The following is a 55,790-nucleotide window of genomic DNA, read 5'->3' as shown; positions in this document are numbered from 1 at the left end:
ATGACTCAAGCAGCACGGCAGTAGTTGCAGGCTTCTGCGCCCAAATCACTTCTACAATATTTTTAAACAGTTCGACGCCGGGAAATATCAGCGTGCTCCAATCGATTTTCCGCAATTCGGAACGCTCGGCCAAGCAGGGATTCTGCACCAACAAGGCAGCCGCCATCCGCGCAGCAGTCATTCGGGATTTATCCCGCTGGCCTTGAAGGCGGACGTTTCGATTAAGTGTAGACTCATTCTTCGAAACATCCAGCCTATTAAACTCGGACAAAGTCTTGAGTCTAGTAAACATCATTTCCCTAAAAACGCCTGCCGGCAATTTTTCGAGGTAAGGGCGGGCTTTGCCGACCAGTTGCGCACGCCCTTCGAGACTGGACAACTGCAAACCTGTGGCGATCCGGGCAAAAAAATAATCGGACAATACCTCGGACTCTCGCACCCGGGCCTGAAACCGCTCGACACCCTCCTTGTGCACCAGTGAATCAGGATCTTCAGCCTCGGGCAATAACATAATGCGCACCTGACGCCCGTCCCTAAGACAGGGAAACACCGACTCCATCGCACGCCATGCCGCCTCCCTTCCCGCACGATCGCCGTCGAAACAAAACACCAACTCCGCCGAAAAACGGAACAGCAGTTCGGCATGCGCCTGCGATGAGGCGGTACCCAAAGCGGCTACGGCATTATCGATACCACATCCCGCCAGCGCGATCACATCCATGTAACCCTCGACCAGCAAAATCCGTTCCGGTTTGGCATTTTTTTGCAGCAGTTCGTAGAGACCGTAAACCTCCCTGCCTTTATGAAATAGGGATGTTTCCGGAGAATTCAAATATTTCGGGGTAGAATTATCCAGTACACGCCCACCGAAGCCGATGATCCGTCCGCGCTTGTCGCGAATCGGAAACATCACTCGGCCGCGAAACCGGTCGTACACATGACCCGCGTCATTTTTGACCGCCAGACCGGCATCCAGTAAGGCTTGCGAATTAAACCGCCCCGACAAAGACTGCCAGGCATCGGGCGCATACCCGAGCCGGTATTCCCGCATCACCTGATCGCCTACCCCTCGACCCCGCAAATAATCGAGCGCCGCAGCGCCCGCTTTCACGTGCAGTTGATCCGTATAGAAAGCCGTCGCCTGCTCCATCAATTGATACAGATTACCGAGATCGTCTTTTTTCTGCGGCGAACCTCGGGCGGAAACGGATTCCTTCGGAACGTCGACACCAACGAACGCCGCCAAATCCTCAACCGCTTCGACAAAGTCGAGGCGATTGAATTCCATTAAAAATGTGATCGCATTGCCGCTCGCTCCGCAGCCGAAGCAGTAATAGAACTGCTTGTCGCGGTTGACCGAAAAACTCGGCGTCTTTTCGGCATGAAAAGGACAGCGGGCGACAAAATTCGCCCCCGTTTTTTTAAGAGGAAGGTGCGCATCGATAAGATCGACGATATCGACCCGCACCAGAAGGTCATCGATAAACTGACGAGGTATTCGCCCCTCGGACATAGGTTAAGCGACTCGCAGGAAGGCTTATCCTCCCAAAGCGTCCTTGATCTTTTGGCTGACTAACGCCATATCGGCTCGACCCTGCATTTTCGGCTTCAAGAGCCCCATGACTTTACCCATGTCTTTGATTGACGCGGCACCGGATTCGGCGATCGCTTCCCGAACCATCGCCTCGATTTCGGCATCGCTCAGCGCCGCTGGCAAAAACTCCTGAATGATTCTGACTTCGGCCTCTTCCGCCTCGGCCAAGTCGCTGCGGCCCGCATCGCCGTACTGCTTGATCGATTCGCGCCGCTGCTTCAGCATTTTATCCAGCACTTGGATGGCCCGATCGTTATCGAGCGTAATACGCTCGTCGACTTCGACCTGTTTAAAAGCCGCCAGAATCAAACGGATCACGCCCAGTTTGAATTTGTCTCCGCCTTTCATGGCGGCCTTCATTTCGTCCTTGATACGATCCGTCAATAATTCCATCGCCCGAACCGGAAATTAAGTCGTAGGCCGGCCGCGGCGCAGATTCTTCAGCGCATAACGCTCGCGCGCCAGTTTTTTCAGGTGACGTTTGACTGCCGCAGCCCCTTTACGCTTGCGTTCCGTCGTCGGTTTTTCGTAAAACTCGCGGCGACGGACTTCGGCCAAGACGCCGGCTTTTTCGCAGGCGCGTTTAAAGCGGCGAATGGCGATATCGAAAGGTTCGTTTTCTTTAATTTTGACTGACGGCATTATTAGGTTTCCAAATTTCCAGTTGTGTTAAGATTTAAAAAACAAGGGCGTCACCACACCCACTAGTAAACTCCTAATTATACCTTTCTTTCAGCCCATTTTCAAAATCCGATGATCGTTTTAGGCATAGAAACCTCCTGCGATGAAACCGGCGTCGCGCTTTACCATTCCGAACGGGGACTGTTGTCCGACCTCCTGTACAGCCAGATCGACCTGCACCGCGACTACGGCGGCGTGGTACCGGAACTGGCGTCGCGCGACCATATCCGGAAGTTGGCGCCGATGATCCGGCAAGCGTTGAAGGACAGCGGATTGGTTCCTCGCGACATCGGCGGCATCGCCTATACCGCAGGCCCCGGCCTGATCGGCGCCCTGTTGGTCGGCGCCGCGACCGCACGTAGCCTGGCCTGGGCCTGGCAGGTACCGGCGGTCGCAGTGCATCACATGGAAGGCCATCTGCTGGCGCCGATGCTGGAGCCGGAGCCGCCGAGATTCCCGTTCGTCGCCCTCTTGATTTCCGGCGGCCATACGCAACTGGTCGAAGTCGAAGGCATCGGCCACTACCGGATCCTCGGCGAATCGCTCGATGATGCGGCCGGCGAGGCCTTCGACAAGGCCGCCAAGATGCTCGGCCTGAGCTATCCGGGCGGCCCTAAATTGTCGGCCTTGGCCGAAAGCGGGAAGCCGCGATTCGTCTTTCCGCGCCCGATGACCGACCGCCCCGGTCTGGATTTTAGCTTCAGCGGACTTAAAACCTTCACCCTGAATACCTTGCAGACAACCGCCCAAAGCGAACAGGATAAGGCCGACATTGCCCTCGCCTTTCAGGACGCGGTCGCCGATACGCTGACGATCAAATGCCGGCGCGCGCTCCGGCAAACCGGGCTCAAAACGCTGGTGGTCGCAGGCGGCGTCAGCGCCAATACCCAAATCCGCGCCTCGCTCCGCGCCATGGCGGAAAAAGAAAAAGCCTCGATCCATTTCCCCCGGCCCGCCTTCTGCACCGACAACGGCGCAATGATCGCCTACGCAGGCTGCCAGCGCTTATTGGCCGGCCAGGGGGAACCGCTTGCGATCAAAGCCAAGCCGCGCTGGCCGATCAGCGAATTGGCGTCGCCCGGTTGATTTGTAAGGCGGAGCCGGCACGACTGCATGGATGCCGGGGCTAGGGCAACGCAAGGAGCAGTTGCCGAGGCGACCCGCCAACCCGAGGTTCCCGGAAAACAGTCGGCATCCTTCCCCGTTCCCAATGGCGGAACCCGGTAAACCGGTTCCGCCTTACCGGCTTGCGCAGATCAGGCCGGTTCGATCAAACTCGAATCGTAACCGTCCGGCGCCTCGAAACCGAGCAGATTCAGCACGGTCGCCGCAATGTTCGACAAGCCCGGCGCCGCTAAATCCTCCCGCAAATTGAATGCCGGCTCCGGCTCACCGAAAATCAGCACAAACGGCACCGGATTCAGCGTATGAGAGGTTTTGGCCTTGGTGCGGCCTTCGGCATCGCGGGTCACGTTGCCCTTTTTATCCAGTTCGTACATTTCGTCGGCATTGCCGTGGTCCGCGGTGATGATCGCCGTACCTTTCGCTTCCAGAATCACCGGAATCAAACGGGCTAATTGCAAATCGAGCCCTTGCATCGCGGTCACTGCCGCTTCGAAATTGCCGGTATGGCCGACCATGTCGCCGTTGGCGTAGTTGACGCGCAAATAGCGGTATTTGCCGCTCCGAACCGCCTCGATCAGGGCATCGGTGATTTCGGCGCATTTCATCCACGGGCGTTGTTCAAACGGCACCACGTCGCTCGGGATTTCAACATAGGTTTCCAGCGCGTCGTCGAATTTGCCGGTACGGTTGCCGTTCCAAAAATAGGTGACATGGCCGTATTTTTGCGTCTCACTGATCGCGTATTGTGGAATGCCGTTTTTGGCTAAGTATTCACCCATCGTTTTGTCGATCGCCGGCGGCTGGACCAGAAAGCGCGGCGGCAACTTGGTATCGCCGTCGTACTGCATCATGCCGGCATAGGTGACTTTCGGCAAGGGGCCGCGCGGAAAGGCGGTAAAATTTTCTTCGGTGAAAGCGCGGGAAATCTCGATCGCACGGTCGCCGCGGAAATTGAAGAACACCACCGCATCGCCGTCGACGATCGGTCCCAGCGGCTTGCCGTCTTTGGCGATCACGAAACCGGGCAGATCCTGGTCGATCACCTTCAACTCGTTGCGATAAGTGACGATGGCTTCATGGGCGCTGGCGAACTGCCGGCCCTCGCCGCGCACGTGAATATCCCAACCGCGCTGCACCATCGCCCAATGCGCCTCGTAACGGTCCATCGTGATCGTCATGCGGCCGCCGCCGGAGGCGATCGCCACGTCGAACTCGGGACTGCGCAAGCCGTCCAGAAAGGCCTCGAACGGATCGACATAATCCAGCGCCGAAGTTTCGCCTACGTCGCGGCCGTCCAGCAAAATATGGAGACGCACCTTCGACACGCCTTCTTTCCTGGCCTGCTCGAGCATCGCACGCAAATGGTCGATATGCGAATGCACGTTGCCGTCGGAGAACAGACCGATGAAATGCAGCGTGCCGCCGTGTTTGGCGGCAGCAACGACTTCATGCCATGCCTGACCTTGCCACAAGTTGCCGCTGGCGATCGATTCCGCGACCAGTTTGGCGCCTTGGGCGAACACACGGCCCGCGCCGATCGCATTATGCCCGACTTCGCTGTTACCCATGTCTTCGTCGCTGGGCATCCCGACCGCAGTGCCGTGCGCGCGCAGAGCCGTCATGGGGAAATTCGCCATCAGCTTATCCAGCATGGGCGTGCGCGCGGTTTTGACCGCATCGCCGTCCTCGCGCGGAGAAATACCCACGCCGTCGAGCACGATGGTGACAACGGGACCGGGACAAGGAGCAAAGCGGGAAGATTTTTCTAATTTCATAATTTTTCGAGTAAGTGAAAAAATAAGCCAGATAAACGAGATAGGGCTGTTGAAGCGCAAAACGGCTATTCTATCATGCGCAAGGCGGATGCCGTCACGACTGGATTGATGCGGCCACGAGAGGGGCTATGGATAGAGGGACGCCCCAGAGAGGCAAAAACGCGTAGGATGGGTAGAACGCAGCGAAACCCATCACAGCCTTATAACGGGATTTCGATCGATGGGTTTCGCTGCGTTCTACCCATCCTACATCATACCCTAACGATCTTTCGAGGAAATAGGCTCAAAGCGCGAACGAGGGCAATACATCCATCTCGGAAGTCAGAGGACACCTCGCGCATCGGTATAGGCTTTGCCGGGACGCCGGTAGCCGGGACAGTCGATACTGACCCTTTCGACGGACTCGCCAAGGCGCAACGCCGTCAGTTGCCCGCCCCACAAACAACCCGTATCGATCGCATAGCAATTGTGCCCATCGTAATAGCCGAGCTGCGACCAATGCCCGAAGACGATCCGCAAATCGGCATTCCGGCGGTTCGGCGCGGCGAACCAGGGCATCAAATGGCCCGGCTGCGAGCCGGGCGGGCCGTCGTTCTCGAAGTCGAGCCGGCCCTCCGCGTCCACGAAACGCATCCGCGTAAAGCAATTGACGATCAAGCGCAACAGCGGCACGCCCTCCAGGTCTTTCGACCAGCGGTCCGGCTGGTTGCCGTACATCTGGCCCAGAAACTGCCGGTAATCGTCGCTTTGCAGGACGCCTTCGGCCAACCTCGCCATCTTCTGCGCCTCTTCCAGGCCCCATTGCGGCGGCAGGCCCGCATGCAGCAGGCAGAATTCGCCGTCGGTGTAAAACAGTGGACGGAACCGAAGCCAGTCGATCAGCTCGTCCGCATCCCCGGCCTCCAGAACCGGGCGGAAGGTATCCTTTTTATGCACGATGCCGGAGTCATAGGCCGCCAAAAGATGCAGGTCGTGGTTGCCGAGCACGGCGACCGCCGTATCACCCAAAGACTTGACGAAACGCAGCACTTCCAGCGATTTCGGCCCCCGGTTGACCAGATCGCCGGCAAACCAGAGCCGGTCGGAATCGGGATCGAAGGCGATCGTGTCGAGCAGTTTCAGCAGGTCGTCATAGCACCCTTGAACGTCGCCGATTGCATAAATCGCCATCGGCTTAATGCAGCGTCCGGGGAATCGACAGCGTAAAACGCGGGATCGCTGCGTTGAAATGATTGCCATCGTCCGTGCGCATCGTATATTCGCCTTGCATCGTGCCGACCGGCGTCTCGATCATCGCGCCGCTGGTATAACGGAAAAATTCGCCCGGCTTCAGATACGGTTGTTCACCGACCACCCCGTCGCCGCGGACCTCCTGGATCTTGCCGTTCGCGTCGGTGATCAGCCAATGCCGGGTCAACAGCTTTGCCGCCGTCGTACCTAGATTCGTAATCGTAATCGTATAAGAAAATACGTAGCGGCCTTCCTCCGGCACGGACTGCCCTTCGACATAATGCGGAGCCGCTTCAATCAGAATTTTATTTTTTTCGCTCATTATTCATAAACCAAATCTTTGTAAACGTCGCCGGCAAGCGGCTACGATCGGAGTAGGGTTATTTCATCCTAACTTGACCGCCGGCGCAAGCGGTACGGGATTAAAGAGATCAGCGGGTTTTACCAATCCGGCTTCCCTACAGTATCATAAGAAGATTCGCAGCGGCTTAATGCGTCAGGCGACTCCGTTCCACTCTCATTCGGAAAAAGACTTTGCATATTCACATACTCGGCATCTGCGGCACCTTCATGGGCGGCCTGGCGGTAATCGCCCGGCAAATGGGGTACCACGTCACCGGCTCCGACCAGAACGTCTATCCGCCGATGAGCACGCAACTGGAATCCCAAGGGATTCTTTTAATGGAAGGCTACCGGGCCGAAAATCTCGACCCGAAACCGGATTTGGTGGTCGTCGGCAATGCCCTGTCGCGCGGAAACCCTGAAGTCGAAGCCGTGCTGAACCGGGGCCTGAATTATGTTTCCGGTCCCGAATGGCTCGCTAAGCATGTGCTGCAGGACCGCTGGGTGCTCGGCGTAGCGGGCACGCACGGCAAGACGACCACGACGAGTATGCTGAGCTGGATACTCGAACATCAGGGTTTTAAGCCCGGCTTCCTGATCGGCGGCATTCCGCTCAATTTCGGCGTATCGGCACGGCTTGGCGAATCTTCCTTTTTTGTCGTCGAGGCGGACGAATACGACTCGGCGTTTTTCGACAAACGCTCGAAATTCGTGCACTACCGGCCCCGGACCGCGATCCTGAACAACCTCGAATACGACCATGCGGACATTTTTCCGGATCTCGATGCGATCAAGAAACAATTCCACCATCTGGTCCGGACGATTCCGGGCGAGGGCCTGATCGTCACGCCGGAAAACGAACGCAACATTCGCGATGTGCTGGCCATGGGCTGCTGGACGCCGGTCGAGCAAACCTCGATCAACGGCGCGGCCGGATGGAATGCGGTACTGGCTAAGGCCGACGGCAGCCGTTTTACGGTTCGCCATAAGGGAATCGAGCAAGGCGAAGTCGATTGGGCGCTAACCGGCGAACACAACGTGTCGAACGCACTGGCCGCAATCGCCGCCGCGCATCATGCCGGCATCCGCCCTACCGACGCGATCGACGCCCTGGCCCGGTTCCGGAACGTCAAACGGCGAATGGAAGTGATCGCGAAACTCGACGGCGTGACCGTCTATGACGATTTCGCGCATCACCCGACCGCGATCGCGACCACGCTGGACGGCCTGCGCAAACAGGTCGGCCCGGAACGCATCATCGCCGTCCTCGAACCCCGTTCGAACACGATGCGCCTCGGCGTGCATACCGAAACCTTGGCAAAATCATTGAACCAGGCCGATCAGGCGCTGATCTATCAGCCCAAAGAATTAAGCTGGGACCTGAGCCAACTCAAACGGTACGCAGAGAACATCGAGATTTGCGAAAGCCTCGACCAGATCATCGCCAGGCTGAAGCTGGAAGCACGCTACGGCGGCCATTTCGTATTGATGAGCAACGGCAGCTTCGGCGGTATTTATGCCAGATTATTGGCAGAATTGCGCCAATGACATCGAAAAGACGGCGGATAAGCGCAGCGCATCCGATGTCGCCGCATTGGCGGATGCGCTGCGCTTATCCGCCCTACACATTTTTTCAGCCCTAATAATTTAGTCCGATCCAAACAATGAAACCGATCCGAATCGCAACGCGCAAAAGCCCGCTCGCACTGTGGCAGGCCAATCATGTCGCCGCCCTTCTGGAACAACATTTTCCGGGCATCCGGACCGAACTGGTGCAAATGACGACGCGGGGCGACAAGATTCTCGACGCTCCGCTCGCCAAAGTCGGCGGCAAGGGCCTGTTCGTGAAGGAGCTTGAACAGGGCATGCTCGAAGGCGAGGCCGACATCGCTGTGCACTCGATGAAGGATGTACCGGTCGAATTTCCGGATGGGCTGCATCTGGCGGCAATACTCAAGCGCGAGGATCCCACCGACGCGCTGGTATCGAACCGCTTCGCGTGTCTTGACCAATTGCCGGCCAACGCCCGGATCGGCACTTCGAGCCTGCGCCGGCAATGCCAGATCAAACAGCGTTTTCCGAATGCCGAAATCCTCCAGCTCCGAGGCAACGTGAACACCCGGCTCGCCAAACTCGACGCCGGCGATTTCGATGCGGTAATCCTGGCCTCGGCCGGCCTGATACGCCTGGGAATGACGGACAGGATCCGGGAGCGCCTCGACCCGGCGATCAGCCTGCCCGCGATCGGCCAGGGCGCGATCGGCATCGAATGCCGCCGCGACGATGCGGAAATCAATGCCCTGCTCCGCGTCCTGCACGACAGCGATACCGCCGTTTGCGTCCGCGCCGAACGCGCAATGAATGCCCGGCTGCAAGGCGGCTGCCAGGTGCCGATCGCGGGATTCGCCGAGAAACAGGGCGAACGCCTGTTCATGCGCGGGCTGGTCGGTGCGCCGGACGGCTCGGTAATTTTCCGCAGCGAAAACTGGAATGGCCTGGACCAGGCGGAAGACTTGGGCAGGCACATCGCCGAAAACCTTCTGGCGCAAGGCGCCGATCGAATCCTCGCCGCATTGTATCAGGAATGATTTCACTGAACGGGGCGCACATCCTGGTGACTCGCCCGCAGCATCAGGCATACAATCTATGCCGCTTGATCGAACGGCAGCAAGGCGTCGCGGTCGCGTTTCCGACCCTCGAAATCGTTGCCGCGGCCGACCGCGTCCGGATCGCCCAAGCGCTGGCAAACCTGCATCGCTTCCAATGGGTTGTTTTCATTAGTGCAAATGCAGTAAATTTTGCACTGCTCGCGAATGATGGCAAAATAGATCAATTTCGCAACACCCGGATTGCCGCAATCGGAGCAGCGACCGCAAGGGCGCTTGCCGCCGCCGGTCTAACGGCCGATCTTGTACCCGCGGACGGCTCGGACAGCCGAGCACTGCTCGCAATGCCGGCGCTGCAGCAGGTTTCGGGCCAGCGCATCCTGATCGTGCGCGGCGCAGGCGGCCTCGACACGTTGCGCGAGGAACTCGTAAATCGCGGCGCGAATGTCGATTATCTGGATGTTTATCGAAGAACGCGCCCGCTTGCGGATCCGGCGCCGGTACTGGACTTGCTGGAGCAAAAGGGGCTTGGGCTAATCATAGTGACCAGCGGCGAAGCTCTAAAAAACCTATTGATCATGCTGGGCGAAAAAGGGCGAAACCAGGCGTTGGCCACTCCTCTGATAGTCGTCAGCGGCCGTATCCGCCAAATGGCCGAAGACAGCGGATTTGAACGAATTTATGTAACGGATAGCCCTTCGGATACAGCAATTCTCGAAAAAATAATAACTTGGGCAACAGGTGAAAAAAGTGGCCGAACTGAATGAACAAATAGAAGGGAATGCGGAAAATCTGGTAAAAACGCGGCGATCCCGCAGCGGATTCTGGTTTGGCATCGTCATCATTCTGACCATTTTGGCCGTAGCCGGCGCCGGTTACTATTTACTGATGCAGCTTAGGGAGCGGCAAACCAGCCTGGGCGGCGAAGTCCAGAAAGAGATGGCCAAGAAAATTTCCGATTACCAGGCCCAGCTGACCGCGATTCAGGAACAATTGTCCACTCTTGAAGGAACGGTAGCGAATCGGGACGACCACTTTACCAAGAGACTCGACGAAGTCTCCAGGCAACATGGCGAAAAGCTGGATACGGCGCGCAAAGAACTGAGCGAGGAAATTACCCGCCTGCAACGCCAGCTCGGCAAGACCCGCGGCGACCTGCTGATTGCGGACGCCGAATACCTGCTCGGCACCGCCAATGAAAGACTGCAGCTGGTCGGCGACGTGAATACGGCGCGGGAGGCGCTCGAGGCCGCCGACGAGCGCCTTCGTGAAAGCGGCGACGCAGCCGTATTCAAAGTGCGCGAGGAAATCGCCAAAGAAATTGCCTCATTGAAAAACGTGGAGGCGGCCGATATTGTCGGACTCTACGCGTCGTTGCGAAGCCTTCAGGAAACTTCCGGGAATCTTACCCTGTTATTGCCCTACGCCGGCAAGGCGCTGAGCCCTTCGACCGAAATCCACAGCCATGCCGACAGTAATGAGCCTTCTCATGAACTGCTGGACTCGGCAATTGAAAGGCTGCACGGCATCGTTACGATCCGGCATACCGATCAACCGATCAAAGAAACCCTGACCCCGGAAGAAGCTCAATTTATCCGCGAACAGCTGCGCGCGAAACTGGAAACGGTCAAAGTCGCGCTGGTGCAGCAGAACGAAGCGCTATATAAAGCCGCCCTGGACGATGCGAAAAAATGGACCGAAGAGAACTTCACGCCGAACCCGGAAACACGCAAATTCATCGCTGAAATCGACCGGTTCCAGGCCATCAATATCCGGAGCCATTTCCCCGACATCAGCGAATCGCTGAAGCTGCTCAGAAACATTACCAAATTACGGATCGAAACCGATAAAGCCCTGCAGGCTGCGCCGGCCGCAAAATCGGCACCCGAACAAAAACCGCTGCCATCGGAACCGGCACCGGTACAGGTCCCTCCGCCTGCCGCTCAGCCGCAACAACCTGTTCAGATTGCCCCTATCCAACCGGAACCGAATAAAAAATGAAAAAGATTCTTTATTTCCTGGGGCCGGTGTTTATCACGATTGCCGCAGCACTAGGGGCATATTACGGATTCAAGAGCCTGGAAACGCCCGGCTATGTCTTGGTAGGAATCGGCCACTGGTCGATCGAGACGACGCTGGCCGCTTTCGTGGTCGCTTTGATCCTCGCGTTTTTTTTACTTTATATCTTCTTCCGCTTGCTCGGCTGGCTGTTCCGGTTGCCTGGCCAGCTTAAGAAACGCGGCAGCCACATCAAATTCAACCGTTCGCAGGAAGCGTTGATAGCAGGGCTGGTCGATTCGGCAGAAGGCAACTGGGAACAGGCGGAAAAAATTCTGATCAAGCATGCCTCCCATAGCGGGGCACCGTTGATCCATTATTTGACCGCCGCCCGCGCGGCTCAGTCGCGCGGCGCGTTCGACAAACGCGACGAATATCTGCAGAAAGCCGCCGATCAGGCACCCGGTTCGAATATCGCAATCGGTCTAACCCAAGCCGAACTGCATCTGTCCGGCAACCAGTTCGATCATGCGCTCGAAACGCTGACCAGATTGCACTCGATCAACCCGACGCATGCGAGCGTATTGAAATTACTGCATCAGACCTATCAACAGGTCGGCGATTGGGAAGCGATTCGGAAACTGCTGCCTTCGCTTCATCACAACAAGGTATTGATGGAAGCCGAGGTCAAACTGCTCGAAACCGAAACCTTCAGCCGTCTGCTGAAACAGGCCGCCGAACTCGGCGATGCGACTCAAATCGCTCTGCTCTGGTCGGAAATGCCGGCGCACATCAAAAAAATGCACGGCATGTCGGCAATCTATTTTGCCGCGATGATCGAAGCCGGCGCCGGCGCCCGGATCGAAGAAGAGCTTGCGCATACGCTGTCAGTCAATCTGGACGACACTTTGCTGGTTCTGTACGGCAGCATCCAATCGAACGACGCGGCCGGACAATTGGCGGCCGCCGAACAATGGCTGGCCGCAGGTCACGGCAACTCGGTGCTGTTATCGACTCTCGGCAAGCTCTCCCTGCAGCTGGGCGAGGGCGAAAAAGCCGAAAACTACCTGAATCAAAGCATTGCACTCGACCCGAGCGTAGACGCCTATCAATTGCTGGGCGATTTTTACTTTGGCCAGAACGAAAAGGACAAGGCTTGCGAGAGCTATAAATCCGCGCTAGAACTCTCTTCCAGCGAAATTGTGACCCGTCTGGATCAAATCGTCGAACACGAAGAATAGCTCATCCGAGCTAGGGTAACGTCTTGGCGGTATTTACCACTCCCCGGCGCGTATGCGTAGCGGAGAGAGGGGAACTAAAGGATGGGGCCGCTCCTCTCTCCCGCAGAGTATGCAGTGAACAAGAACGGCCAGGGGGGTGATCAGGCTGAGGCCGTCCGATTTTTCCCGTCCCAGAACGGCGATTTCTTGATTTCGTTCGACAAAAACTCGATAAATTCCCGGATTAGCTTGCGGTTATAACCGATCAATTGTTTTATCTGGGCCTTGGAGGCGCCGCCGAGATCCTCCGTGGCATGGGGAATCGCGTTGATGAAGGACAACAAAGGATCCACTACCCGCATCTGAAACAATACCGAAATATCCGACGGCAGTTCCTTCGCAAAATGCGCGAGACGCTCATAGTTCCGCGCGCCCGGCTTTAACACTTCTTCCTGCAGCTGCTGAATAACGGCCGTGTAACGGATCGCCGTCTGCTGAGAGATGTGACGCATCGCAAAACGCGTGGGCTCAAGGACCGTCTGTTCGAAATAGTGTATCGCCTTGTCGGGGCTGCGTTGAATCAGGCTGACCGTCGCCTGGGTATTTTCCCGCAGCAGCCGTTGTTTTTGTTTGATGACTTCCCGGCTGTGGTCGACGAAGCCCTGCAACAGGTCGATGTTGCGCCGGATCTCGCCCAATACCGGCCTGACCATTTTTTCGTCGATTCCGTTCTTGATCTGATAACGCAACTCGTAAATCTTGTCCAGCGTCGATTTCTCGAGTTCCTTCTGCGCCGCCGCCAGCTTCGTTTCCAAATCGCCGATATACGTATCGCGCTCGGCCAAGGTCGTTTTCAAAAATGCAATGGTCTCTTTGTTCAACTCCAACTGCATCGTCAATGTCGAAACTTGATCTTCCAGCCGATTCAGCTTGATCAGCAAATCGCTTTGGGCCGTGCCGCTATTCGATTCCATGCATTTCTCCCCCTTTAGTGGTGTTATTGTTATATGTTATTGTTGCCCGGAACGACGCATTGATAGCAAGCGACCTAAAATAAGTCAAGCAATATTAATCAATTACGCATTCAAGAGCCGGAACGGTGCGGGAAACGGCGATGAATTCGAGGTAAAAAACCGCATGCCGGGGCAGTGCTTGCGCATCGGCTGCAGGCCGCCGCAAAATGAGGCGCAGAGGCTCGGATCAATAATGGGGAGGAATCTCGTGAACCGTTTCGCCGGTATTGCCGGTTTCGGCCAACAGATTCTGCATCCGCTCGTTCAGCAGGCGACAGACCCCTTCGAGCCGGTCTATTTGCTGTTGCTGCTGACTGACGACCTGATTCAAGGCCTGCAGTAAATCTTCCTGATAGGCAACCTTAATCTCGAGTTCTATGATCCTTTCTTCGTTCATCGCTTGCTTTTTAAATAACTTTCGAAAACTGCTGCCGGGTTTTCTGCGCCAGATAGCGGTCGAACACCATGCAGATATTGCGGATCAGCAAACGGCCCGCCGGAGAGACCGCAATCCCTTCGGCCGACAGCGCCAATAAGCCGTCGGCCTGCATCGGCTTCAAAACTTCGATTTCGCGAGCGAAATAGTCGGCGAAATCGATCGCAAATTCTTTTTCGATCGCCGCGAAGTTCAATTCGAAATGACAGATCAATTGGGTAATTACCGCCCGGCGCAATTTGTCGTCCTGATCGAGATCGACGCCTTTGAACACCGGCAGTTTATGATGGCGGATCAATTTGTCGTAGGTTTCGAGGTCTTTCACGTTCTGGATATACGCATCTCCCACCCGGCCGATCGACGTAATCCCGAACCCGACCAGGTCGCAATCCGAATGCGTGGAATAACCCTGAAAATTACGGTACAGTTTACCTTCGCGCTGCGCAATCGCGAGTTCGTCGTCGGGCCTTGCAAAATGGTCCATGCCGATATACACATAGCCTGCCTCGGTCAGCCGCAAGCCGACCATCTGCAGGATCGCCAGCTTCACGTCCGGGGTCGGCAAGTCGGCTTCATTGATTTGGCGCTGGATTTTAAATCGCACCGGCAGGTGCGCATAATTGAACACCGACAACCGGTCCGGCTGCGCGGCCAGAATCTTGTCAAGCGTTTCGGAAAAAGTTTCGACCGTTTGCAACGGCAGGCCGTAGATCAGATCGATATTGGTCGAACGGAAGCCGTGCCTGCGCGCAGCTTCCATCACGCTGAACGTCTGCTCTTCGCTTTGCAGCCGGTTCACCGCCTGCTGCACTTTCGGATCGAAATCCTGCACGCCCAGGCTGATCCGGTTGAAACCCAACTCGCGAAGCCGTTCGATGGTGCCCTCATGCGTTTCCCGGGGGTCGATCTCGATCGAATATTCGCCGCGGTCGTCGTCCCGCAACGTGAAATGGGCGCGCGTGGCGCCCATCAGCCGCTGCATCTGGTCGTCGCTCAAAAAAGTCGGGGTTCCCCCGCCCCAGTGCAGTTGATTGACGATCCGGCCTTTATCGAATAAAGCACCCTGCATCGCGATCTCCTTGCAGAGATTCTCCAGATACGGCGCCGCATGCCCGCGATTTTTGGTCACGATCTTGTTGCAGGCGCAATAAAAGCAGACCGTATCGCAAAACGGCAGATGAAAATACAAGGATAAAGGGCCGCCCGCCCGGTTCGATTTGGCGATATGCCAGCGGTAATCGGTATCGGTGAACCCTTCGTGCAGTTCGAGTGCGGTCGGGTAAGAAGTATAACGCGGCCCTGCCTTATCGTAGCGGTTGATCAGGTTCAGGTCGAAAATGATTGATTGATCCATGGAAAAGAAAATGGGCCCGGCAAGGAATAAACACTCTAAAAATAAGCTTATTGTAGACGCAGTGGCGAGCAAACGTCCACGACCGCAAGCAAACCATGAAAAAAACGACCGCCGGCGCCCCACAGCCGAGGCGCTGCCGGCTCGGTCACAAGGGACAAACCTCTTTCAGGGACGGACACGGAGCGGCTTTAACCTGATTGCGGCCGGCTTTTTTCGCGTCATAGAGCGCCGTATCGACGGTTTTGACCAACTCTTCCAGAGACAGGCTTTCGCGGTATTCCGCGATGCCGAGGCTGGCCGTAATCCTAAGCGGAATACCGAAATCGTGCGATTGAATCTTTTGCCGAACCGTTTCGGCTAATTGCAGCGCGCCGTATTGATCCGTTTCAGGACACAAGATCAGGAATTCTTCGCCGCCCCACCGCCCGGCCAGATCATTTGCCCGGATCGTCGCACTGGCCAGGTCGGCGATCGCTTTCAGGACATGATCCCCGGAGTGGTGGCCGAAATTATCATTGATCGCCTTAAAGTGGTCGACATCGAACATGATCGCCGAAAATGTCGAATGGTAGCGCCGAGCCCGAGCGATCTCTTTCTCAAGCGCATGATTCAACAATCGTCGATTGGCGATGCCGGTGAGCGCGTCGGTGTTCGACAATTGCTCAAGCTCTTTATTCAAAGCCTGCAGCTTCATCCTGTATTTTCTGACGACTAACTCCCTTAAAAGCAAAAGCAACAGCGGAACACCTAAGCCGACCAGGACATAACCGAACAAACGGTAATCGGCCCTGTTTTCATAGGTAATCGAAATCCACTTGTTCAAAATCGTCAATTTCTCCGCTTCGCTCAACGAGTCCACCGCCTTGTCGAAAATGCTCAGCAGCAAGCGCTGATCGTTTCTAACCGCGACCGACATCGTATAATGCACATCCGTAACCCCGGCAATCTTGACATTCAATATGCCGTGTTTCTGGCTTTGGTAGCCGATCGTTGCGACCGTATCGAGATATCCGTACACCTTGCCGTCGGCGACCCATTCGAGCCCTTCCCGAGCATCATCGGCTTCGATGATTCGCAGCTTCGGGTATTTTTGCTTAAGCAGATCCAGTGCCGCAAACCCCTTTACAGTCACAAACGTTGTTTCCGGCAACGCATTAAAATCCGTAATGAACAAACGATCGCTGCGTGTGGCGACCACGATCGGATAATCGTTGAATGGATGGGTAAAGTCCAGAAATTCCCGGCGTTCGGCGGTCGGGGTTGCGCTGGACAAGATATCGCATTTTCTTTGCCGTACGAAATCGAGCGACTGCCTCCAGTCTTCGGTTTTCACCAAGCGAATCTCCTTACCTATCCGTTCGGCAAAAATTTTATGAAAATCCGCATTGATCCCGATATATTCACCGCGTTGATCAATAAAATCGTAGGGCATCCAGTCCGGATCGATGCAGATCCTGATATGGTCAATCCGGCTCAGGTACTTCATTTCACTTATATTCAGCGGCAACTGAAGAATGCCGTTTTGAGGCGCAAAACGCTCGGTTCCCCAGGCGGACAACGACGCTGAAAAAATCAGAACCAGAACCAGCAAGTTGATCAGCATTTTTTGAAACTGGTCCCTTAACTTAAATTATTACTACGACCCAAACGCAGTATATCGATTTTCCTAGTTTTCGGCCACAGCCGCTTAACCTTTAAGCCAGCAAATTTTCCATGAATAATGCATTTTGGCTGCGTAAATCTGATTTTTTCGCCAAAATAAAGGGCAATTTCGGAAGTACCGGAATCGATGTCCCAATGACTCTTTCCGCTATGAATCAGGAGAACTTCATGAACACCGACCGTCCCGCCCTCGTCATCGAACGGCTATCGACCTTTTTCGCCACACCGCTCGAAACGATTTTGCGGCAGCGCATGACCGCCGACCCGTCTTTTCATGCGCTGCAACTGTTCAAGGCGGCCGCTGCCGAGGTACCGGCTTACCGGCAATTTCTCCAAGACCGGGGCATCGATCCGGACTCGATCGCAGACGGCGAAGGCTTTACAAGCTTGCCGCTGCTGACCAAAACCGGTTACATGCAGAAATTTCCGCTGCCGTCCCGCTGCAAAGGCGGCCGGCTCACCGCCTGCGACCGGCTCGCGGTATCTTCGGGATCAACCGGGATTCCGACCTTCTGGCCGCGCGCAATGACGGACGAACTGGACATCGCTTTGCGCTTCGAACATGTGTTTCGCCACAGCTTCCGCGCCGACCGGCGCGCTACGCTGGCTGTCGTCTGCTTCCCGCTCGGCAATTGGGTGGGCGGCCTGTTTACGGCTTCATGCTGCTGGCATCTGGCGCAGAAAGGCTATCCGTTGACCGTCGCCACCCCGGGCAACAAGCCGGACGAAATCCTGCGCGTGGTACGCGAATTGGGCCCTTTTTTCGAGCAGACCGTGCTGCTCGGCTATCCGCCCTTCGTGAAGGATGTGATCGATACCGGCGCGGCCCAAGGACTCGACTGGCCCGCGTTCCACATCAAGTTCGTCTTCGCCGGCGAAGTGTTCAGCGAAGAATGGCGCAGCCTGATGCTGCAGCGGGTCGGGTCAATCTCACCCTGCCATGACTCCGCCTCGCTCTACGGCACCGCGGACGGCGGCGTGCTCGGCAACGAGACCCCGCTCAGCATCGCGATCCGGCGCTTTCTGTCCGCGCACCCGGATGTCGCCCGCGAACTGTTTGGCGAGTCGCGTCTGCCGACCCTGGTTCAATACGATCCGGTCAGCCGCTACTTCGAGCTGATCGAAGGAAATACCCTGGCGATAACCGGTGATAACGGCGTGCCGCTGATCCGCTACCACATTGCCGACCGGGGCGGACTGATCGGCCATGACGATCTGATCGCTTTTCTTCAGGCGCGGGGTCTGGCTGCGCTCGAGGATTACGGCTTCGAAGGCGAAGCCTTCCCCCTGCCCTTTGTTTGGGTATTCGGCCGTGCCGATTTCACCGTGTCCTTTTACGGAGCCAATATCTACCCGGAAAACGTAGTGGTGGGCCTGGAGCAACCGGAATTGGCGGACCGGGTCAGCGGCAAATTCGTAATGGAGGCCAAAAACGACCGGAGCGGCTCCGAATTTCTGTGCATCGCGGTCGAACTCCTGCCCGGCGTCACGGCCGATGCCGGTATCGAAGAGGCCGCTGCGTCCTCGGTGCGTGCGCAGTTACTCAGGCTGAACAGCGAGTTCGCCAACTATGTGCCGCCGCCCAAGCAGATACCCCGGATCGAGCTCAGGCCGTTCGGCGATCCGGAATATTTTCCTGTCGGCGTCAAACACCGCTATACACGCCGCCAGACGCCTACTTGAAGCCTTTATCTCCGCAGTGCCATGCGGGAAATCGAAGAACCGATCGCCCGAGACTTGTCTAACCGGCAAGGCAAAAAGGTTGAATTCTGGGCAGCGCCGATTATAATATCGATTCGATATTTAATTACTGACGGAGGCCTTTTATGAAATTGCGCAAAATCCTCACCCTGCTGTCGGCGGCAGCCGGTTTATCTTTGGCAAGCGGCGCGGCGATAGCCGAAACCGAAGGTTACCTATCGATCTGGAGTTCTACGGTCAAAGTCGCCGGAAAAGGCGACAAAAAAACGCTGACGATGGACATCCAGACCGCAAAACCGATTCCGGTCGACGGCAAATCCGGTGCCTTCGGCTATGCGGCGCTGACCGACAACGCCAATAACCTGCTGGTGTTGGTAACCCATTTGCCGATCGACGACAGTTCGCACGAAGATCCTACGAACGGCTTTCACACCCATGTCCTTGATTTGAAAGAGCCGACCGCCGCCTGCGCGGGCGCCAACTTCGAAGTGGACCTGGAAAATTCGGGCAAAAATGCCGCCTTCGACGCCGATTACCCGTGGAAGGTTAAAGGCAGCAAGATTTCGGTCGAAAACGTTCCGGTCAAGGATTTAGGGGATGCGGGTGTCGATACGATCGTTTCGTTTACGTTAAAACCGGTACTGGATGCCCAGCAAAAACCGGCCAACCTGTGCGTGACCGTGGCCGATAAAGGCTAACGGAAAGAGCTGTTGCCTGCCCGGAAGCGGCATACAGGAGGATCGAGATTCGACTCAAGCAGGTGTTGAAGTAAGATAACGCTTACTTTTCTACAAAAAACAGCCGGCTCTCTTCCGCTGGCTGTTTTCTTTGTCGAGCCATTTATTCCACCCCCGATTTACCTGGAGGTTTTCGATGTCGATTGGAAAATTATTGACGATTCTCGGTATCGCGATCGCCATCATCGGACTTATCCTGACCTATCTGCCCGGCCTTTTCAGCTGGTTCGGCAAATTGCCGGGCGACATTCATATCCAGGACGACAAAAAGTCCATTTTCATTCCGATCACATCGATGATCGTAATCAGCCTGCTCTTCACGCTGCTGGCCAATCTGTTCTTCCGCAAATAAGCCTTCACGCAGCCCTACACTACGGCCTGCGGCCGCGGTACGTCCCGAAAAACCGCGTATTCAAAGGCATGGCCGTCTGCTTTATCCGTTCCCGTCAAACCGGAACTTTCTTGCCTCCTCAGGAGCCATTTGAATTACTATATGATTCATCAGCAGCAAACACGGAGCAAGCACTATGATTCCCATCCGAGATACCGCGCCTTGCAATACCCGTCCCGTAATCACCTGGGGACTGATCGCAGTCTGCACCAGCATTTTTGTCGGAATGCAATTTTTACCTTATGAAGTCAGCAATCCCCTGATCACCCGTTTCGGGATGGTGCCGCTGCGTTATTCGAATCCGGAGTGGGCGAGCCGTGTGGGGCTGCCGTTCGATGCTTATCTTTCGTTTCTGACCAACCAGTTCCTGCACGGAAGCTGGTTCCATCTGATCATCAATATGTGGTTCCTGTGGATTTTCGGCGATAATGTCGAGGATAGAATGGGGCATCTGTCGTTTTTGGCGTTTTATCTGTTGTGCGGCCTGGTCGCGACGGCCTTGCAATGGTATTTCGATCCTTACCTCGCGATCCCGGTCGTCGGCGCCTCAGGTCCTATTGCGGGCGTATTGGCCGCGTATTTTTTTCTTTATCCAATGGCGCGCATCATCCTCTGGGTGCCGATTTTTTTTCTGCCGGTCGTCGTGCACGTGCCGGCAATCGCTTTTCTAGGCCTCTGGGTCATCTATCAATTGAATGAAGCGACCACATCGATCTTATTCGAAGGCGGTGCCGCCAAAATGGCCTGGTGGGCGCATCTGGGCGGCTTTATCGCAGGCTTTCTGCTGTACCGGTTTTTTCTTAAAAAACCGCCGCACGGAATAAAAATGGAAGATTCCGGCAGCTTTAAGATATAATCCCCGGTTAAAAAAAGGAAAGAGCATCAGTCTCAGGTGCGGGTTCTTTTTGACTAAAGCTTATTTAAGTTGGAATCAGGAAATTACGTAATTATATGAAAAAAATTAATGTTGCCTTGGTCAGGTTGCTCCAGTTTGTGGTGTTCGTCGTGTTCACCTTTGTAGTCATTACCTATTTCGGGGCGATGATTTTACTGCCTCTGGATGCGGTAACCCTGCTGGTCAAACTGTTCGGTCTGGTCGGATTGCATGGCTTCATCGGCGCGGCGATCGCGATTCCGGCCGTGGCCTATCTGGGATTGATCGTCTATCGGACGCCGGGCCTGTGCCCGATGATTATCGATACCGGCGTGGACCTGGTCAAGATCGGCAAAGCCAAGGTCGAAGCCTTCAATGCCATCGCGGATTCGGTGAAAGCCTAATTTTTCACCCCGTGCCCGGGGAATAAAAAGGCGTGACGGAGATGTCCGCCACGCCTTTTTTATTGGGCGCAATAAAGCAGCAATATCACGCGAGCGGACGCCGTGCACGTCCGCCCTTTCGCCTGTGTGTTTTTTTCACTATCTATTAATTGGGATTGTTATGTGTTTTAGTGCAAATATGTCATTGGGGTTGGGCATCGTCGGCTTCGCCGCGTCGGGCATCACGTTCATGGACAAAAGCGAAACGTTGCCGGTGCGCGCCGCGCGGGCCTTCGCGATTTTCCATTTCTCGCTGATGGAACTGATCCAGTATTTCGCCTATCCGGTCGCGGGGCAATGCGGTTACGGGACCAATCAGCTGCTCAGCGAACTGTCGACTTACCATATCGCCCTGCAGTCTTTCGCGATCATGCCGGCGCTGGCGACCTATTCGACCGATCCCGGCGCACTGAAGCGCGCCACGATCGCAGGCGCCGCGATGAGCGGCTCGTTCATTCTGTTCAGTTTCCTGCCGAAAGAGATCCAATTGTTCGACATCGAGCCGAACTTCATCGGCAACATGATTTCCTGTCTGTACATGGGCACCTACCACATCGCCTATGCGATCCAGAGCGCGCTTGGCCTATTGGTGACCTGGGGCTCGTTGTTCGCACTCGCGCTCAGCGCCTTCGTCTGGCCCAACAACTGGCGCATCGGCCTCTATCACGGCGTGATGGCGCTGCTGACCCTGTTCGTGCCGCAATGGCTCTTCGGCGTTTCGACCGGCGAAGCAGCCGCGATTTATTGTTTTTACTCGATTCCGATCACTTGCAGCTTCATGCCGCTGTTCAAAAAATACTTCACACCGAGTCCAATCGAGGCACAGGCCGCATTCGATCTGCGCGGCACTTCCTGATGGCCGTCCCGCTCAATTTGCAAACAGGGGCTTCGGCAACCGCGGCGAGCATGCCTCCGCAGTAATGAAACCTTCTCTTCAATTCGCTTGAGGATATTTATGAACGAGATACGCTGGAATCCGGAAAAACCGGCCGTCATCACCGCCATCTGCGTGGTCGGACTTATCAATGCGATACAAATGATCAATCTGGTCTTCTCGCCGATGTCCAAACAGGTCGGCGCGATCTACCCCGTCTATTTTTCGTTTTCGGTCGTATTAAGCCTGATCTGCATCGCCGGCCTGTGGCTGTTGAGGCGCTGGGCGGCCTTGTTTTACATCATCCTATTGATCGCTAATCAAATCGTACTTGCCGTAATGGGATACTGGGAAATCACCGCCGCGATCATTCCCGCCGCTATCATTGTGATGCTGTTCAAACATTTGGATAAAATGTGCTGAGTGAATAATGTCAGACCTGCCGGATTTTCAAAACATGGCAGGTCTGAAAAGCGATTTTGACCCAACCCTCGTCTACCTTGCATGAGCGGCAAACAGGTTCCCTCCCGGAGCGGGGCCCTCATCAATTACCCCAGGCAGTGCCGGAACCAAAATCTCGTTCCGCCTCTCTACTGCACACCTTAAATACAAACCGTTATAAAATATCCGGCTCGAATTCACTTTTATCGTCTATGAAATCTCCGATCATCGCTACTGCCGTACAACAACCCTGCCATCTGGACAGGCAAAGCAATCTCGACTTCTCGATCGAAAAAATTCATGAAGCCGCCGCGGCCAAAGCCGATCTGGTGGTCCTGCCCGAGCTGCATCTGGGACCTTATTTCTGCCAGAACGAAGACTATAATCACTTCGCCCTGGCCCAGCCGATTCCCGGTCCTGCGACCGAAACACTGTCCGCCGTCGCGAAAAAGCTAAACATCGTGATCGCCTCGACAATTTTCGAAGAAAGAGCGCCCGGCCTGTACCACAACACCGCCGTCGTGTTCGACAAGGATGGCCGGATCGCCGGCAAATACCGGAAAATGCATATTCCGGACGATCCGGGGTTTTACGAAAAGTATTACTTCACGCCCGGCGACCTCGGCTTTACTCCGATCGAAACCTCGATCGGCAAACTGGGCGTCCAGGTCTGCTGGGACCAATGGTATCCGGAAGGCGCACGGCTGATGGCGCTGGCCGGCGCGGACATCCTGATCTACCCGACCGCGATCGGCTGGGACCCTAACGACACGCCGGAAGAACACCAGCGCCAGCTGAACGCCTGGATCACGGTCCAGCGCGCGCATGCGGTCGCCAATGGCATCCCGGTGATTTCCTGCAACCGGATCGGCTTCGAACAGGCGCCCGATCAGGAAGCCGGCGCCGGGATCAATTTCTGGGGCAACAGTTTCATCGCGGGCCCGCAAGGCGAGATTCTGGACAATGCGGACGAGAGCGAAGTCAAAGTCCTGAGCGCCACGCTCGATCCGGCGCGCAGCAAGCGCATCCGCCAGATCTGGCCGTTCCTGCGCGACCGCCGGATCGATGCGTTCGGCGACCTGACCCGGCGTTTTATCGATTAAGGCCGGGCCTTTCCTCTAAAAGAGGTGCGCGCCGTACATCTTATTCATCTGCGTAGGATACGCTGCGCGTACCGTTTCTGATGGTTTCGGGTCTTTCGTTAAGTCGGCAAGGTACGCACAGCGCACCCTACGTCTTCCATTTGATATTGCAGCCCATGCTCGGAATCTGCTGCGGATCGATCGGACGGCCCGCCAGCAGGTTGTCGAGCGCGGTGCGCAAATCCGACCCGGTCACCGGCACATCGTTCTTCGGCGTGGCGCCGTCGAGCCGGCCGCGATAAACGCAGGCTAAATTCGCATCGAACAAATAAATGTCGGGCGTGCAGGCTGCCTGGTAAGCTTTCGCGGTTTCCTGGGTTTCGTCATACAGATAGGCCGCAAAAGGCCGTCCCCATGCAGCCATCATCGTCTTCATCTTGTCGGGCGCATCCTCCGGATACTTTTGCACGTCGTTCGAACTGATTGCGATCGTCGCGATGCCCTTATCTTTGTATTCCTCCGCAATCGCGATCAATTGCTCCCTCACATGCAGCACGTAAGGGCAATGGTTGCAGATAAACATCACGATCGTGCCTTTTTCGCCTTTCAGGTCTTGTAAAGCGAATGTCGCGCCGGTCACCGTATCGGGCAATGAAAAATCCGGTGCAATAGTGCCGAGCGGCATCATTTGGGATAAAGTTTCCGCCATAGGTAAAGCCTCCTTTTGAACGTTTTAAAATTCTTCCGATTGTAAGAGGGTCTGCCGCCCCGGAAAACCGCCGTTTGCCGGGGCAGAAGCATTGCCGGGAAGTCAATCCCTAAACCCTTTTAACATAGAATTGCGTATAATAGCAGGGTTTATGGAGCCGAACCGGACCGGATGGAGCACTTAATTTTATGACCTCACCCAAACTTTTCGATTATCCGCTTTTCGCCTTGGGATTTAGGGCATTCTTTGCCCTGGCAGGGCTTTCGGCGCTGCTCCTGATCGTGCTGTGGAATGCGATCTATAACGGCAAGCTGAGCGGAGCCAATTATTTCGGGAATGTCAATTGGCATGCGCACGAGATGCTGCTCGGTTATTCGGCCGCGGTGATTGCCGGTTTTTTATTGACGGCGGTCAAAACCTGGACCGAAAGATGGACCTTGACCGGAAGCCCTTTGGCGGCTCTGTGTCTGCTCTGGCTCTACGGACGAATCGTGCCGTTTTATGCCGGACTTTTACCCGATCCGGTGATCGCAGTAATCGATTTTGCGTTTTTGCCCGCGCTGGCGTACCAGGTCGCGAAGCCGATCCTGGCCACCCGCGAGTACCGGAATCTGGTTTTTATCGTTATTCTTTTAATACTGACCCTTGCCAACGGCCTGATTCATACGGGCATCCTCGCATCGCACCCGGATCTGACCTGGCTGGGCATGCAACTGGCGGTAGCGACAATCGTACTGCTGATTTTGGTCATTGCCGGCCGCGTATTTCCGTTTTTTACCGAGCGCGGCTTGCCGGGCGTCAGAGTCGATACGAATCATCTGTATGAGTACGGCGCGGTCGGCAGCGCGGTACTGGTATACGGCCTGCTGCTGGCCGGCGTCGGCGGAACGCTGCTGGCGGTGGCGTCGGGCCTCGCGGTACTGTGCAATTTGGCGCGGGTCTGGGGCTGGTATGTGCAACGCATCTGGTATGTGCCCTTGCTATGGGTCTTGTATGCAGGTTACGGCTGGATCATTCTGGGCTTTGGACTGACCGCGCTGTCGGCGTACGGCTTGGTACAGCCGTCTCTGTCATTACATGCCTTTACGGTCGGCGGCATCGGCGTACTGACACTCGGCATGATGGCGCGGGTTTCCCTCGGCCATACCGGCCGGGCGCTGCGCGCTTCCAACGCGATGGCAATCGGCTTCATTTTGCTGAATATTGCGGCCCTGATCCGCGTATTGCTGCCGATCGCCCTGCCCGACTGGTACGGCACATTGGTTTATTTATCGATGCTGTTCTGGCTGGCCGCCTTTGCGCTGTTCGTGTATGTCTATTCCCCAATCCTGACAAGCCCCCGCATCGACGGGCTAAAGGGTTAACCGGCGCATGACGCAAATCATCGGTTTATCGCCAACGACAGAGGAGATACCGCCGGTTTTTTCCCCTATCCGGTTCTACTATGGTGCAGTCTTTTTCATACAAGAAGCCTGCGACGCCCAATAGCTCAATGCCCATGCCATCACTTCCTCGCGTGCCGCGGATTGCCTTGACTCCGGGAGAACCGGCAGGCATCGGCCCCGATCTTTGCATACAAATCGCCCGGCACGATTTGCCTTGCGAAGCGGTCGTGATCGGCAGCGAGGAACTCTTACTCGGACGCGCGGAGCGTTTGGGCATCGAAATTAAGCTGAACCGTTTTGACGGCACTTTGCCGCCTTCGCCGCACCGGCACGGTGAATTGTCGATCGTGCCGGTAAATCTGAATACGCCCACCCAGTGCGGACGGCTCAATCCGGCCAACAGCCGTTATGTGCTGAAAACCTTGAACAAGGCGGTCAAAGGCTGTATGGAGGGCGTTTTCGATGCAATGGTGACAGGTCCGGTACACAAAGGCATCATCAACGATGCGGGCCATCCTTTTACCGGTCATACCGAATACATTGCGGCTGTCACGGGCGGCACGCCGGTAATGATGCTTGCGACGCCCGGCTTGCGCGTGGCCCTGGTCACCACGCACCTGCCGCTAAGCGAAGTCAGCCAGGCGATCACCCGCAGCCGCCTACGCCAGACCCTCTCCGTGCTGGACCGCGATTTGCGCACCCGGTTCGGCATCAATAGACCCAAAATTCTGGTCTGCGGCCTGAATCCGCATGCGGGCGAAAACGGACACCTCGGTACCGAGGAAATCGAAGTGATCGAACCGGTATTGGTCAACCTAAGGCTACAGGGCATGAATCTGCACGGCCCCCTGCCCGCCGATACGCTGTTCACCTCGAAATACCTTGCCGATGCGGACGCGGTGCTGGCGATGTATCACGATCAGGGACTGCCGGTCTTGAAGCATATGGGCTTCGGCCAGGCGGTCAATATTACTCTCGGCTTGCCGATCATCCGGACCTCGGTCGACCACGGCACGGCGTTGGATTTGGCCGGCACCGGCAAGGCCGAGACCGGCAGCCTGCTTTATGCTCTGCAAACCGCCGCGCAGATGGCACAAGGACATATACAATAAATGGCGCATATAGCACGTAAACGCTTCGGGCAGAATTTTCTGCATGACTCGTCGGTCATCCGGGATATCATCGCTTGTCTCGGCATCCGTTCCGGCCAGCACTGGGTCGAGATCGGCCCCGGCCAAGGAGCATTGACCGAACCGCTCCTTCAGGCCGGCGCATGCCTCGATGTGATCGAACTGGACCGCGATCTCGTCGCCTTATTGAAAAAAAAATTCGCGGGCCAGCCGCATCTCGACATTCATAGCGCCGATGCGTTGAAGTTCGATTTTTCGTCGCTGTCCGAACAGAGCGAACGGCTGCGCATCATCGGTAATCTTCCTTACAATATTTCGACGCCGCTGATGTTCCATTTATTGAACAGCGCGGACTGTATCGAAGACATGCATTTCATGCTGCAAAAGGAAGTCGTCGACCGCTTGTGCGCAGAACCGGGGAACAAACAATACGGCCGGCTCAGCGTAATGATGCAGTATTACTGCGAAACCGAACACTTGTTCGATGTGCCCCCGGAAAGTTTCGATCCGGTGCCTAAAGTGGTGTCCTCAATCGTTCGTTTGACGCCGCATCGCCGGCCGCCGGTTCAAATCGGCAGCAGCGACAAGCTGAACCTGATCGTCACGCAAGCCTTTTCACAGCGCCGGAAGACCCTGCGCAACTCGTTGAAAAATCTGCTTTCGGACAGTGATCTGGATAAGCTGTCGATCGATCCGAAACTGAGAGCCGAGAATCTGACATTGCAGGACTTCGCCAAATTGAGCAATCTGCTGAGCGAATGCTCAGGCCCTGCCGAAAAGGAATAGGCTCGAGAATGATGCGACAATATGCCACATTCTCACATTGACAAATCCGGCTAGAATATATCTAACTCCTTGAGATGCATGATTCCCAAGCGGAATCCGGAGTTAGATATCCTTCTCTAATGCGGCCCCGACCGGCCGCATTTTTTTTGTCCGTGATTTTTCCATCCCCTCCGGGCGATTGCTTTAATCCGATACCCGCTCACCAGCCGCCCAGTCATGAAGGGGAAAATGCGCCGAATGACGGCCTAATTTTGCATCCAAACTGACTTCAGCGACCGAACGAGCTGTTCGCCAACCGGAAAGAATTTATTAGAAAATCGTTTGGGTTTCTGATAAATTCCAACCATTAAACCCTGCGACCTCATTCTTGTTGCAAAATATTTCGCCTAACTGAATTATCCTGGGCTTTTGGCAAGAAATTGCCGAATAAGGTGACGATTTTTAATAATAAAAATAGGAGGAGTTATGGCTGTATTAGATTCGATCGCGATAGAAATTCAGACCACAGTTGCCGGGGTGCTGATCCTGCTAATCATTACGTTATTGCAAACCATGGATTTGCGGCGTGCGCGCAGGCAGCACCGCGAGTCTTTAGACGCAATCGCACATAACGCGGCGCCGGCCCGGAACAAACGGCTGATCTCGCCTTTCAGCCTGATTCTACAGTTCATCTTCGGCTTCTCCGCGTTCGCGCTGTTCGTTTTCTGGATGATGTATCTCCTCCTCAGAGGAATGCCGGTTTTAGCCGGAGCCGCAGGCGTTTCGGCATTTATCGCGGCGCTCATGCCTATTGTCGTCTGGAGCGCCGTCCGGAAAACCGGAAAGGAAACGGCCGAAACCATTAAACAAGCCGAACAACACAGCCAAGAACCCGTACTTCGCCAAAAGGCTCCTGAAGAAGCAGCGCCTCAAGCACCGGCACCCGCGGTTAAAGAAACAGTTTTCGTTGCTGACGAACCGGCCATCCATGAACCGGGGCCAGTCCTCGAACCTCAACCGCCCGCGGCACCGGAGCCGGCAACCATCGCGGAAACTCAGCCTTCACCTTATCCGAAACCCGATCCGGCGTATGTATTTCCTCAGGATTCGATGCTGCGCCGGCATTTTATGACGCATTTGGCCGCAGCGGCCAAACCCTATGAGCCCGTTCGTCCCACCGATTCGATGCTTCGGCGTCACTACGATGCGACAGTGGAGGCCAAGACGTCGGCAATTTCTTTCCAACCGAAGAAAACGCCCGTCCCCAAAACGGCAAAGCCGTCATCTCAGGAAAGCCAACAGGCGAAAATTCCCCAAGACTCGATGCTCCGGCGGCATTTCATAACGGCATTGCAATCGAAAATCGAGTCGCACCTGTCGCTGCCTCCGCGGCCGACCGATTCGATGCTGCGCCGCCATTATGAAACCATGAGAGAGAGTTTGGTTGCTGGCGAGTTGAAAAAATATCTGGAAGGATAAATCCGGGTACAACGGAGCGAAAACCTGGACTATCTCTGAGTAGGAAAAATGACGGGGCGTTAGCCCCGTCTTTGAGCGGATCGGGAAAATAATCCCAGTTATTTCTTTTCGGGCGCTGGAACCGGTGCCGATTCAGCCGGCTTGGCTTCTTCCTTAGCCGGCTCGGCGGCAGGTTTTGCCGCTTCTTCCTTGGCAGGCTCGGCCGGTTTTTCGGCGGGTGTCGGAGCGGCTTCGGCTGCCGGCGCTTTCTCTTCCGCAGGCGCAGCTTCTTTCGCTGCAGCACCTTCAGCCGCCGGTTTTTGTTCCGCAGCCGGCGCAGCTGCTTCAGCCTTCGGTTTTTCTTCGGTCAGCGGCACCAGAATCTCGACCTTAGCTTGCTGGCGCATCCCCTCGATCATTTTTTGGAATTTTTGACGCTGCAGGTAAGGCGTCAATTGATCTTTTACAGCTTCCAGCGGAGGCGGGGTCTGCGCGCGCGAGTCTTCGCGCAGAATCACATGCCAGCCGAACTGGGTTTGCACCGGCACCTTGGTGTATTTGCCTTTTTCGAGTTTGGCGACCGCTTCGGAGAAAGGCTTCACCATTTGATCGGCCCCAAACCAGCCCAGATCGCCACCGTTTTGCGACTCTTTCGCGTCAATGGAATGCTTATTGGCCAGCTTCGCGAAATCGCCGCCTTTGTCGAGTTCGGCGATGATCTTTTTCGCTTCCTCTTCGGTCTTCACCAGAATATGGCGCGCCTTGTATTCGGTGCCGGTTTCGGCGACGACCTTACTGTCGTACTCGGCCTTGACTTCCGCATCGGTAACCGGGTTGGTCTTGAAGAAGTTTTTCAGGGACGTCTGCGTCAGGATCGACTTTTTGGCTTCTTCAAGCTGTTCCAGATATTCCGGCGATTTATCCAATTGTTTTTGCAGCGCATCCTGCACCAGCAATTCGCGCTGAATCAGTTCCTCGACCAGCTTTTCCTTCGGGAAAGTGGCGCCGTGCGCGCGCACCGCAATTTCTTTTTCCAGATTTTCCAGCTGTGCCTTGCTGATGTATTTGCCGTTGACGGAAGCGACCGCGTCTTCTTTTTTGACGATCTCCGTAACCGGTGCAGATGACGTACCGGTGCTGTCGCCGGATTGGGGTTGACAGCCGGCGACCAGTCCGGCGCCTGCAACAAGCAATGGGATGATTTTTTTATTCATCGATTAATTTCCTTTGGTTTCTTCTGAGGGGGTAAGAGCATTGATGCCTAAGGCATGAATTTGTTGCTTCATCAGATCGCCGAGCGCCTTGTAAACCAGCTGGTGCCGTTGCACCAGCGACTTGCCTTCGAACAGCGGCGAAACGATTGTGACGTGATAGTGACCGCCGCCCTGATTGCCCGCGTGTCCGGCATGGGCGGCGCTGTTATCGATGATTTCTAGCTTTTCGGGGTGGAGAGCTTCGGTGAGCAGTCGTTTGATTAATTGCGCTGTCATTGAGGAAAAACCTTCTTGAACGGTTTGACGGTAACCCTGGCGTAAACGCCGGCTTCGATATAGGGATCGCTGTCGGCCCACTGCCGGGCCTCTTCAAGACTGGGGAATTCGGCGACAACGAGGCTGCCGGTGAAGCCTGCGTCCCCGGGGTTCTCGGTATCGATGGCAGGATGCGGGCCCGCCAGCACGAGCCGTCCCGCATCCTGAAGCGCCTGCAGCCTCTGCAAGTGTCTCGGACGGGCAGCGGCTCTTTTGGCCAGGCTGTTTTCCACGTCTTCGCTGATGATCGCGTATAGCACGGTTTATTCCTCGGTTTCCGGCAAATGTTTATAAATCAGTGCGACTTGGCCGAGCAGAAAGACGACCATCAATCCGGGCACCACGAAGGTCTTGAAAATCACCCAATCGTCGGTGCTGTAATGGTACATCACATACACATTGACGAAACCGATGCCGAGGAAGAAGAACGCCCACAATGTGTTCAGGCGCCGCCAGACCGCATCGGGCAAGGTCAAATTGGCCGACAGCATCCGTTCGATCACCGGCTTTTTGCCGATAAACTGACTGCCGAGAAACACCAGGCCGAACAGCCACTCGACGATTGACAGTTTCCATTTGATGAATTGCTCGTTTTGCAGGATGATCGTCGCACCGCCCATCACTAGGATTAAGCCTAAGGTTATCAACTGCATCGTGCTGACCTTGCGGGTCTTGAACCAGCTGTAGGCAACCTGGAGAATCGTCGCGACAATCACGACGCCGGTCGCGACATAAATATCGTAAAACTTATAGGCAATGAAAAATAAAACGATCGGAAAAAATTCGAGTATCGGATTCATGCGTCTGATGCGATGGAGGGCGCGATATGATAGTTGTTATTGTGGGTAATCTCTGATGATTCGTCCATCTCCGGACAAGCCTCCAATGGTTTTGTAATGGGGGCGCTACTGAGAAATTCAAGCCCGGTCTCAGGATGGATTCTCGCCGGTGTAAAACGGTTCCCTCAGCTTCGGCTTTTTGTAGTCGTATCCGCTGCCGGAAAATAGTTAAAACAGCGTAAGCCGCCGCAGCAACCTGTGCTGTTGAAGCAGGAACTTGCAGGTTCCGTTGAAGTGGACTGTTCAGTCCATCAGGAATTGGGCTGGTATTATAATGATGACTCCGTCAAATGTACATCATTCGGCTTTTGCTTCTGATAAAATGGGAAGCGGATTATGCGGGAACACTCATGGACAAACAAACTCAGACAGAAATCGAAGCTGCCGTTTTCAGGCGCCTGCTCGACCATTTTCAACAGCACACCGAAGCGCAGAATATCGATCTGATGATTCTGGCGGACTTTTGCCGAAACTGCCTGGCCAAGTGGTACGCGGCAGCCGCCCAGGAACGCGGCGAATCGGTCGATTACGAGCAAGCGCGCCGAATAGTCTACGGCATGCCTTATCCGGAATGGCGCGAAAAATACCAGAAAGAGGCGACGCCTGAACAGTTGGCGGCATACGAACTGAAACAGAAGCAAAAAACCTGACATCCGTTTCTCCGAATCGCTCGCAGAAATTTCGGCCGAGCAGCACCTCGAAACGCCTGCGCCAGGCATTTTGGTTTTTAGGTTATACCTTGGCCTGCTCGGTTAAAATCGCCGAAGCAGGCCACAGCATCCGTTATGCACGAACTGTCCCTCCTATGGAGCGTGCGGGAAACGCTCGAAGAGCAAGCGCTGGAACACAAATTCAGCAAGGTCACCCAAGTCACCTTGGAAATAGGCCGGTTAGCCTGCGTAGAAACGGCCGCCCTTCGATTCTGTTTCGATACCGTCATGAAAGATTCGCTGGCGGAAAATGCCGAGCTGGTGATTTTGGAAATCCAGGGCGCGGGGATTTGCCGGCAGTGCGGCGAACGCTCGGAAATGGAATCGCTCTACAGCCCCTGCACGCATTGCGGCAGCCTGCGTGTTGAACTTGTCCAAGGGATCGACATGAAAATCAAGGACCTAATCGTTATTTAAAGACTCCGAGAAAGCCATCGGGTGTTTATTCGGATCAAGCCAGAGCCTTTCGAACTCATCCGCCGGAAGCGGGGGCGAGAAATAGTAACCTTGAAACTCGTCGCAGCCGTGTGCTTTAAGCACAGCCAATTGGGATTCGTTTTCCACCCCTTCGGCAACCACCGTCATATTCAGGCTATGCCCTAAAGCGATGATGGTTTTGATGAATATCGCCTCGCTCGAAGTCGGGTCGCCGGTATAGGCCTGAACGAACGAGCGGTCTATTTTGAGCACTTGGAGAGGCAATTTTTGCAAATAGGACAAAGACGAATAACCCGTCCCGAAATCGTCCATCGCGATGCGAATGCCGCGGTTGCGGATTTGGCATAATCGTTCGCACGCCTTATCGATGTCATGCATGATCAGGCTCTCGGTGACTTCCAGCTCGATCCATTCGGGACTCGTTCCGGTTTCTGTCAGTATGCGGTCCAGAATCGAAATAAAGTCGTCATCCAGCAATTGCCGCGGAGAGAGATTGACAGCAATCCTGAACCCCGCAATTTTGTCTTTCCATGCTTTGGCTTGAAGGCAGGCCATTCTAAGTATCCAGGCCCCCAGCGGAATAATCAGTCCCGTTTCCTCTGCAACAGAAATAAAACGATCCGGAGGCATCATTCCGAAACCGGGCCGTTTCCAGCGAATTAATGCTTCCGCACCGGCAATACGTTCAAGGGAGCCTCCCACCTTAAGCTGGTAATGCAGCTGAAAATCTTCCTGCTCGATCGCCAGCCTCAGCGCATTCTCCAATAGCAATCTTTGGTGCGCCGCTTCATTCATACCCGCTTCGAAATATTGAAATTGTCCGCGTCCTTTGGCTTTGGAAGCGTACATGGCGGTATCCGCATGCTTGGTCAAAGTATGGAAATCATTGCCGTCATCCGGAAACACGGCAATACCGATGCTGGTGCTGACATGTATGGCATGTTCGGCAATCTCTATCGGCTTTTGCACCTCGTCGTTCAAACGCTGGGCCAGCTCTGTCGAATCGGCGATTCCTATCAGGCCGGGAAGAATGATGGTGAACTCATCTCCCCCCAAACGCGAGATCGTATCCGACTCCCTCAGGCAGCGTTGTATCCGGCTGGCGATAATTTTCAGCAGATAATCGCCTACCCAGTGCCCGAGCGTATCGTTAACGTTTTTGAAATGGTCAAGATCAAGAAAAAAAACCGCCAGACGGGTATGGCTGCGCTGAGCCACCCGAATTTCATGCTCCAGCCTGTCCTTGAATAAGGCCCGGTTGGGAAGCTGAGTCAGGGCATCGTAATAGGCAAGCTGCTGAAGTTGCTGCTCTGTCTGTTTTTGCTGGCTGATATCGGCGCAAACCGCCACATAATGCATGAGCTGGTTCTGGTCGTCATAAACGGCGTTGATGCTCGCAAGCATCGGGCATAATTCACCGTTTTTTCGGCGATCCCAGATTTCGCCTCTCCAGTATCCGTGATTTAATAAGGATTGCCACAGCTGTTTGTAAAATGCCTGATCATGCATGTTCGATTTCAGCAGGCGAGTATTCTGACCCAGGACCTCGGCCCGCTCATAACCGGTAATCTCGCAGAACGCGTCATTCACCTCCTGAATGGTGCCTTGGGGATCGGTGATAAAAATCGCTTCGCTGCATTTGTCGAATACTTTGCTGCTCAGCCGTAGACGCATTTCCCGCGCTTTCAGCTCGGTAATATTCAGCGCGGTAATGACGGCGCCTTCCAATTTTCCTTGTTCCGAATGCAATACACTGCTTTTTAGCCAATAGACCGCTTGGGTATTATCGAGATGTTTGCTCAACAGTCCGTGTTCGCCGCTGTAACAGCCGTTCAGCCGAATGGTTTCCATCACGACCGAATGCACCGACCATGGCAGTATGGGGAGACAATCGGCAAGATGACGGCGATCGGCGGCAGGCAGCAAATCGTCGATGCAGCTCGCCGCCAAATCGGCCTCGGTAAACCCTAGCTCGCGCTCCACGGCTGTATTGATCCGGCGAATTCGGCCTTTTTTATCAAAGAAAAACACCAGATCGTCCATGGTATCCAGAATGCGGTTGACGAAGCGTGCAAACGCTTTCTCCTGCTCTGCCCTTTCCTTGAATTTCTGCTTTTGCTGCTCCGATTCGCTGAGCATGGCATCCATGCTGCGGGTGATGACAAGAATTTGCCTCTCCTGCTTCAAATTGGCCATCCGCAGTTGTTCGATCTCTTCGCGCATCCGTTCCAGCGCCAAGGAATGCTGGTCGCCGAAAATCGGGGCGTTTTGATCGATGGGACCTTCTTCGATCAGGATCACCACGAATCTGCCCTCGACTTTTTCCACGTGATAGCTGTGCGTGTCATTCAGCGCTTCAATGCACAGTTGGTGGCCGGGGCAGACCAGCATTCTTTCGCTGACCAATGGGCAGTGCGTCAGATTGACGCCTTGATGGGGGCAGAAAGCGGGAAAGGCCTTGAACTCGCCGAGAATCTCGAAAATCAGAATATCGACGACATGCCGATTGCCCGGCAACTGGATTCGCCCCGTCCAGCGCGGCGGATCGGCCGAAGAGATAAAAGAGGCCGATTGAACGGGAATAATTGACAATTTCGGACTATGAGGACTCATACGATAACAAGTCCCCGTATCAACTGCACCGTTTCAATGACGGCGCGCTCGGTTTTCTCCGATAAACCAATAAAGAACGGTCTGACGCTTTCTATTTCAACACCCACAATTAGAAAATCCGGCAAAGGTTTCCGGATCGTATTAAGCGCCTCCAGTAAGTAGGGAATTCCTAGGCCGTGACCGCTCAGATCCTGACTTCCTTCAGCCAGATCTTCGGGTTTTAATACATAAACTTGGCCCGGGCTCCCGAAATTGGCTAAAGCATCGACCAAAATCGCCCGGCTGCAATCTTCCAGAAAGCGGAGCGCATTGAGCCCGGCGACACCGGCGTTGAACACCTTCACATCGTTCGGCCAAACCTGACGGCACAGCGCCTCGTAAACGCGAATGCCGAATCCGTCGTCTCCGTGCAATTCGTTACCGAAGCAAACAATATGGCACATGCTCATTTTAAGGCCATACGGTGAGACGCTTGCCCGTGTCGAGAAGATGCACGGTACAGACCAGGCAGGGATCGTGGGAGCGGATGATATGGCCGATCTCTACAGGATCGTCCGAATCCTCGACCGTCAAACCGATCAAACTGCTTTCCCAATGCCCGTGCCGTCCTTCGCTGTCTTTCGGCGAAGCATTCCAAGCTGTCGGCGTGATGACCTGATAACGGCTGATGACGCCGTCCTTGACCTGCAGCCAATGCCCCAGCGCGCCGCGTGCGGCGGTAACGAGTCCGAAGCCTTCGCCGTCGGGAATTTCTTTGTCGGCAGGCGGAAAGATATGCGGAGCACCGGGATGCGCGGCCAGCTCGTGCAATAGTTGCGACATTGCCTGGAGCAGCCGCCCCGTACGGTGCAGGCGGGCGAACTGGCGCAGCCAGGCATTGCCGCCTTCGGCCCGATAGAGTGCATGAATCAGGGGTTCGCCGTCGATCAGCGCATCGGCCAGGGGCCCGGTCTGCACGACCTTGTCCCGATAGCGCGGCGCCTTGCACCAGGTATAGCGGTCGGAATGGGGCTGATAATCGGGGACGGTCTGTCCCTGAAACGGATGGCGTCCGCCCGGATAGGGAAGAAACCAGGAATAACGCACATGTTCGGTGATTTCGCTCTGATCGAACGGTTCGATACTCCCCGTATCGCCATTCAGGAAACCGGCTTTAAACAAGCGTTTGCGGTGAGGAGAGAAATTTTCCGCATCTTCCGGATCGTCGTAAGCCCCATAACTGATCATGTGGGGGGTTCCGCAACCCAAGCGGTGCAGGCCGATCTCGCGGCTCATCCGGGTCAGCAATCCTATGGCACTGTCGGCATGGGCTTCTTTCGCCTCCAGCCAGTCGAAAAATTCATCGACGGATTGGAGCGCCAGCCAGTCGTCCAGGGGCATCCCGATCACAGACTTCTCGAACCACCGCGTCACCTTGTTGAGCAGCGACAAGCTGTCGATGAGGTGGCGGCTGTTTGCCGGCGTCGTCACGCCGCCCGGCACCATGTAAGAGGAATGCGGCCATTGACCGCCGAACAGGGCGATGATTTCCAGTATATGACGCGAATACTCCAAAGCGCCGCGGTAAATTTCTCCCTGAAACGGTAAGAATGCCGCCCGCGCCTTGTCGTAAAGCGATAATCCACAATATTTGGGATGACAAAAATCGGCGGTGAAAAACAAAAAGGATTGCCTAAGGTCGCTTTGCACCGTCTCGGCCATCAGGCACAAATTGCGGATGCGAATGGCGGCAGGCGGAACCGGCAGGCGGGCGAGATGCTCCAGCGCGAGCACGGCGGCATTCAATTGCGCAGTGCCGCAAATACCGCAGATACGCGGAGTAATGACCAAAGCGTCCATGGGTTTACGGCCCAGGAGAATCTGTTCGAATCCTCTGTAGAGGGAACCGACACAGCGTGCGTCGACAATCCGGTTATCCTCCAGTTCGAGTTGGAAGTCTACATCCCCCTCGACGCGGTTCATGTCGATTTGGACGATTTTTTTCGACATACTTTAAGGATCCATCTTTTTATTCAATACCCGCAAGGGCGCCGCTTCGTGCGCCAGACTTTTGTAAGCCATATAGTTGGCTCGCTCCACATTCAACGGCAGGTGCACCGGTACCTCGCCGATTTTTTCGGTGCGGAACAAATCGTGGTCCAGGGGGAAATCGGGGGAAGTGCAGCCGAAACACGGCACACCTGCCCGGGTCTTGCTGCTGCGGCCGTTCCAAAGTTCGGTATTGCATATCGCCACTGTCATCGGCCCCTGACAGCCCAAATTGAAAAACAGGCAGCCCTTATTGCCGAACTCGGCGTCCTCAACATCGTATTCGTGATACTCGATGCGGGTGCATCCCTGATGCACCATGGTATTGAAAAAGGCCTTCGGACGATTCAAATGGTCGAGTTCGACCGGCAGCCCGGAAGCCAGCATGGCCAGCGTTTTGGTCATTGCATTGGGATGAGCGGGACACCCTGAAATATTGATAACGGGAAGCCCCTTGCGCGACCGCCATTCGATCGGCAAAAGTCCGCCGGGATTTTTCTTATCGAATTGCAGGCCGAGACAATCGGTAGGATTGGGCGGCGCGGCATGAACGCCGCCGTAAGAGGCGCAAGTGCCCATCGCCACCACGTATTCGGCTTTCTCGACCAACTCCCGGACCAGGCTCATTTTGGAGCGTCCGCGATAGGGATCGTACATGCCTGAACCGTCCGGTCCGGTTATGATGCTGCCTTCAATGCATAAAATATCCAGTGTTTGCCGATCCGCCAGGATGGCCTCGATCAAGGCATCCAGTTTTTTCATCGGCTCCGTGGATAAAGACGGTTGCCAGAGTATTTCGATGCCATACTCATCTACCAGGTCTTCCAGGGAGGGGCTGTCCGCGCAGAGCATCGACATGGTGTCCCCCCCGCAAGAGCCGGTTTGCAACCAAAGCAATGCCGTCATAAAAACTCCGATAACGCTTTAAAACTGTAATAATTTTAGTTCAATTGTTACAAAACTATTAACTATTTAAAACTACCGGTTCATTGCAGGATTTTCTTGCGTACTGGACTGCTTCAATCCCTGATCGCTTCGATCTGAATGATCACGTTGACCTCGTCGGCCAGCGCCGGCGCATATTTGTCCACGCCGAAATCGGAGCGTTTGATCGTCGCGGTCGCGTTCGCGCCGCAGACATTTTTCATCGAGATCAGATTCATTCCGCAGTGGAAGCGGTCCACGGCCAAATGCACCGGCTTGGTCACACCGTGCAGCGTAAGCTCCCCCTTGGCGCCGATTAATTGTCCTTGATTGTCGAAGATCAACTGTTTCGATTTGAACAGGATTTTCGGAAAACGCGCGACATCGAGGAAATCCTCTCCCCGCAAATGCTTTTCCAATTCCGGCAGGCCTGTGCTGATCGAGGCGGCATCGATCGCGACATCGATCGAGCCGCCGGCAGGTGATGCGGGCTCAAGCGCGATTTTGCCTTCGGTCTGATTGAAACGACCCCGCTGTATCGAAAAACCGAGGTGATCGATTTCAAAGCTCGGAAAGGTATGACGCGGATCGACAGTGTAAGTCTCGGCTCGCGCCGTTGATGTAACGGCCGATACAGCGGCGGCAAACAACGCAAATAATAAGCGGATCATAGGAATTTTCCTTCGTAAGGGCATCAATATTTGTAAATATAATTTAGCACGTTATTAAAATTTTTGATTGATTATCAACATAAAAGAAACAATGAATTAATTCAATTCCACTTGATAATTCGGCAAAAACTAATATACTAGCACCATTGCTTTAGCAAACTTCATGCCAGGTTTTTCGAATAGCCACTATTCCCGAAGGCCGGCCTCTCGCCCGCTAAGAGTTTCAGCGCAGCATATCTTCTGTTTTCAGCCTTTTTCATACACCTCCTCGAAGTGTGAAAAATTCGGAACCTCCACAGTCCGAAGCGTTTGTCTCCCGGCACCTACTACATACAGGCGCCGGGAGTATTTTTTTGCATTTTCCCCGTTGATTTTCCCGCTCACTGCACTTTCGCCATTTCCCTTTGCCAGCCCAGCACCTGTTGCCTTGCACGTTCCGCCAACTCGGCAAAGCCTTGTACCGCCCCTTGCGCATCGGGACTGATCTTGCCGCTGCGCAAAACGAACTCCCGCGTACTCATCTTCTTTTTGCCGTCGGCTGCCAACGCCTCGACCGAAAAGCGCATCAGTACAAAAGCATTCCCCGGCGCCTCGAATTGCTGCTCGAAATTCACCAGGTGAATCACCAGAGAATGGTTCGGGCCTAAGCGCCCCGAGCTGAAATACAGCCTGAGCAGGTCCGGCGGGGGCGCAATCCACTGGTCCAGGTTATAGAAACGCACCCGGGTCGGCTGATCGTAAAGCAGCCGGTAACGGATCCGGTTATCGCTCAGCCATTTCGGCGCGATGACCCGAACTTCCGCGGTTGCGGCATTTTGCGGACCGGCCGCCGGCGGCGAAAGGGGGCCAACCCCGAAATCGTGAAGCGCCGGTACCCGCCCGGTTTCCGAGCAACCCAGCAGCAGGATGCCGGCGGTATAGAGTAAGCAGTATTTTTTCATCGAGCCTCCTTATAGCCCGGTTCGCCCGGTGCGGGTTCCTGATCGGGGGGGCCGAAGATCAGCGCTTGCGGGTTATTTTCGAGCAAATTCGCAATTTTGTTCACCTGCTGTGCTGCCGACTGCAACTCGTTCATCAGCTCGTTGACTTTCGGGAGCGTAGTCTGGGTGACCTGGTCGCTCACTTCGAAACCGGTCTCGGCAAGTCGCTCGGCTTTTTGCTCCAACGCTCTGACATCCTTGCTCAAATGCTGCAAATCGCTCGCAAGCCGGTCGATATTGTCCAATGTTTTTCCGGCCCGATTACTGAGCTTCGGAGCCTCGGCCAGCGCCTTGTCCACGCTTTTTTCGAGTTGATTCAACTTATCCGAGAGACTTTTCAGATTGTTCAGGATGTCGGTGACGTTCTTTTCGTTTTCATCGCTTAGAAATACGCTGAGCCGCGCCATGATATGCTCGGCTTTTTTCAGAATGTCCTCGCCGGTGGTCATCAATCGGTCGGCCAAAGACGGTTTCAACGGTATCCGATCGGCCGAATCGCTTCCCGGCGGCAATGGTTCGCCGGGGTGTTCCGGGTCTTCGAGCTGAATCTGGGTCAGACCGGTCACCCCTTTTAGCTGCAAGGTCGCGAACACGCCTTTACTCAACACGATCTCCTTATCGACTTCGATCGGAACCAGGATCGTTCCGGAGTCGTTCGGGTCGAAATGGATATCGAGGACTTTGCCGACCGCAATGCCGCGGTAGAACACGGTCGACTCCGGATTCAGGCCGGATACCGACTGGCGAGTCGAAACATAGTAGACGTTGCGTTCGCGCTCGAAGTGGCCGATCCAATACACGACCGCGGCGGTGGCGGCCGTCAAAACGATCAGGAAGAGGCCGGTAATCAGCGCATATTTATTTTTGCCCATGCGTCGTATCCAGACTTTGAAAAACCCGCTCGGCGCGGTTGTTGTGAAAAAAACGCTCGACGAACGGATGCGGACAGCTTAACACCGATTCGAGGGGACCGAAGGCAACCAACTGGCCGTCCGCCAGTACCGCGATCCGGGTACACAAATCGCGCAGAATGTCGAGATCGTGCGTCACCATCACCACAGTAAACTTCAGATCGCGGTGCAATTCGGACAGTAGGCTGACGAAATCCTCGCTCGAAATCGGGTCGAGGCCGGAGGTCGGCTCGTCCAACAGCAGCAGGTCCGGTTCGAGTATCAGCGTACGCGCGAGCGCCACCCGCTTGGTCATGCCGCCCGATAAATCCGCCGGCTTCAGCCAGGCGTCGCGTACCGACAAGCCGACCCGGGACAGTTTCATGAACACCAGCCGCCTGATGATCTCCTCGTCGTCGAAACCGAGCTCGCGTAGCGGAAAGGCGATATTGTCGAACACATTGAGCACGCTGAACAACGCGCCTTTCTGAAACAATACCCCGCAATTGCTCTGCAGATGCCGGCCGATCTGATGCAGCGACGCTCCCATCACGAAGATTTCACCCTCGCTCGGCGCCTGCAGGCCGATGATTTCGCGCAGCAGCGTGGTCTTGCCGCTGCCGGAAGCGCCGACCAGCCCGAGGATCTCGCCGTGCGCAAGGCTTAGATTGATGTCCCTGTGCACGATTTTTTCGCCGAAGCGGGTCCAGACATGTTCGAGACGGATCGCCGAGTCCTTCATATCGGCATCCCGATGCCCATGAACAGGATCGCAAACACCGCATCGACCATGATCACGATCGTGATCGAAGAGACAACCGAATTGGTGGTTTCATTGCCCAGGCTTTCGGTGTTCGGTTTGATCCGGAAGCCGAAATGGCAGGCCACCAGCGCGATCAGAAAGCCGAATACCGCGCTTTTCAACAGGCCGATAAACACATTCAGGAGCGGCACCGCATCGGGCAGCTTCAAAAAGAATTGCATATAGCCGATATCGAGCGTGTTCTGCGCCGAAAACATCCCGCCAAGCAGCGCCGAACCGCTGGTCCACACGCCGATCAGCGGCAGCACGACCGCCAGGGCTGCGACTTTCGGCAACACCAGCCGCAGCGAATGCGAAATGCCCATCGCAGACAGCGCATCGAGCTCTTCGGTGACCCGCATGATCCCGATCTGCGCGGTCATCGCGGAACCGGAGCGTCCCGCGACCAGGATCGCTGCGAGTAAAGGTCCCAATTCGCGAATGATACTGAGCCCGAGGATGTCGATAATGTAGATTTCCGCGCCGAACAGCTTGAGCTGCAGGGCGGATAAATAACTCAGCACGATGCCGATCAAAAAACCGACCAGCGCGGTAATTCCGAGGGCGCGTACGCCCGACTCGTAAATGGTGGTCGAAATTTCGGCCCACGGCACTTGGCCCGGATGGCGCAGCAAGTAGCCCAGATCCAGCAGCAACTGGCCGAGCAACGTCACCATATCCAATGTTTGCCGGTAAAAATCGGCGATGAATCCGTAAAGAAAGAGCAATACCGCGCCGAGATCGCGTTTGGGCGGCGCAGTTTCGGAAATTTCCTGCGCCTGCCAGCGCTCCAGCATACGCAGATGTTCGGGCCGTATCGCCAGCCCCTCCGGCAACACCCGGCCCCACTCCTGCCAAAGGATCAGCGCGGCCGCATTGTCGAGCACATCGATCGTCTCCAGATCCCAGTGCAACCCGGACTTGCTTCGCGCATACTTTCTGAGTTGGCGGCGCAGCGCCGGCATCTCGCACAGATTACGCAGATTCCATTCTCCGGATAACTTGACGCCATACAGTTTTCCGTCCTGCTCGATTGCATCCAGCGCGGGCTCGCCTCTTTCACTTATGAGAAACATCGAAACGTCCGGATACAGGCGGTATGATCAAAGAAAAACGATTGCCAACCCATCATACGCTCATTGCTCGCCCCGGCCTATGCCGAACTGGCGATTTTAGATGCTCTCCGACAATCTCGAACACCGGCCTGCCGGCCGCCGGTGCCGAAACGGTCGCCCAACCGGCGACTTTATATTGTTTTCCGGCCTCGACCCGGTCACCATTGCAAAGCCGCATCGTTCCGATGCGCTTGCCCCATTCGGCTGCAGGATCGCAATCGAAGCGCATGCCGCCCGTCCTGACCATGTCGCCGCCCTGCCGATAGTAAGGATCGGGATTGAACAGATTGTCGGCCACGTCTTCCAGCATGTTTTTCAATTGTGTACCGGTCATCATGGCGGCATAGGTTTCGGGATAAGTGATCGCCGTATGATTCATCACATCTTCCATCGCGATCGTCCGGCCAGGCAATACGGCCGTACCCCAGCGGAAACCGGGCGTCAACGCGATGTCCGCGCCGTACTCGGCCAGCAGCGCATCCAGAATCAAGCCGTCGAAAGTTCCATAAAAATTATCGCGGCGGTACAGCAGCTCGCTTGCTTCGGCCAATGGCCGCCGCAAGGCAGGCATATACGGCATTCTCAAGCTATCGATCAGACTCTGCATTTCAAAATCGGGTTCCAACAATTCCGCAAAGACCGGCAGCAGGCGATAGCGTATCGCCTGCAACCGCCCGCCCGCGGCTTTCAAGTCGATCACCGCCAGAAACTTGCCGTGGCTGCCCGCGTTGGTGACCCAGGTCCTGCCTGCGGGATTCGCGACCGGGATCGGTTCGGGAACCGCATCGTGGGTATGGCCACCCAGGATCAGATCGATTCCGGCGACGCGCGAGGCCAGTTTCAGATCGACGTCCATGCCGTTGTGGGATAGCAAAATAATCGCGTCGGGCCGTTCGGTGATGCGTATCCGGTCGACGAGCGACTGCAGGCGCCGTTCCTCGATCCCGAACTGCCAGCCTTTAACGAAGCGCGGCGGGTTCGCGATCGGCGTATAAGGATAAGCCTGGCCGATCACTGCAATCCGGATTTTACCGATCTCTTTGATCAGGTAAGCCTTGAACAGCTCGTCGTTGTCCGCACCGGACTCGAAGGCCGCTTCCTCGGCCTGTGCTGCGTTTTGCGCAAGAAACACCCCCTTGAAGCGTTTCAGGTTCTCGAAAAGACGCTCTTTGCCGTAGGTAAACTCCCAATGTCCGGTCATCGCGTCGACGCCCAGCAAATTGCAGGCATCGACCATATCCTGGCCGCGCGTCCATAACGCGGTCGCCGAACCTTGCCAGCTGTCGCCGCCGTCGAGCAGCAAGGTCTTATCAGGCCCGCGCAAGTCCCTGATCGTGTTGACCAACGTCGCCAGGTGCGCGAAACCGCCCATTTTTCCATAACGGTGCGCCGCCCCGGTAAAATCCAGATGCGTGAAGGCGTAAGCCTCGCGGCTGTGCGGAAGAATGCCGAAACGGCGCAGTAACTGCTCGCCGCTCAGGTGGGGCGGCGCATTTTTGCCGGCGCCGATCCCCAGATTGACTGCCGGCTCACGGTAATACACCGGCAGCAACTGCGCATGGCAGTCGGTTATGTGCATGATCGTGATGTCGCCGAATTCCGGCTGACGGTAATAATCGCGACGCGGCACGGAACAGCCAACGGCGACGGGCGACAAAGCGAGGTATTGAAGAAAGCGGCGGCGGTTCATACCGTAGGGTACGCTGCGCGTACCGTGTTCGGGAAAACTCCCGGATAGTTTTGGAAAAGGTACGCGCAGCGTACCCTACGCGAACCGGGAAGCATAAGCGCCATATGCCCGGTAAGCCGCAACGAGGGACAACATCAAAAAAATCGTTCCGCTGATCCGGTGCAACAGCGCCAACGGAAATTTCTGCAGAATCGTGCGTCCGGCCAGAACGCCCAGCGCCGAGGTCGTGACCAGCGCCGCAGTCGACCCGATCCAGACTGGAGTTGGCAAGGACGTGCTGCTCAGCGCAACCACCGCAAGCTGCGTTTTGTCGCCGAACTCGGCAACCGTAATTAATAAAAACGTCGTAAAGAAGATGCCGTGCCCGCTTTTTTCGCGGACTTCCCCGTCTTCGTCGCCATTGACGCGCAAAGCGTGAATCCCGAATGCGCCGAATAAAAAGGCGACCGCCGCCGCGACGATGTATTCGGGCAACCAGCTTGCAATCGCGGCGCCGAATACGACCGCCAGCGTGTTCAACAGAGCGAACGCCGCGCTCGCCCCCAACAGCACCGGCCAGGCTTTGTGCCTGGAGGCCAATGTCATACAGACCAGCTGGCTTTTGTCGCCGATTTCGGCAGTGACGATCAAAGCGAAACTGGTTGCGGCGGCAATCCCGGTTTCCCGCCAGTTGCCGCTCGCCAGTAAAGCCGAAAATTTGTGCAGAAAAGTTTGTAAATAGGGTTCGACCGGAAGGCTATGGAACCAGGTAATGAAGCTGTTCAGCCAGGCGCTCAGGTGCTGCAGTAATTGTTCGGCTCTGTCCATGCAATGGATGAATTGGTAGACGGGTACGATTGAAAGCGGGATAAAAGGAGTGCCGGACGGCTTGAGCCGCCTGGCCTGATTGATGACGTCGGGGTCAACCCAACATATTGTCGAGAATCATCATGATGATGAAGCCGAACATCAGCGCAAAGGTGGCGTACCGGGAACGGTTGCTCGCGCCGCCGTGCGTTTCCGGGATGATTTCCTCGCTGATCACGAACAGCATCGCGCCGGCCGCAAACCCCATCGCCACCGGAAGAATCGGCTGGAAGACCGTCACCATCGTAATCCCGAGCAGGCCGCCGACCGGCTCGACCAGGCCGGTCAGAGTCGCAATTGCGACCGCGCGCCGTTTGTCGTAGCCCAAACCGACCAGCGGCAGCGCGACAGCCAAGCCTTCGGGAATGTTCTGCAAGGCGATCGCGATCGCCAGAACGATGCCGGTTTTCATCTCGCCGGTGCCGAAACTGACCCCAACCGACATCCCTTCCGGAAAGTTGTGAATCGTGATCGCGACAATGAACAGCCAGATTTTGCTGAAAGACGTTTTGCGCAGATCGGACACCTGATCGAAATGCACGTGCGGCAACTGGCGGTCGGCATAATGCAGAAACAGCGCACCGATCAGCATCCCGAACGAAACCAGGTAAATACCTTTGCCGGCCCAGACCGCATTGCCGAAACCGATGCCGGGAACCAGCAGCGAAAACGCGGTCGCGGCCAGCATCACCCCGGCCGCGGCGCCGAGCATGCTGTTGAACAGATTGTTTGAAATATTCCGGAAAAACAGCGCCGGCAGCGCGCCGGCGCCGGTCGCCAGTCCGGCCAGAATGCTGGCCAAGAAGCCGATCACCACGACTTTGCCGAAGATCAGGTACAAAGCGCCGAAAACGATCACCTGCGACAACAGAAACAAACCGGCAATCACAGCCCACCGCTGTAAAGACGGCAGCGCCATCAGTTTTTGGTAATAAGGGCTGGCGAGCGCCCTGGCTAATTGAGCCTCCCAAAACAGCCGCATGTTTTTAAACTTCTGATCCGCCGTTGCCATTTCTTACCCCGCCTCCGCCTGATTAAGTTCATACTGGCTGCGGATTATAACTAAATACTAATAGCAGCGGTAAGGTTATTGGAAGGATTTGAAATTCGCGGCGATCAAGTCAAATTGCCGAGACAAGCGGAAAGTGTTCGAGAACCGGCAGTGAAGCCGAGTCTAAAATTGAAGCTTTTATATATGCCCGTCTGCCGGCCATGACGAAAATAACGGTCATGGCCGGCGCTCTGTCCGAATAAGGCAGCCTGGTGCCTTAGCCGTTTTTCAGGGTCTTCTCTTCAGGCCATTATTCCTGAGTATCGTTGACTAGGTCATAGGTGATATTCGGATTGAAGCCCATCGGCCAGTAGATTGCGGCGAACGGCGGCCAGAAGATGGACACGACGCGAAATTTGGTCCGCAATTTGCCTTCCTTGATGGTTTGGCCGTTCTGTTCCAAACGGTAAGGAATCCCGCCGCCCGGCGGCATGCCGGCCGCTGTCCAGAAAAACGGCTTGGTTGTGACCTTGCCGCCGGCCGCGACCTGCACCGGCTCAGGTCTTTTATAAATGTACAACTTAGACCCTTCCGGCACTTTGAATGTCCCGGTCGTCGTACAACCGGTAAACAACATCAACGACGCCAATAGCAAACTTGTTTTTTTTATCATGCTTATTTTTCCTCGGGTTGATTCGGGATTGATTCAATCCCAGCGTTTAAAAATCAGGGAAGTGTTGATGCCTCCGAAAGCGAAGTTGTTGCTCATCACATAATCGCAGTCGAGATCGCGGACAGTACCGGTGATATAGTCCAGCTCCGCGCAGTTCGGATCGATCGTTTGCAGATTCGCGGTCGGATGAAACCAGCCTTCGTTCATCATCCGGATCGCCGCCCAAGCCTCTAACGCGCCGCATGCGCCGAGCGTATGACCGGTATAGCTTTTCATCGCGCTGATCGGCGTTTGCGCGCCGAAAACCGCCCGAGTGGCATGGCTCTCGGCGATGTCGCCGTGCTCGGTCGCGGTGCCGTGCGCGCTTATATAGCCGATCGCCGTTGGCGGCAGGCACGCATCATCGAGCGCGAGCCGCATCGCAAGCTGCATGCTGTGGCTGTCAGGCTGCGTCACATGCAGACCATCCGAATTGGTGCCATAGCCGACCACCTCGGCGTGAATCGTCGCACCGCGCGCCTTGGCGTGTCCCAGTTCTTCGAGAATCAGCGTGCCCGCGCCTTCCCCAATCACCAGTCCGTCGCGGTGCCGATCGAACGGCCGCGGCGAGGTGTCGGGCGCGTCGTTCTTCAGGCTGGTCGCATAAAGCGTATCGAACACGGCCGCCTGGCTGGCTGAAAGTTCGTCCGCGCCGCCGGCCGCCATCAGCGTCTGCCGGCCGTACTTGATCGCTTCGTAGGCGTAGCCGATGCCCTGGCTGCCCGAGGTGCAGGCGCTGGATGTCGTATAAACCCTGCCGTTGATTCCGAAGAACAGGCCGATGTTGACCGCCGCGGTATGTCCCATCATCCGGATGTAGGAAGTCGCATTCAGCCCGTCGGTCCGGTGGTTCAGCAGCATGTTGCCGAAATCCGCGATCGCGTCGAAACTGCCCGAACAGCTGCCGTAGGCGATTCCCATGCGTCCGCTTTTCAGCACCGGATCGTCGATCAATTCGGCATCCAGCAGCGCCAGTTCGGTCGCATAGGCCGCCATCAGGGCGACCCGGCCCATGCTGCGCGTCTGCTTGCGGGAATAATGGGCGGGCCGCTCGAAATCGACCGGACCTCCGAGCCGCGTATTCAGCCCCTGGTATTTGTCCCATTCGGGCATGGCGCGAATGCCGGTCGTCTGCGCCTTTAAACGCTCCGAGACAGTCTGCCAGTCATTGCCGAGCGGAGACAGCCCGGCCATCCCGGTTACAACAACGCGCTTCATCAGCACAAGCCTCCGTTGACCGCGATCACCTGGCGGGTGATGTAGGCAGCGTCTTCGGACAGCAGAAAGGCCACCGCCGCGGCGACTTCTTTCGGGTGACCGACACGGCGCGCCGGAATCATTTTTTTGATTTCGTCCAGCGGCAGTGCTTCGACCATTTCGGTTTCGATCAGGCCGGGCGCGACGCAATTGACCGTGATGTCGCGCTTGGCCAGCTCCAGCGCCAACGCCTTGGTCGCGCCGATGATGCCGGCCTTGGCGGCGCTGTAATTGACCTGGCCGCGGTTGCCGATCAGGCCGGAGACGGACGACAGGGTCACGATGCGCCCGGGACTCCGCCGCCGGACCATCGGCATGATGACAGGCTGCAGCACGTTATAGAAACTGTCGAGGTTGGTATGGATCACGCTGTCCCATTCTTCCCCGGTCAGCGACGGAAACGCATTGTCGGCGGCGATACCGGCATTGCAGACCACGCCGTAATAGGCGCCGTTCGCATCGATATCCTCGGCCAGGTGCTGGGCGCACTGCACGCGGTCGCCGACATCGAATTGCAGAATCCGGGCGCTGCGGCCCATCTCTTCGATTTCCCGCGCGACCTCCTCGGCCTGATCGCGCCGGCTGCGGCAATGCAGCACCAAATCGTAGCCCTGGGCCGCCAGATACAAGGCGATCGCCTTGCCGATGCCGCGGCTCGAGCCGGTCACTAAAACGGTCTTATTTTTCATAATGCATTATCGTATCGAGGGGCGCCTGGTAGACGTTCAGCACGGCGCTTACTTTAACATGATCGCCGGTTATCCGGCAGTCGAACACGGACAAGTGTCCGTCCTGCATGATTTTCTCAACCCGTACCGTCAGCACGGAACCGATCCGGAAGCCGGGCGCGCTGCTCTCGAAACGCCGGGTGCCGAGCAAAAAACCCAGCCTGATCGGCTCGCCCGCGCGCTTGGCATGGAGGCCGGCATACAGGCCGATCGTCTGCGCCATGTATTCGATCCCGGCCCAGGCGGGAACCGTATCGCCGCCGCCGAACAACGGGCCGGCCCGGACGGTCAGCTCGGCAGTGGCCGTCTCTTCGTCCCAGGCAAGCACTTTATCGAGCCAGATCATCCCGCCGGTATGCGGCAGCAGTTCGGCGATGTCGAACAGCGGAAAATCGTTCATGCCCGCCCAACCACGATCGAGATGTTATTGCCGCCGAACGCGAATGAATTGCTTTGGCAGGTATCTATCCGGCGCTTCAGTTCGCTGCCCGGACGCACGAGATTCAATGGGGTCAGTAGCGGATCATCCGTGTCGTCGTTGACGTTCGGAATCAGCCTGCCTTTCTCATCGTCACTGTTCAGCAGCAGCCAGCAAAAACCGAGTTCGAGCGCCGCCGCCGCGCCCAGCGTATGGCCGGTCATGCCCTTGCTCGAACCGGCCGGCACCCCGACGCCGAACAGCCCGTTGACCGCCTTGCTTTCCATGCTGTCGTTCAGCACGGTCGCGGTGCCGTGCAGATTCAGGTAATCGATCTCCTCGGGACGCTTGCCGGCATCTTCCAGAGCCAGCTGCATGGCCCGGCCCACCGCCAGCCCGTCCGGATCGGGCGCGGAAAAATGGTAGGCGTCGCTGGTGGAACCGATCCCGAGCAGCTCGACAGGACCCGGCTCGCGGCTCAACACGAACAGGCAGGCCGCCTCGCCGATGTTGATCCCGTCCCGGTGCGCGCCGAACGGCCTGCACAAGCCGCCGCTCAACGACTCCAGGGCCGCAAAACCGTTGATCGTCAGATTGCAGAGCGTATCGGCGCCGCCGACGATTACCGCATCACAGAGGCCCAGGCGCAGCAGGCGGCGCGCGGACGCGATCGCTCGTCCGCTCGAAGAACAGGCAGTCGACAAGGTATAGGCCGGTCCGCCGAGATTCAGGCAGGCCGCCAGAAAATCGGCGCTCGCCCCCATCTGCTGCTGTTTGTAATGAAAATCGGGCGGCAGGGCGCCGTTGGCCGCTTGATAGGCCAATGCCAGTTCGGTGTTCCGGACTCCGGACGTACTGGTGCCCAACACGCAACCGATACGGTCCTTCCCAAAGCGGGCGATCATTCGCTGGACCGTACCGCGAATTTGTTCCTGCGCGGCCAGCAACAGGCTGTTATTACGGCAACGGTAATACCCGAAACGGTCGCCGATTTCCGGCAGTTCGGCATCGATCCGGCCTACCGCGAACGGCCGACCGGGGCTGAACCGGTCTGTAAAGATCAGGCCCGAACGGTTTCCGGCCAACAGCCCCGCCAATACCTCCCGCTTGCCGTTACCGGCCGCGCAGAGCATGCCGACGTCATTCAGATACAACTTCATAGCTGACCGTTTGGATCGTAAGCCGGTAATGATACTGTAGGTTGAGCAGTTCGGCCGCTTTCGGCCAAGCGCCGTCGGCGCTCAAATAATGTATTTCGGTCAGAGGCTTGCCATCGTCGGATAAGCGGCGGATACCCGGACCGGCTTCCAGCTTCAAGCCTTTCGGCAACTGCTTCCGCACGCTGTCGAGCGGCCAGTAAACCAGCTGCAAATCCGCAACGATCAGTTCGGGAACGAGCGTCTCGGGAACCAGGGGATTTTTGTCCGCCTCCAGGGTCTTTCCGTCATAGGTCAAATTGAACAGGCTCAGCCCGTCCCGGGTAAGGCCGGCCATCGCGATACGCCGGCTGTCCAGTTCCAGCACGCAGAGCAGCGTTTCCTCGCTTCCCGGCCAGTGCGCGGTCAACTGCTGCACGATGCGCCGCTCCGGACCCAAAGGCGGCGCGAGCGGAAACAAAGGCTGCGGGCGCGCCCCGGCCTGCGGGGCCGCTTCAGGCAGGCTTCCGCCCTGAGGATGAATCGACGCGCAACCGGCCAAACTAATGATCAAGGCGACCAGGCTTAACTGTCGTCGCGGCATAGTTCCACGAGCGTATCCAGCCGCGAGCAGGCGTTCTTCACATAGGGGTTGTTTTCGTCCCAGGCATAACCGGCCAGGATCGAACAAATCATCGCCTTGATGCCGGGCTGTTGATTGGGATGGAAAATCACATCCTGAAAACGGCCGTCGTACCACGCATCGACAAATACCCGGAAGGTATCGACGCCGCGCTTCAACGGCCGCGCGTAATCCTGTTCCCAATCGACCGGCTCGCCCTTAAATTGCCGGTCCAGCGCAGCCGTGGTCAGCATCGCGGACTTCATCGCGATCGTCACGCCCGAGGAAAAAATCGGGTCGAGAAACTCGCCCGCGTTGCCGAGCAGCGCATAGCCCTTGCCGTAAAGGCTTTTGACGTTGGCCGAATAACCGACCAATGTATTGATCCTGTCGTCGAATACCGCGTTTTTCAAAATCCGACCGAGGCCCGCATCCTGACGGATCAATGCCTGCAGCTGCGCGCCGTAATCCTCGCCCGGCGCATAAAAGGCCCGCTCGGCCACTACGCCGACGCTGCTGCGTCCGTTGCTGAACGGAATCAGCCAGAACCAGACGTCCGGGTGTTCCGGATGCACGGTGATCCGGATTTTGTTCCGGTCGAACGCCGGATCGTCGATCCGGTCTTCGATATGCCCGAACAAGGCCTGCCTGACCGGAAACCCCGACGGGGACTCCAGATCGAGCAGGCGCGGCAGTATCCGCCCGAAACCGCTCGCATCGAGCACGAAGTCGGCCGCGTAATCGTAAAGCCGGCCGTCCGTGTCGGCGACGGTCAAATGGGCCCGGGGACCGGAAAAATCGACCGCCTTTACTTCCATCTCCCAGTGTATATCGACGCCCATCCGCGCCGCTTCGTCGGCCAGCAGCGCGTCGAAGCGGCCGCGCTGGACCTGGAAGGTCGTGCCGATGCCGGGGGTAAACTTGTCTTCGAAATCGAATTCGGTGTAATGCTCGCCGAAGGCGAACGCCGCGCCGTTCTTAAACTGAAATCCGGCATCGACAACCGCATCGAGCATCCCGGCTTCCTTGATGAACTCCATGCACTGCGGCAACAGGCTTTCGCCGATGCTGAAGCGGGGAAAACGCTGGCGCTCCAGAATGATCACCGGATAGCCTTTTTTTCTGAGCAGGGCCCCCGCGATACTGCCGGAAGGGCCTGCGCCGATGATGATGACTTTGCTTTGAGGCGGTTTGTCCATGCGGGGGATGTTCCTTGGCATGTGTAAGTGGGGAAAAGAAAATTATAATGCGGAGGTCAGGTTTTCGGAAAAAATGTCCGGTTGATAAGGCGGTTAAGCACCGCGCATCCACGGGAATCATTTGATGTATGGCCGAACGCAGTTGGACTGTCCTGCCTGTTTCCCTCATTCAATGCGGCTGCAAAAACGCCTATTGCAAATTTATCCGCCTTTCGGGATAGCGGCCTCTATCAGCTCGGCAATCGCCGCGATCGCCCCCCGGTTTTCGTTTAGAAACACCCTGGCCCGGTCCGCCAGTTCCGTCCGCTGCTCCGGGTCGGCATATAACGAAAGGATTGTCCCGATAATTTCTTCCGGAGACCGGCACTGCAGCGCCGCCTGGTGAGCCAAAACGCCCCCGGCGATCTCCTTGAAATTGGCCATGTAGGGTCCGAACATCACCGGCACGCCGGCCGCGGCCGCTTCGAGCAGATTATGGCCGCCTACCGGCACCAGGCTGCCGCCGATAAAAGCCACGTCCGCCGCCGCATACAGCATCTTGAGCTCGCCCATCGTATCGGCTATATATACATCATATACATCGGTTTCTGCCGTACAGGGACTCTCTGATGTGCGCATCACGGCTTTCAGCCCGCGTTCCTCGCACAGATTCTTGACCTCGCTGAAGCGCTCGGGATGCCGGGGCACGATCACTAACAGCAGATCAGGAATTTCCACCTTGATTTCGGGGTAAAGGTTCAGAAACGGCGCTTCCTCGTTTTTGTGCGTGCTGGCCAGGATCCAGACGAAACGGTCGCCGAAGACCGAAGCTTTGAGCCGCCTGCCTTGGGCGAGGGTCTCTTCGGCGATCTCGATATCGAACTTCATGTTGCCCATTACCCTGACCGAATCCGGCTTCGCGCCGATCTGCACAAACCGTTCCGCATCATCCGCGGTTTGCGCGGCGATCAGGCTGACGTGTTCCAGCGTCGGACGAATCAGCGATGGAATTTTCCGATAGCCGCGCGCGGATTTTTCGGACAGGCGAGCATTGATCAGGAACAGCGGAATTTGCTGTCGGCCGCATGCTGCATAAAGATTTGGCCAAATCTCGGTTTCCATGATCACCGCAAGGCGCGGTTTGAAAGCCGTCAGAAAACGCCCGATCACGAACGGCATGTCGTATGGCAGATACACATGCTCCGCCTTTCCGCCGAACACCGCCTGCACCCTGGCCGAACCGGTCGGTGTCGTGGTCGTGATCAATAGCTTCAGGCCGGGATGCCGCGTCTGCAGCAAGCGCAGCAGCGGAAACAGCGCCTCGGCCTCGCCGACCGACACCGCATGGAACCAAACAACGTTTTGGGAATAGGTTTTATCGTAAAAGCCGAAACGCTCATTCCAGCGGCGGCGGTAAGCAGGAGCTTTAAGGCTGCGCCAGAGTAAACGCAGCAAAATAAACGGCGTTAAAAGATAGAACAGGACGGTATAGAGGGAGTGCATCAAGGGCTGCTGTTTCGGCTACGGGAAGGGAATCGCTTTCCGATTGAAAATTCAAACGGTCCATTATAGCAACACCCGGAAAAAATCCGCTCCGACAGTATTACGGCAAAACGGAGTTTGTAGTTCCGTCTTCAACGTTTCAGTCATTGCCTGAACTTCGGAGAAAAGAGCCGGACGGGTTTACCAAACCCGTCCGGCGGGGTTCGTCGATTTTTTAGGAAAACAGCGTCATAACCGATCTAACAGGCTTACAACGCCTCTTCCGCCCTTGTTGAGAACATGCGTGTAAATCATCGTCGTCTGCACATCTTTGTGACCTAGCAATTCCTGCACCGTGCGAATGTCATACCCCGAATCGAGCAAATGGATCGCGAACGAATGGCGCAGCGTATGGGGCGTCGCCAATTTTGTTATGCCGCTGGCCTGCACCGCCTTTTTCATTGCCCGCTGCAATAACTTTTCGTCGATATGATGGCGGCGTTCGACACCGCTGCGCGGATCAAGCGAAAAACTGCCCGAGGAAAACAAATATTGCCAGGCCCATTCGGTCGCTGCATTGGGATATTTACGTTCCAGTGCATCCGGCAAATAAACCGAGGCCTTGCCCAAGCGGGAATCATCATCAAACAAGGCGCGGCGCTGGCATAAATGGTCTTGCAAGTGGCTCGCCAACGATTGCGGCAACATCGTGACCCGATCCTTTCCTCCCTTGCCGTCGCGGACCATAATCTCGCCGCGCTCAAAATCGACATCTTTCACCCTGAGGCGTACACACTCCATCAAGCGCATGCCCGTGCCATAAAGGAGATTTGCCATCAATCCATAGACTCCGCTCATCCGCGCCAGCACGGCGCTCACCTCGGTGCGCGTCAACACACTGGGTAAACGTTGCGGTTGCTTGGCCCGCACGATATTATCCAGCCAGGGCAAATCGATTAAAAGGACTTCTTTGTACAAAAACAGTAAAGCGGACAATGCTTGGTTTTGTGTTAAAGCCGATACATGGCCTTCCACTGCGAGATGCGTCAAAAAAGTTTCAATTTCCATCGCACCCATTTCTAACGGATGGCGTTTACCGCAAAACAAAATAAACCGCTTGATCCACTGCACGTAAAGCTTCTCGGTACCGATACTATAGTGCTTGACGCGAATCCGATCACGGACTTGATCCAGGAGCTTTGGAGGTGTACTTTTCGTTAGCATAAAGAGGTTGCTATCAATAATTGAATATTGTAGTATCCAGTTTAGCAGATTGTCAGATTGGCATTATACACCGATGATCGTAGATTAATATACACCTGTATAGGTGTCTACTTAACGTTAGAAACCGCCCCTTTTAACCCTGGAGTTTCCCTATGGTGAATTACGTTACTTGGTACAAAGACGAACCTACCTATCTTCGTTTTAAAGAAATCTGCGAGGATAAAAGTCATTTTGGCGAATCCTACGATTCGTGGGTTCGAATCGTTCAAAAGAAAATAGACGAAGCGGAGGCTTTGGGGCAAGTTCTTACCAAAGTAGCTATTGACCCAGAACAGTTCCTCAACTGGTGTAAAATCAACGGCAAACCTTTGAATGGTGCGTCCAGAGGGCTTTTCTGCTCGGTCACGGTATTCGGCGACTCGCCTAAAACCCATTAAGTCTGTTCTAAAAACTACGTGTATCCCGTTCGGTTCATCGCACAGCCGCAGGTTTTTAAGCATCTGTATTCTCCTAGTTCTAACAGTTCATTCAACGCGACGCCCAGAAGCATCGCGGCTTTGCTCGGCGTCCTTATGGGCGCCGCGTTAATTCTACGTTAGATACCGACTCTTTTAACTCTGGAGAGAAAAATGCCTTACGCTTTAGTAATTGTAGAAAAGTCTGAAAGTCGTCCTTGGTCGAGTGATATGCGTTCTCTATTGGATAGCCTACCGCAGCAGGAAGGAGTGTCCAAAATGAACGAAAGTGCCCTATTAATTGACGTTGCCACGAATCCGCTATCGCTTTGTGATCTGCTGAAGTACGCCCATAACGACAGGCTAGTTCATCATGTCTTTTTCTATGACCAAAAACCTTCATACACCACCTATAAAAATTAATTTGTGTTCTAACGAATAAGGTTAGATGGTGCGAGCGCAGCGCGCGAAGCCACCATCTGAACC

At 55.8% G+C, this 55,790-nt stretch carries 58 protein-coding genes (1 of these 58 running past the window's edge); 22 read left to right on the top strand and 36 right to left on the bottom strand.

The features are described 5' to 3' along the window. The 3 genes in view from dnaG to rpsU are tightly spaced (at most 24 nt apart) and all read right to left on the bottom strand, a layout consistent with a single transcriptional unit that may run on beyond the window. A protein-coding gene (dnaG, locus tag JJL52_RS12285; RefSeq protein WP_202052714.1) for a DNA primase crosses the window boundary here: on the bottom strand, positions 1 to 1,513 show its 5' portion. It extends 212 nt beyond the left edge of the window; 1,513 of the gene's 1,725 nt are visible here — the first part of the coding sequence; it begins with the start codon at positions 1,511 to 1,513; its stop codon lies beyond the left edge, outside the window. Positions 1,514 to 1,537: 24 nt separating this feature from the next. Beyond that, entirely contained in the window at positions 1,538 to 1,987 is a 450-nt protein-coding gene (locus JJL52_RS12280) for a GatB/YqeY domain-containing protein (RefSeq protein ID WP_202052713.1), read from the bottom strand. Between the two features lie 15 nt (positions 1,988 to 2,002). Continuing rightward, entirely contained in the window at positions 2,003 to 2,236 is a 234-nt protein-coding gene (gene rpsU / locus JJL52_RS12275; RefSeq protein WP_005373386.1) for a 30S ribosomal protein S21, read from the bottom strand. Between the two features lie 111 nt (positions 2,237 to 2,347). Between rpsU and tsaD the strand changes: the two genes are divergently transcribed. After that, the gene (gene tsaD, locus JJL52_RS12270) at positions 2,348 to 3,361 is read left to right on the top strand and encodes a tRNA (adenosine(37)-N6)-threonylcarbamoyltransferase complex transferase subunit TsaD (RefSeq protein ID WP_202052712.1); all 1,014 of its coding nucleotides are present in this window, start codon (positions 2,348 to 2,350) and stop codon (positions 3,359 to 3,361) included. 170 nt (positions 3,362 to 3,531) lie between these two features. On the opposite strand, the gene gpmI is transcribed toward tsaD, so the two are convergent. The 3 genes from gpmI to apaG all read right to left on the bottom strand — a co-directional run bounded on the left by gpmI (position 3,532) and on the right by apaG (position 6,727). Next, positions 3,532 to 5,175 (bottom strand): 2,3-bisphosphoglycerate-independent phosphoglycerate mutase, encoded by a 1,644-nt coding sequence (gpmI, locus tag JJL52_RS12265; protein WP_202052711.1) that lies wholly within the window; start codon positions 5,173 to 5,175, stop codon positions 3,532 to 3,534. A gap of 321 nt (positions 5,176 to 5,496) precedes the next feature. Continuing rightward, positions 5,497 to 6,345, bottom strand: coding sequence for a symmetrical bis(5'-nucleosyl)-tetraphosphatase (locus JJL52_RS12260; RefSeq protein WP_202052710.1), 849 nt, complete (start codon positions 6,343 to 6,345; stop codon positions 5,497 to 5,499). A 4-nt stretch (positions 6,346 to 6,349) separates the two neighbouring features. Continuing rightward, positions 6,350 to 6,727 (bottom strand): Co2+/Mg2+ efflux facilitator ApaG/CorD, encoded by a 378-nt coding sequence (apaG, locus tag JJL52_RS12255; protein ID WP_202052709.1) that lies wholly within the window; start codon positions 6,725 to 6,727, stop codon positions 6,350 to 6,352. 212 nt (positions 6,728 to 6,939) lie between these two features. Here apaG and mpl point away from each other — a divergent pair, with 212 nt between their 5' ends. The 5 genes from mpl (at position 6,940) to JJL52_RS12230 (ending at position 12,592) form a co-directional block, all read left to right on the top strand. Further along, entirely contained in the window at positions 6,940 to 8,295 is a 1,356-nt protein-coding gene (gene mpl / locus JJL52_RS12250; RefSeq protein ID WP_202052708.1) for a UDP-N-acetylmuramate:L-alanyl-gamma-D-glutamyl-meso-diaminopimelate ligase, read from the top strand. Positions 8,296 to 8,411: 116 nt separating this feature from the next. Further along, entirely contained in the window at positions 8,412 to 9,335 is a 924-nt protein-coding gene (gene hemC / locus JJL52_RS12245; RefSeq protein WP_202052707.1) for a hydroxymethylbilane synthase, read from the top strand. Then, complete coding sequence (locus JJL52_RS12240) at positions 9,332 to 10,120, top strand: uroporphyrinogen-III synthase (protein WP_202052706.1); 789 nt, start codon at positions 9,332 to 9,334, stop codon at positions 10,118 to 10,120. The genes hemC and JJL52_RS12240 overlap by 4 nt, the downstream gene beginning before the upstream one ends. Further along, complete coding sequence (locus tag JJL52_RS12235; protein WP_202052705.1) at positions 10,104 to 11,354, top strand: uroporphyrinogen-III C-methyltransferase; 1,251 nt, start codon at positions 10,104 to 10,106, stop codon at positions 11,352 to 11,354. The genes JJL52_RS12240 and JJL52_RS12235 overlap by 17 nt, the downstream gene beginning before the upstream one ends. Further along, on the top strand, positions 11,351 to 12,592 hold the full coding sequence (locus tag JJL52_RS12230) for a heme biosynthesis HemY N-terminal domain-containing protein (RefSeq protein ID WP_202052704.1): 1,242 nt from the start codon (positions 11,351 to 11,353) through the stop codon (positions 12,590 to 12,592). The genes JJL52_RS12235 and JJL52_RS12230 overlap by 4 nt, the downstream gene beginning before the upstream one ends. 140 nt (positions 12,593 to 12,732) lie before the next feature. On the opposite strand, the gene JJL52_RS12225 is transcribed toward JJL52_RS12230, so the two are convergent. The 4 genes from JJL52_RS12225 to JJL52_RS12210 form a co-directional block, all read right to left on the bottom strand. Then, positions 12,733 to 13,545 (bottom strand): hypothetical protein, encoded by an 813-nt coding sequence (locus tag JJL52_RS12225; protein ID WP_202052703.1) that lies wholly within the window; start codon positions 13,543 to 13,545, stop codon positions 12,733 to 12,735. A gap of 226 nt (positions 13,546 to 13,771) precedes the next feature. Next, on the bottom strand, positions 13,772 to 13,981 hold the full coding sequence (locus JJL52_RS12220; protein ID WP_202052702.1) for a SlyX family protein: 210 nt from the start codon (positions 13,979 to 13,981) through the stop codon (positions 13,772 to 13,774). A gap of 10 nt (positions 13,982 to 13,991) precedes the next feature. After that, entirely contained in the window at positions 13,992 to 15,374 is a 1,383-nt protein-coding gene (gene hemN / locus JJL52_RS12215) for an oxygen-independent coproporphyrinogen III oxidase (RefSeq protein ID WP_202052701.1), read from the bottom strand. A gap of 145 nt (positions 15,375 to 15,519) precedes the next feature. Then, on the bottom strand, positions 15,520 to 16,977 hold the full coding sequence (locus tag JJL52_RS12210) for a diguanylate cyclase (RefSeq protein WP_202052700.1): 1,458 nt from the start codon (positions 16,975 to 16,977) through the stop codon (positions 15,520 to 15,522). 227 nt (positions 16,978 to 17,204) lie between these two features. Between JJL52_RS12210 and JJL52_RS12205 the strand changes: the two genes are divergently transcribed. The 8 genes from JJL52_RS12205 (at position 17,205) to JJL52_RS12170 (ending at position 23,600) form a co-directional block, all read left to right on the top strand. Next, a complete protein-coding gene (locus JJL52_RS12205) occupies positions 17,205 to 18,719 on the top strand; it encodes a phenylacetate--CoA ligase family protein (protein WP_202052699.1) in 1,515 nt (504 codons plus the stop codon). Between the two features lie 143 nt (positions 18,720 to 18,862). Further along, on the top strand, positions 18,863 to 19,435 hold the full coding sequence (locus tag JJL52_RS12200; RefSeq protein ID WP_202052698.1) for a hypothetical protein: 573 nt from the start codon (positions 18,863 to 18,865) through the stop codon (positions 19,433 to 19,435). Between the two features lie 175 nt (positions 19,436 to 19,610). Beyond that, a complete protein-coding gene (locus tag JJL52_RS12195) occupies positions 19,611 to 19,826 on the top strand; it encodes a DUF2905 domain-containing protein (protein WP_202052697.1) in 216 nt (71 codons plus the stop codon). 175 nt (positions 19,827 to 20,001) lie between these two features. Then, a complete protein-coding gene (locus JJL52_RS12190) occupies positions 20,002 to 20,721 on the top strand; it encodes a rhomboid family intramembrane serine protease (protein ID WP_202052696.1) in 720 nt (239 codons plus the stop codon). A gap of 95 nt (positions 20,722 to 20,816) precedes the next feature. Further along, entirely contained in the window at positions 20,817 to 21,143 is a 327-nt protein-coding gene (locus JJL52_RS12185) for a hypothetical protein (RefSeq protein ID WP_202052695.1), read from the top strand. Positions 21,144 to 21,303: 160 nt separating this feature from the next. Continuing rightward, entirely contained in the window at positions 21,304 to 22,038 is a 735-nt protein-coding gene (locus tag JJL52_RS12180; RefSeq protein ID WP_202052694.1) for a DUF5765 domain-containing protein, read from the top strand. A gap of 99 nt (positions 22,039 to 22,137) precedes the next feature. Beyond that, a complete protein-coding gene (locus JJL52_RS12175) occupies positions 22,138 to 22,479 on the top strand; it encodes a hypothetical protein (protein ID WP_202052693.1) in 342 nt (113 codons plus the stop codon). A gap of 230 nt (positions 22,480 to 22,709) precedes the next feature. Continuing rightward, positions 22,710 to 23,600, top strand: a complete 891-nt coding sequence (locus tag JJL52_RS12170; protein WP_202052692.1) for a carbon-nitrogen hydrolase — start codon at positions 22,710 to 22,712, stop codon at positions 23,598 to 23,600. Positions 23,601 to 23,727: 127 nt separating this feature from the next. Here the strand turns inward: JJL52_RS12170 and JJL52_RS12165 are convergent, their stop codons facing one another. Beyond that, positions 23,728 to 24,288, bottom strand: a complete 561-nt coding sequence (locus JJL52_RS12165) for a thioredoxin family protein (protein WP_202052691.1) — start codon at positions 24,286 to 24,288, stop codon at positions 23,728 to 23,730. 188 nt (positions 24,289 to 24,476) lie between these two features. Between JJL52_RS12165 and JJL52_RS12160 the strand changes: the two genes are divergently transcribed. From JJL52_RS12160 to JJL52_RS12145, 4 genes are all read left to right on the top strand, one after another. Then, positions 24,477 to 25,652, top strand: coding sequence for an NnrS family protein (locus JJL52_RS12160; protein WP_202052690.1), 1,176 nt, complete (start codon positions 24,477 to 24,479; stop codon positions 25,650 to 25,652). 128 nt (positions 25,653 to 25,780) lie between these two features. Next, on the top strand, positions 25,781 to 26,785 hold the full coding sequence (gene pdxA, locus JJL52_RS12155; RefSeq protein ID WP_202052689.1) for a 4-hydroxythreonine-4-phosphate dehydrogenase PdxA: 1,005 nt from the start codon (positions 25,781 to 25,783) through the stop codon (positions 26,783 to 26,785). Further along, complete coding sequence (gene rsmA, locus JJL52_RS12150) at positions 26,786 to 27,589, top strand: 16S rRNA (adenine(1518)-N(6)/adenine(1519)-N(6))-dimethyltransferase RsmA (RefSeq protein ID WP_202052688.1); 804 nt, start codon at positions 26,786 to 26,788, stop codon at positions 27,587 to 27,589. Between the two features lie 465 nt (positions 27,590 to 28,054). After that, entirely contained in the window at positions 28,055 to 29,047 is a 993-nt protein-coding gene (locus tag JJL52_RS12145; RefSeq protein WP_202052687.1) for a YIP1 family protein, read from the top strand. 98 nt (positions 29,048 to 29,145) lie between these two features. Here the strand turns inward: JJL52_RS12145 and JJL52_RS12140 are convergent, their stop codons facing one another. From JJL52_RS12140 to JJL52_RS12125, 4 genes are read right to left on the bottom strand one after another with little or no spacing between them, the layout of a single operon-like run. After that, a complete protein-coding gene (locus JJL52_RS12140; RefSeq protein WP_202052686.1) occupies positions 29,146 to 30,240 on the bottom strand; it encodes a peptidylprolyl isomerase in 1,095 nt (364 codons plus the stop codon). 3 nt (positions 30,241 to 30,243) lie between these two features. Further along, entirely contained in the window at positions 30,244 to 30,516 is a 273-nt protein-coding gene (locus JJL52_RS12135) for a BolA family protein (RefSeq protein ID WP_005373422.1), read from the bottom strand. Beyond that, positions 30,513 to 30,815: a YciI family protein gene (locus tag JJL52_RS12130; RefSeq protein WP_202052685.1), complete on the bottom strand. Its 303-nt coding sequence runs from the start codon at positions 30,813 to 30,815 to the stop codon at positions 30,513 to 30,515. Before JJL52_RS12130 ends, JJL52_RS12135 begins: the two co-directional genes overlap by 4 nt. A gap of 3 nt (positions 30,816 to 30,818) precedes the next feature. After that, positions 30,819 to 31,355 (bottom strand): septation protein A, encoded by a 537-nt coding sequence (locus JJL52_RS12125; RefSeq protein ID WP_202052684.1) that lies wholly within the window; start codon positions 31,353 to 31,355, stop codon positions 30,819 to 30,821. 389 nt (positions 31,356 to 31,744) lie between these two features. Between JJL52_RS12125 and JJL52_RS12120 the strand changes: the two genes are divergently transcribed. Together JJL52_RS12120 and hypA are read left to right on the top strand one after the other, a co-directional pair. Next, positions 31,745 to 32,044: a DUF1244 domain-containing protein gene (locus tag JJL52_RS12120; RefSeq protein ID WP_202052683.1), complete on the top strand. Its 300-nt coding sequence runs from the start codon at positions 31,745 to 31,747 to the stop codon at positions 32,042 to 32,044. A 135-nt stretch (positions 32,045 to 32,179) separates the two neighbouring features. Continuing rightward, positions 32,180 to 32,521: a hydrogenase maturation nickel metallochaperone HypA gene (gene hypA / locus JJL52_RS12115; RefSeq protein WP_202052682.1), complete on the top strand. Its 342-nt coding sequence runs from the start codon at positions 32,180 to 32,182 to the stop codon at positions 32,519 to 32,521. Here the strand turns inward: hypA and JJL52_RS12110 are convergent. The 21 genes from JJL52_RS12110 to JJL52_RS12010 form a co-directional block, all read right to left on the bottom strand. Continuing rightward, entirely contained in the window at positions 32,507 to 35,155 is a 2,649-nt protein-coding gene (locus tag JJL52_RS12110) for an EAL domain-containing protein (protein WP_202052681.1), read from the bottom strand. The two genes, hypA and JJL52_RS12110, sit on opposite strands and share 15 nt — an antisense overlap. Beyond that, on the bottom strand, positions 35,152 to 35,604 hold the full coding sequence (locus tag JJL52_RS12105; protein WP_202052680.1) for a hydrogenase maturation protease: 453 nt from the start codon (positions 35,602 to 35,604) through the stop codon (positions 35,152 to 35,154). Before JJL52_RS12105 ends, JJL52_RS12110 begins: the two co-directional genes overlap by 4 nt. Position 35,605: 1 nt before the next feature. Further along, complete coding sequence (locus tag JJL52_RS12100) at positions 35,606 to 37,144, bottom strand: nickel-dependent hydrogenase large subunit (protein WP_202052679.1); 1,539 nt, start codon at positions 37,142 to 37,144, stop codon at positions 35,606 to 35,608. A 3-nt stretch (positions 37,145 to 37,147) separates the two neighbouring features. Next, a complete protein-coding gene (locus tag JJL52_RS12095) occupies positions 37,148 to 38,089 on the bottom strand; it encodes an NADH-quinone oxidoreductase subunit B family protein (RefSeq protein WP_202052678.1) in 942 nt (313 codons plus the stop codon). Positions 38,090 to 38,202: 113 nt separating this feature from the next. Continuing rightward, on the bottom strand, positions 38,203 to 38,778 hold the full coding sequence (locus tag JJL52_RS12090; protein WP_202052677.1) for a YceI family protein: 576 nt from the start codon (positions 38,776 to 38,778) through the stop codon (positions 38,203 to 38,205). Between the two features lie 380 nt (positions 38,779 to 39,158). Continuing rightward, on the bottom strand, positions 39,159 to 39,719 hold the full coding sequence (locus tag JJL52_RS12085) for an ABC-type transport auxiliary lipoprotein family protein (RefSeq protein ID WP_202052676.1): 561 nt from the start codon (positions 39,717 to 39,719) through the stop codon (positions 39,159 to 39,161). Then, positions 39,716 to 40,630: an MlaD family protein gene (locus JJL52_RS12080; RefSeq protein ID WP_202052675.1), complete on the bottom strand. Its 915-nt coding sequence runs from the start codon at positions 40,628 to 40,630 to the stop codon at positions 39,716 to 39,718. Before JJL52_RS12080 ends, JJL52_RS12085 begins: the two co-directional genes overlap by 4 nt. Further along, positions 40,617 to 41,390: an ABC transporter ATP-binding protein gene (locus JJL52_RS12075; RefSeq protein ID WP_202052674.1), complete on the bottom strand. Its 774-nt coding sequence runs from the start codon at positions 41,388 to 41,390 to the stop codon at positions 40,617 to 40,619. The genes JJL52_RS12080 and JJL52_RS12075 overlap by 14 nt, the downstream gene beginning before the upstream one ends. Further along, the gene (locus tag JJL52_RS12070; protein WP_202052673.1) at positions 41,387 to 42,526 is read right to left on the bottom strand and encodes an MlaE family ABC transporter permease; all 1,140 of its coding nucleotides are present in this window, start codon (positions 42,524 to 42,526) and stop codon (positions 41,387 to 41,389) included. Before JJL52_RS12070 ends, JJL52_RS12075 begins: the two co-directional genes overlap by 4 nt. Positions 42,527 to 42,578: 52 nt before the next feature. Next, a complete protein-coding gene (gene soxB, locus JJL52_RS12065; RefSeq protein WP_202052672.1) occupies positions 42,579 to 44,255 on the bottom strand; it encodes a thiosulfohydrolase SoxB in 1,677 nt (558 codons plus the stop codon). A gap of 75 nt (positions 44,256 to 44,330) precedes the next feature. After that, the gene (locus JJL52_RS12060) at positions 44,331 to 45,062 is read right to left on the bottom strand and encodes a TMEM165/GDT1 family protein (protein WP_202052671.1); all 732 of its coding nucleotides are present in this window, start codon (positions 45,060 to 45,062) and stop codon (positions 44,331 to 44,333) included. A 94-nt stretch (positions 45,063 to 45,156) separates the two neighbouring features. After that, complete coding sequence (locus tag JJL52_RS12055) at positions 45,157 to 46,083, bottom strand: ZIP family metal transporter (RefSeq protein WP_436231522.1); 927 nt, start codon at positions 46,081 to 46,083, stop codon at positions 45,157 to 45,159. A gap of 319 nt (positions 46,084 to 46,402) precedes the next feature. After that, positions 46,403 to 46,765 (bottom strand): hypothetical protein, encoded by a 363-nt coding sequence (locus JJL52_RS12050; RefSeq protein WP_202052669.1) that lies wholly within the window; start codon positions 46,763 to 46,765, stop codon positions 46,403 to 46,405. A 33-nt stretch (positions 46,766 to 46,798) separates the two neighbouring features. After that, the gene (locus JJL52_RS12045; RefSeq protein ID WP_202052668.1) at positions 46,799 to 48,022 is read right to left on the bottom strand and encodes a beta-ketoacyl-ACP synthase; all 1,224 of its coding nucleotides are present in this window, start codon (positions 48,020 to 48,022) and stop codon (positions 46,799 to 46,801) included. Continuing rightward, on the bottom strand, positions 48,022 to 48,750 hold the full coding sequence (gene fabG, locus JJL52_RS12040; protein WP_202052667.1) for a 3-oxoacyl-ACP reductase FabG: 729 nt from the start codon (positions 48,748 to 48,750) through the stop codon (positions 48,022 to 48,024). The genes JJL52_RS12045 and fabG overlap by 1 nt, the downstream gene beginning before the upstream one ends. Next, positions 48,740 to 49,189 (bottom strand): hotdog family protein, encoded by a 450-nt coding sequence (locus tag JJL52_RS12035; protein ID WP_202052666.1) that lies wholly within the window; start codon positions 49,187 to 49,189, stop codon positions 48,740 to 48,742. Before JJL52_RS12035 ends, fabG begins: the two co-directional genes overlap by 11 nt. Then, entirely contained in the window at positions 49,186 to 50,367 is a 1,182-nt protein-coding gene (locus tag JJL52_RS12030; RefSeq protein ID WP_202052665.1) for a beta-ketoacyl-[acyl-carrier-protein] synthase family protein, read from the bottom strand. Before JJL52_RS12030 ends, JJL52_RS12035 begins: the two co-directional genes overlap by 4 nt. Then, the gene (locus JJL52_RS12025) at positions 50,348 to 50,947 is read right to left on the bottom strand and encodes a DUF3261 domain-containing protein (RefSeq protein ID WP_202052664.1); all 600 of its coding nucleotides are present in this window, start codon (positions 50,945 to 50,947) and stop codon (positions 50,348 to 50,350) included. The genes JJL52_RS12030 and JJL52_RS12025 overlap by 20 nt, the downstream gene beginning before the upstream one ends. Then, the gene (locus JJL52_RS12020) at positions 50,929 to 52,164 is read right to left on the bottom strand and encodes an NAD(P)/FAD-dependent oxidoreductase (protein WP_202052663.1); all 1,236 of its coding nucleotides are present in this window, start codon (positions 52,162 to 52,164) and stop codon (positions 50,929 to 50,931) included. Before JJL52_RS12020 ends, JJL52_RS12025 begins: the two co-directional genes overlap by 19 nt. Before the next feature lie 201 nt (positions 52,165 to 52,365). Next, positions 52,366 to 53,646, bottom strand: a complete 1,281-nt coding sequence (gene waaA, locus JJL52_RS12015; RefSeq protein WP_202052662.1) for a lipid IV(A) 3-deoxy-D-manno-octulosonic acid transferase — start codon at positions 53,644 to 53,646, stop codon at positions 52,366 to 52,368. 228 nt (positions 53,647 to 53,874) lie between these two features. Further along, positions 53,875 to 54,849: an integron integrase gene (locus JJL52_RS12010; protein WP_202052661.1), complete on the bottom strand. Its 975-nt coding sequence runs from the start codon at positions 54,847 to 54,849 to the stop codon at positions 53,875 to 53,877. Between the two features lie 152 nt (positions 54,850 to 55,001). On the opposite strand from JJL52_RS12010, the gene JJL52_RS12005 reads away from it, so the two are divergent. Together JJL52_RS12005 and JJL52_RS12000 are read left to right on the top strand one after the other, a co-directional pair. After that, positions 55,002 to 55,286, top strand: coding sequence for a hypothetical protein (locus tag JJL52_RS12005; protein ID WP_202052660.1), 285 nt, complete (start codon positions 55,002 to 55,004; stop codon positions 55,284 to 55,286). 192 nt (positions 55,287 to 55,478) lie between these two features. Beyond that, on the top strand, positions 55,479 to 55,727 hold the full coding sequence (locus JJL52_RS12000) for a hypothetical protein (protein ID WP_202052659.1): 249 nt from the start codon (positions 55,479 to 55,481) through the stop codon (positions 55,725 to 55,727). Positions 55,728 to 55,790 lie beyond the last annotated feature (63 nt).

It is taken from the genome of Candidatus Methylomicrobium oryzae, from assembly GCF_016745425.1.
Classification (GTDB): domain Bacteria; phylum Pseudomonadota; class Gammaproteobacteria; order Methylococcales; family Methylomonadaceae; genus Methylomicrobium; species Methylomicrobium oryzae.
The sequence above is the reverse complement of the archived record's forward strand: the minus strand, read 5'-3'. Positions and strand labels throughout refer to the sequence as shown.

What these genes read in the sequence shown, in the direction of transcription:
- JJL52_RS12280 (WP_202052713.1), bottom strand. Translation starts at nt 1,987, where the DNA reads ATGGAATTATTGACGGATCGTATCAAGGACGAAATGAAGGCCGCCATG.
- rpsU (WP_005373386.1), bottom strand. Translation starts at nt 2,236, where the DNA reads ATGCCGTCAGTCAAAATTAAAGAAAACGAACCTTTCGATATCGCCATT.
- tsaD (WP_202052712.1), top strand. Translation starts at nt 2,348, where the DNA reads ATGATCGTTTTAGGCATAGAAACCTCCTGCGATGAAACCGGCGTCGCG.
- gpmI (WP_202052711.1), bottom strand. Translation starts at nt 5,175, where the DNA reads ATGAAATTAGAAAAATCTTCCCGCTTTGCTCCTTGTCCCGGTCCCGTT.
- JJL52_RS12260 (WP_202052710.1), bottom strand. Translation starts at nt 6,345, where the DNA reads ATGGCGATTTATGCAATCGGCGACGTTCAAGGGTGCTATGACGACCTG.
- apaG (WP_202052709.1), bottom strand. Translation starts at nt 6,727, where the DNA reads ATGAGCGAAAAAAATAAAATTCTGATTGAAGCGGCTCCGCATTATGTC.
- hemC (WP_202052707.1), top strand. Translation starts at nt 8,412, where the DNA reads ATGAAACCGATCCGAATCGCAACGCGCAAAAGCCCGCTCGCACTGTGG.
- JJL52_RS12240 (WP_202052706.1), top strand. Translation starts at nt 9,332, where the DNA reads ATGATTTCACTGAACGGGGCGCACATCCTGGTGACTCGCCCGCAGCAT.
- JJL52_RS12230 (WP_202052704.1), top strand. Translation starts at nt 11,351, where the DNA reads ATGAAAAAGATTCTTTATTTCCTGGGGCCGGTGTTTATCACGATTGCC.
- JJL52_RS12225 (WP_202052703.1), bottom strand. Translation starts at nt 13,545, where the DNA reads ATGGAATCGAATAGCGGCACGGCCCAAAGCGATTTGCTGATCAAGCTG.
- JJL52_RS12220 (WP_202052702.1), bottom strand. Translation starts at nt 13,981, where the DNA reads ATGAACGAAGAAAGGATCATAGAACTCGAGATTAAGGTTGCCTATCAG.
- hemN (WP_202052701.1), bottom strand. Translation starts at nt 15,374, where the DNA reads ATGGATCAATCAATCATTTTCGACCTGAACCTGATCAACCGCTACGAT.
- JJL52_RS12210 (WP_202052700.1), bottom strand. Translation starts at nt 16,977, where the DNA reads ATGCTGATCAACTTGCTGGTTCTGGTTCTGATTTTTTCAGCGTCGTTG.
- JJL52_RS12205 (WP_202052699.1), top strand. Translation starts at nt 17,205, where the DNA reads ATGAACACCGACCGTCCCGCCCTCGTCATCGAACGGCTATCGACCTTT.
- JJL52_RS12200 (WP_202052698.1), top strand. Translation starts at nt 18,863, where the DNA reads ATGAAATTGCGCAAAATCCTCACCCTGCTGTCGGCGGCAGCCGGTTTA.
- JJL52_RS12195 (WP_202052697.1), top strand. Translation starts at nt 19,611, where the DNA reads ATGTCGATTGGAAAATTATTGACGATTCTCGGTATCGCGATCGCCATC.
- JJL52_RS12190 (WP_202052696.1), top strand. Translation starts at nt 20,002, where the DNA reads ATGATTCCCATCCGAGATACCGCGCCTTGCAATACCCGTCCCGTAATC.
- JJL52_RS12185 (WP_202052695.1), top strand. Translation starts at nt 20,817, where the DNA reads ATGAAAAAAATTAATGTTGCCTTGGTCAGGTTGCTCCAGTTTGTGGTG.
- JJL52_RS12180 (WP_202052694.1), top strand. Translation starts at nt 21,304, where the DNA reads ATGTGTTTTAGTGCAAATATGTCATTGGGGTTGGGCATCGTCGGCTTC.
- JJL52_RS12175 (WP_202052693.1), top strand. Translation starts at nt 22,138, where the DNA reads ATGAACGAGATACGCTGGAATCCGGAAAAACCGGCCGTCATCACCGCC.
- JJL52_RS12170 (WP_202052692.1), top strand. Translation starts at nt 22,710, where the DNA reads ATGAAATCTCCGATCATCGCTACTGCCGTACAACAACCCTGCCATCTG.
- JJL52_RS12165 (WP_202052691.1), bottom strand. Translation starts at nt 24,288, where the DNA reads ATGGCGGAAACTTTATCCCAAATGATGCCGCTCGGCACTATTGCACCG.
- JJL52_RS12160 (WP_202052690.1), top strand. Translation starts at nt 24,477, where the DNA reads ATGACCTCACCCAAACTTTTCGATTATCCGCTTTTCGCCTTGGGATTT.
- pdxA (WP_202052689.1), top strand. Translation starts at nt 25,781, where the DNA reads ATGCCCATGCCATCACTTCCTCGCGTGCCGCGGATTGCCTTGACTCCG.
- rsmA (WP_202052688.1), top strand. Translation starts at nt 26,786, where the DNA reads ATGGCGCATATAGCACGTAAACGCTTCGGGCAGAATTTTCTGCATGAC.
- JJL52_RS12145 (WP_202052687.1), top strand. Translation starts at nt 28,055, where the DNA reads ATGGCTGTATTAGATTCGATCGCGATAGAAATTCAGACCACAGTTGCC.
- JJL52_RS12140 (WP_202052686.1), bottom strand. Translation starts at nt 30,240, where the DNA reads ATGAATAAAAAAATCATCCCATTGCTTGTTGCAGGCGCCGGACTGGTC.
- JJL52_RS12135 (WP_005373422.1), bottom strand. Translation starts at nt 30,516, where the DNA reads ATGACAGCGCAATTAATCAAACGACTGCTCACCGAAGCTCTCCACCCC.
- JJL52_RS12125 (WP_202052684.1), bottom strand. Translation starts at nt 31,355, where the DNA reads ATGAATCCGATACTCGAATTTTTTCCGATCGTTTTATTTTTCATTGCC.
- JJL52_RS12120 (WP_202052683.1), top strand. Translation starts at nt 31,745, where the DNA reads ATGGACAAACAAACTCAGACAGAAATCGAAGCTGCCGTTTTCAGGCGC.
- hypA (WP_202052682.1), top strand. Translation starts at nt 32,180, where the DNA reads ATGCACGAACTGTCCCTCCTATGGAGCGTGCGGGAAACGCTCGAAGAG.
- JJL52_RS12110 (WP_202052681.1), bottom strand. Translation starts at nt 35,155, where the DNA reads ATGAGTCCTCATAGTCCGAAATTGTCAATTATTCCCGTTCAATCGGCC.
- JJL52_RS12105 (WP_202052680.1), bottom strand. Translation starts at nt 35,604, where the DNA reads ATGAGCATGTGCCATATTGTTTGCTTCGGTAACGAATTGCACGGAGAC.
- JJL52_RS12100 (WP_202052679.1), bottom strand. Translation starts at nt 37,144, where the DNA reads ATGTCGAAAAAAATCGTCCAAATCGACATGAACCGCGTCGAGGGGGAT.
- JJL52_RS12095 (WP_202052678.1), bottom strand. Translation starts at nt 38,089, where the DNA reads ATGACGGCATTGCTTTGGTTGCAAACCGGCTCTTGCGGGGGGGACACC.
- JJL52_RS12090 (WP_202052677.1), bottom strand. Translation starts at nt 38,778, where the DNA reads ATGATCCGCTTATTATTTGCGTTGTTTGCCGCCGCTGTATCGGCCGTT.
- JJL52_RS12085 (WP_202052676.1), bottom strand. Translation starts at nt 39,719, where the DNA reads ATGAAAAAATACTGCTTACTCTATACCGCCGGCATCCTGCTGCTGGGT.
- JJL52_RS12080 (WP_202052675.1), bottom strand. Translation starts at nt 40,630, where the DNA reads ATGGGCAAAAATAAATATGCGCTGATTACCGGCCTCTTCCTGATCGTT.
- JJL52_RS12075 (WP_202052674.1), bottom strand. Translation starts at nt 41,390, where the DNA reads ATGAAGGACTCGGCGATCCGTCTCGAACATGTCTGGACCCGCTTCGGC.
- JJL52_RS12070 (WP_202052673.1), bottom strand. Translation starts at nt 42,526, where the DNA reads ATGTTTCTCATAAGTGAAAGAGGCGAGCCCGCGCTGGATGCAATCGAG.
- soxB (WP_202052672.1), bottom strand. Translation starts at nt 44,255, where the DNA reads ATGAACCGCCGCCGCTTTCTTCAATACCTCGCTTTGTCGCCCGTCGCC.
- JJL52_RS12060 (WP_202052671.1), bottom strand. Translation starts at nt 45,062, where the DNA reads ATGGACAGAGCCGAACAATTACTGCAGCACCTGAGCGCCTGGCTGAAC.
- JJL52_RS12055 (WP_436231522.1), bottom strand. Translation starts at nt 46,083, where the DNA reads ATGCGGCTGTTTTGGGAGGCTCAATTAGCCAGGGCGCTCGCCAGCCCT.
- JJL52_RS12050 (WP_202052669.1), bottom strand. Translation starts at nt 46,765, where the DNA reads ATGATAAAAAAAACAAGTTTGCTATTGGCGTCGTTGATGTTGTTTACC.
- JJL52_RS12045 (WP_202052668.1), bottom strand. Translation starts at nt 48,022, where the DNA reads ATGAAGCGCGTTGTTGTAACCGGGATGGCCGGGCTGTCTCCGCTCGGC.
- fabG (WP_202052667.1), bottom strand. Translation starts at nt 48,750, where the DNA reads ATGAAAAATAAGACCGTTTTAGTGACCGGCTCGAGCCGCGGCATCGGC.
- JJL52_RS12035 (WP_202052666.1), bottom strand. Translation starts at nt 49,189, where the DNA reads ATGAACGATTTTCCGCTGTTCGACATCGCCGAACTGCTGCCGCATACC.
- JJL52_RS12030 (WP_202052665.1), bottom strand. Translation starts at nt 50,367, where the DNA reads ATGAAGTTGTATCTGAATGACGTCGGCATGCTCTGCGCGGCCGGTAAC.
- JJL52_RS12025 (WP_202052664.1), bottom strand. Translation starts at nt 50,947, where the DNA reads ATGCCGCGACGACAGTTAAGCCTGGTCGCCTTGATCATTAGTTTGGCC.
- JJL52_RS12020 (WP_202052663.1), bottom strand. Translation starts at nt 52,164, where the DNA reads ATGGACAAACCGCCTCAAAGCAAAGTCATCATCATCGGCGCAGGCCCT.
- waaA (WP_202052662.1), bottom strand. Translation starts at nt 53,646, where the DNA reads ATGCACTCCCTCTATACCGTCCTGTTCTATCTTTTAACGCCGTTTATT.
- JJL52_RS12010 (WP_202052661.1), bottom strand. Translation starts at nt 54,849, where the DNA reads ATGCTAACGAAAAGTACACCTCCAAAGCTCCTGGATCAAGTCCGTGAT.
- JJL52_RS12005 (WP_202052660.1), top strand. Translation starts at nt 55,002, where the DNA reads ATGGTGAATTACGTTACTTGGTACAAAGACGAACCTACCTATCTTCGT.
- JJL52_RS12000 (WP_202052659.1), top strand. Translation starts at nt 55,479, where the DNA reads ATGCCTTACGCTTTAGTAATTGTAGAAAAGTCTGAAAGTCGTCCTTGG.